Annotated in this window: 57 protein-coding genes and 1 rRNA gene (1 of these 58 only partly in view); 34 read left to right on the top strand and 24 right to left on the bottom strand. The window is 69.4% G+C overall.

The window, feature by feature from the left end:
• The 4 genes from rrf to U3653_RS04215 form a co-directional block, all read left to right on the top strand.
• Positions 1 to 114 (top strand): 5S ribosomal RNA (gene rrf, locus U3653_RS04200); the annotation flags it as partial.
• A 169-nt stretch (positions 115 to 283) separates the two neighbouring features.
• Entirely contained in the window at positions 284 to 1015 is a 732-nt protein-coding gene (locus U3653_RS04205) for a rhomboid-like protein (protein WP_195077319.1), read from the top strand.
• Positions 1016 to 1052: 37 nt separating this feature from the next.
• On the top strand, positions 1053 to 1742 hold the full coding sequence (nucS, locus tag U3653_RS04210) for an endonuclease NucS (protein WP_067803166.1): 690 nt from the start codon (positions 1053 to 1055) through the stop codon (positions 1740 to 1742).
• A gap of 47 nt (positions 1743 to 1789) precedes the next feature.
• Positions 1790 to 2098 (top strand): Rv1322 family protein, encoded by a 309-nt coding sequence (locus tag U3653_RS04215; RefSeq protein ID WP_323123953.1) that lies wholly within the window; start codon positions 1790 to 1792, stop codon positions 2096 to 2098.
• Positions 2099 to 2207: 109 nt separating this feature from the next.
• On the opposite strand, the gene U3653_RS04220 is transcribed toward U3653_RS04215, so the two are convergent.
• Positions 2208 to 3209, bottom strand: a complete 1002-nt coding sequence (locus U3653_RS04220) for a coiled-coil domain-containing protein (RefSeq protein WP_195077320.1) — start codon at positions 3207 to 3209, stop codon at positions 2208 to 2210.
• A gap of 86 nt (positions 3210 to 3295) precedes the next feature.
• Positions 3296 to 3769, bottom strand: coding sequence for a methylmalonyl-CoA epimerase (mce, locus tag U3653_RS04225; RefSeq protein ID WP_324722338.1), 474 nt, complete (start codon positions 3767 to 3769; stop codon positions 3296 to 3298).
• 128 nt (positions 3770 to 3897) lie between these two features.
• On the opposite strand from mce, the gene U3653_RS04230 reads away from it, so the two are divergent.
• The 3 genes from U3653_RS04230 (at position 3898) to U3653_RS04240 (ending at position 7145) form a co-directional block, all read left to right on the top strand.
• Complete coding sequence (locus tag U3653_RS04230) at positions 3898 to 5076, top strand: acetyl-CoA C-acetyltransferase (RefSeq protein WP_195077322.1); 1179 nt, start codon at positions 3898 to 3900, stop codon at positions 5074 to 5076.
• Between the two features lie 790 nt (positions 5077 to 5866).
• Positions 5867 to 6235 carry a DUF3817 domain-containing protein gene (locus tag U3653_RS04235; protein ID WP_195077323.1) on the top strand — a complete coding sequence of 123 codons (369 nt, stop codon included), beginning with the start codon at positions 5867 to 5869 and terminating at the stop codon, positions 6233 to 6235.
• Between the two features lie 61 nt (positions 6236 to 6296).
• Complete coding sequence (locus U3653_RS04240; RefSeq protein WP_195077885.1) at positions 6297 to 7145, top strand: tetratricopeptide repeat protein; 849 nt, start codon at positions 6297 to 6299, stop codon at positions 7143 to 7145.
• Between the two features lie 22 nt (positions 7146 to 7167).
• On the opposite strand, the gene glgB is transcribed toward U3653_RS04240, so the two are convergent.
• From glgB to U3653_RS04260, 4 genes are all read right to left on the bottom strand, one after another.
• On the bottom strand, positions 7168 to 9321 hold the full coding sequence (gene glgB, locus U3653_RS04245; RefSeq protein WP_195077324.1) for a 1,4-alpha-glucan branching protein GlgB: 2154 nt from the start codon (positions 9319 to 9321) through the stop codon (positions 7168 to 7170).
• On the bottom strand, positions 9318 to 11321 hold the full coding sequence (locus tag U3653_RS04250) for an alpha-1,4-glucan--maltose-1-phosphate maltosyltransferase (protein ID WP_195077325.1): 2004 nt from the start codon (positions 11319 to 11321) through the stop codon (positions 9318 to 9320). Before U3653_RS04250 ends, glgB begins: the two co-directional genes overlap by 4 nt.
• 99 nt (positions 11322 to 11420) lie before the next feature.
• Entirely contained in the window at positions 11421 to 12062 is a 642-nt protein-coding gene (locus tag U3653_RS04255; protein ID WP_195077326.1) for a LysE family translocator, read from the bottom strand.
• Between the two features lie 144 nt (positions 12063 to 12206).
• Positions 12207 to 12650: a hypothetical protein gene (locus U3653_RS04260; RefSeq protein WP_195077327.1), complete on the bottom strand. Its 444-nt coding sequence runs from the start codon at positions 12648 to 12650 to the stop codon at positions 12207 to 12209.
• Positions 12651 to 12943: 293 nt separating this feature from the next.
• On the opposite strand from U3653_RS04260, the gene glgP reads away from it, so the two are divergent.
• The 4 genes from glgP to U3653_RS04280 all read left to right on the top strand — a co-directional run bounded on the left by glgP (position 12944) and on the right by U3653_RS04280 (position 18208).
• Positions 12944 to 15517 (top strand): alpha-glucan family phosphorylase, encoded by a 2574-nt coding sequence (gene glgP, locus U3653_RS04265; RefSeq protein ID WP_195077328.1) that lies wholly within the window; start codon positions 12944 to 12946, stop codon positions 15515 to 15517.
• A 108-nt stretch (positions 15518 to 15625) separates the two neighbouring features.
• Positions 15626 to 16987 (top strand): NCS2 family permease, encoded by a 1362-nt coding sequence (locus U3653_RS04270; protein ID WP_323123952.1) that lies wholly within the window; start codon positions 15626 to 15628, stop codon positions 16985 to 16987.
• A gap of 156 nt (positions 16988 to 17143) precedes the next feature.
• A complete protein-coding gene (locus U3653_RS04275) occupies positions 17144 to 17677 on the top strand; it encodes a DoxX family protein (RefSeq protein WP_195077329.1) in 534 nt (177 codons plus the stop codon).
• Positions 17678 to 17812: 135 nt separating this feature from the next.
• Positions 17813 to 18208: a RidA family protein gene (locus tag U3653_RS04280; protein ID WP_195077330.1), complete on the top strand. Its 396-nt coding sequence runs from the start codon at positions 17813 to 17815 to the stop codon at positions 18206 to 18208.
• Between the two features lie 160 nt (positions 18209 to 18368).
• Here U3653_RS04280 and U3653_RS04285 read toward each other — a convergent pair whose 3' ends face one another.
• Positions 18369 to 20417 (bottom strand): ATP-dependent DNA helicase, encoded by a 2049-nt coding sequence (locus U3653_RS04285; RefSeq protein ID WP_195077331.1) that lies wholly within the window; start codon positions 20415 to 20417, stop codon positions 18369 to 18371.
• A 57-nt stretch (positions 20418 to 20474) separates the two neighbouring features.
• Positions 20475 to 21041, bottom strand: coding sequence for an isochorismatase family protein (locus U3653_RS04290; protein ID WP_195077332.1), 567 nt, complete (start codon positions 21039 to 21041; stop codon positions 20475 to 20477).
• Positions 21042 to 21223: 182 nt separating this feature from the next.
• Between U3653_RS04290 and U3653_RS04295 the strand changes: the two genes are divergently transcribed.
• A complete protein-coding gene (locus U3653_RS04295; protein WP_195077333.1) occupies positions 21224 to 21415 on the top strand; it encodes a hypothetical protein in 192 nt (63 codons plus the stop codon).
• Between the two features lie 2 nt (positions 21416 to 21417).
• Here U3653_RS04295 and U3653_RS04300 read toward each other — a convergent pair whose 3' ends face one another.
• Positions 21418 to 22728 carry a nicotinate phosphoribosyltransferase gene (locus tag U3653_RS04300; protein ID WP_195077334.1) on the bottom strand — a complete coding sequence of 437 codons (1311 nt, stop codon included), beginning with the start codon at positions 22726 to 22728 and terminating at the stop codon, positions 21418 to 21420.
• Positions 22729 to 22851: 123 nt separating this feature from the next.
• On the opposite strand from U3653_RS04300, the gene clpS reads away from it, so the two are divergent.
• From clpS to rdgB, 10 genes are all read left to right on the top strand, one after another.
• On the top strand, positions 22852 to 23202 hold the full coding sequence (gene clpS / locus U3653_RS04305; protein ID WP_039796380.1) for an ATP-dependent Clp protease adapter ClpS: 351 nt from the start codon (positions 22852 to 22854) through the stop codon (positions 23200 to 23202).
• 22 nt (positions 23203 to 23224) lie between these two features.
• Positions 23225 to 23794 carry an oxidative stress transcriptional regulator AosR gene (gene aosR, locus U3653_RS04310; RefSeq protein ID WP_195077335.1) on the top strand — a complete coding sequence of 190 codons (570 nt, stop codon included), beginning with the start codon at positions 23225 to 23227 and terminating at the stop codon, positions 23792 to 23794.
• 53 nt (positions 23795 to 23847) lie between these two features.
• Positions 23848 to 24909, top strand: coding sequence for a P1 family peptidase (locus tag U3653_RS04315; protein WP_195077336.1), 1062 nt, complete (start codon positions 23848 to 23850; stop codon positions 24907 to 24909).
• Between the two features lie 188 nt (positions 24910 to 25097).
• Positions 25098 to 25517 (top strand): M67 family metallopeptidase, encoded by a 420-nt coding sequence (locus tag U3653_RS04320; RefSeq protein ID WP_067803148.1) that lies wholly within the window; start codon positions 25098 to 25100, stop codon positions 25515 to 25517.
• Between the two features lie 33 nt (positions 25518 to 25550).
• The gene (locus U3653_RS04325; RefSeq protein ID WP_195077337.1) at positions 25551 to 25823 is read left to right on the top strand and encodes a MoaD/ThiS family protein; all 273 of its coding nucleotides are present in this window, start codon (positions 25551 to 25553) and stop codon (positions 25821 to 25823) included.
• An 8-nt stretch (positions 25824 to 25831) separates the two neighbouring features.
• The gene (locus U3653_RS04330) at positions 25832 to 26794 is read left to right on the top strand and encodes a cysteine synthase (protein ID WP_195077338.1); all 963 of its coding nucleotides are present in this window, start codon (positions 25832 to 25834) and stop codon (positions 26792 to 26794) included.
• A gap of 68 nt (positions 26795 to 26862) precedes the next feature.
• Entirely contained in the window at positions 26863 to 27579 is a 717-nt protein-coding gene (locus U3653_RS04335; RefSeq protein WP_195077339.1) for a rhomboid family intramembrane serine protease, read from the top strand.
• A gap of 68 nt (positions 27580 to 27647) precedes the next feature.
• On the top strand, positions 27648 to 28412 hold the full coding sequence (locus tag U3653_RS04340) for a cyclic nucleotide-degrading phosphodiesterase (protein ID WP_195077340.1): 765 nt from the start codon (positions 27648 to 27650) through the stop codon (positions 28410 to 28412).
• 689 nt (positions 28413 to 29101) lie between these two features.
• The gene (gene rph / locus U3653_RS04345; protein ID WP_195077341.1) at positions 29102 to 29872 is read left to right on the top strand and encodes a ribonuclease PH; all 771 of its coding nucleotides are present in this window, start codon (positions 29102 to 29104) and stop codon (positions 29870 to 29872) included.
• Positions 29872 to 30483, top strand: a complete 612-nt coding sequence (rdgB, locus tag U3653_RS04350) for an RdgB/HAM1 family non-canonical purine NTP pyrophosphatase (protein WP_195077342.1) — start codon at positions 29872 to 29874, stop codon at positions 30481 to 30483. The genes rph and rdgB overlap by 1 nt, the downstream gene beginning before the upstream one ends.
• Positions 30484 to 30490: 7 nt before the next feature.
• Here the strand turns inward: rdgB and U3653_RS04355 are convergent, their stop codons facing one another.
• The 4 genes from U3653_RS04355 to U3653_RS04370 form a co-directional block, all read right to left on the bottom strand.
• The gene (locus tag U3653_RS04355) at positions 30491 to 30853 is read right to left on the bottom strand and encodes a DUF3817 domain-containing protein (RefSeq protein ID WP_067803046.1); all 363 of its coding nucleotides are present in this window, start codon (positions 30851 to 30853) and stop codon (positions 30491 to 30493) included.
• A complete protein-coding gene (locus U3653_RS04360) occupies positions 30850 to 31320 on the bottom strand; it encodes a transcriptional regulator (protein WP_195077343.1) in 471 nt (156 codons plus the stop codon). The genes U3653_RS04355 and U3653_RS04360 overlap by 4 nt, the downstream gene beginning before the upstream one ends.
• Before the next feature lie 288 nt (positions 31321 to 31608).
• Positions 31609 to 32484, bottom strand: a complete 876-nt coding sequence (locus U3653_RS04365; protein WP_195077344.1) for an oxidoreductase — start codon at positions 32482 to 32484, stop codon at positions 31609 to 31611.
• A 113-nt stretch (positions 32485 to 32597) separates the two neighbouring features.
• The gene (locus tag U3653_RS04370; RefSeq protein WP_397069781.1) at positions 32598 to 34007 is read right to left on the bottom strand and encodes a lipase family protein; all 1410 of its coding nucleotides are present in this window, start codon (positions 34005 to 34007) and stop codon (positions 32598 to 32600) included.
• Between the two features lie 161 nt (positions 34008 to 34168).
• On the opposite strand from U3653_RS04370, the gene U3653_RS04375 reads away from it, so the two are divergent.
• The 4 genes from U3653_RS04375 to U3653_RS04390 all read left to right on the top strand — a co-directional run bounded on the left by U3653_RS04375 (position 34169) and on the right by U3653_RS04390 (position 39006).
• Entirely contained in the window at positions 34169 to 34828 is a 660-nt protein-coding gene (locus U3653_RS04375; RefSeq protein ID WP_195077346.1) for a TetR/AcrR family transcriptional regulator, read from the top strand.
• Positions 34829 to 34883: 55 nt separating this feature from the next.
• The gene (locus tag U3653_RS04380) at positions 34884 to 36917 is read left to right on the top strand and encodes an MDR family MFS transporter (RefSeq protein WP_323123951.1); all 2034 of its coding nucleotides are present in this window, start codon (positions 34884 to 34886) and stop codon (positions 36915 to 36917) included.
• 60 nt (positions 36918 to 36977) lie between these two features.
• Positions 36978 to 37622 carry a PadR family transcriptional regulator gene (locus U3653_RS04385; protein WP_195077347.1) on the top strand — a complete coding sequence of 215 codons (645 nt, stop codon included), beginning with the start codon at positions 36978 to 36980 and terminating at the stop codon, positions 37620 to 37622.
• A 181-nt stretch (positions 37623 to 37803) separates the two neighbouring features.
• Positions 37804 to 39006 carry an FAD-dependent oxidoreductase gene (locus U3653_RS04390; RefSeq protein WP_195077348.1) on the top strand — a complete coding sequence of 401 codons (1203 nt, stop codon included), beginning with the start codon at positions 37804 to 37806 and terminating at the stop codon, positions 39004 to 39006.
• Between the two features lie 250 nt (positions 39007 to 39256).
• On the opposite strand, the gene U3653_RS04395 is transcribed toward U3653_RS04390, so the two are convergent.
• Positions 39257 to 40048, bottom strand: a complete 792-nt coding sequence (locus U3653_RS04395) for a helix-turn-helix domain-containing protein (protein WP_195077349.1) — start codon at positions 40046 to 40048, stop codon at positions 39257 to 39259.
• Between the two features lie 86 nt (positions 40049 to 40134).
• On the opposite strand from U3653_RS04395, the gene U3653_RS04400 reads away from it, so the two are divergent.
• Complete coding sequence (locus tag U3653_RS04400) at positions 40135 to 40578, top strand: hypothetical protein (RefSeq protein WP_195077350.1); 444 nt, start codon at positions 40135 to 40137, stop codon at positions 40576 to 40578.
• Entirely contained in the window at positions 40578 to 41594 is a 1017-nt protein-coding gene (locus U3653_RS04405) for a zinc-dependent alcohol dehydrogenase family protein (RefSeq protein WP_323123950.1), read from the top strand. Before U3653_RS04400 ends, U3653_RS04405 begins: the two co-directional genes overlap by 1 nt.
• On the opposite strand, the gene U3653_RS04410 is transcribed toward U3653_RS04405, so the two are convergent.
• Positions 41591 to 42313: an HNH endonuclease family protein gene (locus U3653_RS04410; protein ID WP_195077351.1), complete on the bottom strand. Its 723-nt coding sequence runs from the start codon at positions 42311 to 42313 to the stop codon at positions 41591 to 41593. The genes U3653_RS04405 and U3653_RS04410 overlap by 4 nt on opposite strands.
• A 583-nt stretch (positions 42314 to 42896) precedes the next feature.
• Between U3653_RS04410 and U3653_RS04415 the strand changes: the two genes are divergently transcribed.
• Together U3653_RS04415 and U3653_RS04420 are read left to right on the top strand one after the other, a co-directional pair.
• Positions 42897 to 43856, top strand: a complete 960-nt coding sequence (locus tag U3653_RS04415; protein WP_195077352.1) for a haloalkane dehalogenase — start codon at positions 42897 to 42899, stop codon at positions 43854 to 43856.
• Positions 43857 to 43921: 65 nt separating this feature from the next.
• Positions 43922 to 44782 (top strand): RNA polymerase sigma factor, encoded by an 861-nt coding sequence (locus U3653_RS04420; protein WP_195077353.1) that lies wholly within the window; start codon positions 43922 to 43924, stop codon positions 44780 to 44782.
• A gap of 5 nt (positions 44783 to 44787) precedes the next feature.
• Here the strand turns inward: U3653_RS04420 and mmuM are convergent, their stop codons facing one another.
• Both mmuM and U3653_RS04430 read right to left on the bottom strand, forming a co-directional pair.
• Positions 44788 to 45675 (bottom strand): homocysteine S-methyltransferase, encoded by an 888-nt coding sequence (gene mmuM, locus U3653_RS04425; protein WP_195077889.1) that lies wholly within the window; start codon positions 45673 to 45675, stop codon positions 44788 to 44790.
• A 49-nt stretch (positions 45676 to 45724) separates the two neighbouring features.
• Entirely contained in the window at positions 45725 to 46384 is a 660-nt protein-coding gene (locus U3653_RS04430) for a phosphate signaling complex PhoU family protein (protein ID WP_323123948.1), read from the bottom strand.
• Positions 46385 to 46990: 606 nt separating this feature from the next.
• Here U3653_RS04430 and U3653_RS04435 point away from each other — a divergent pair.
• Together U3653_RS04435 and U3653_RS04440 are read left to right on the top strand one after the other, a co-directional pair.
• Complete coding sequence (locus tag U3653_RS04435) at positions 46991 to 47386, top strand: nitroreductase/quinone reductase family protein (protein ID WP_195077354.1); 396 nt, start codon at positions 46991 to 46993, stop codon at positions 47384 to 47386.
• Positions 47387 to 47765: 379 nt separating this feature from the next.
• The gene (locus U3653_RS04440; protein WP_435406543.1) at positions 47766 to 48857 is read left to right on the top strand and encodes a calcium:cation antiporter; all 1092 of its coding nucleotides are present in this window, start codon (positions 47766 to 47768) and stop codon (positions 48855 to 48857) included.
• A 42-nt stretch (positions 48858 to 48899) separates the two neighbouring features.
• Here U3653_RS04440 and U3653_RS04445 read toward each other — a convergent pair whose 3' ends face one another.
• Positions 48900 to 49280: a DUF5313 family protein gene (locus tag U3653_RS04445; protein WP_195077356.1), complete on the bottom strand. Its 381-nt coding sequence runs from the start codon at positions 49278 to 49280 to the stop codon at positions 48900 to 48902.
• Positions 49277 to 49768, bottom strand: coding sequence for a MarR family winged helix-turn-helix transcriptional regulator (locus U3653_RS04450; protein WP_195077357.1), 492 nt, complete (start codon positions 49766 to 49768; stop codon positions 49277 to 49279). The genes U3653_RS04445 and U3653_RS04450 overlap by 4 nt, the downstream gene beginning before the upstream one ends.
• A gap of 118 nt (positions 49769 to 49886) precedes the next feature.
• Here U3653_RS04450 and U3653_RS04455 point away from each other — a divergent pair, with 118 nt between their 5' ends.
• On the top strand, positions 49887 to 50888 hold the full coding sequence (locus tag U3653_RS04455) for a DUF418 domain-containing protein (protein WP_195077358.1): 1002 nt from the start codon (positions 49887 to 49889) through the stop codon (positions 50886 to 50888).
• A gap of 1 nt (position 50889) precedes the next feature.
• On the opposite strand, the gene U3653_RS04460 is transcribed toward U3653_RS04455, so the two are convergent.
• The 5 genes from U3653_RS04460 to U3653_RS04480 form a co-directional block, all read right to left on the bottom strand.
• Positions 50890 to 52092, bottom strand: coding sequence for an MAB_1171c family putative transporter (locus U3653_RS04460; RefSeq protein ID WP_195077359.1), 1203 nt, complete (start codon positions 52090 to 52092; stop codon positions 50890 to 50892).
• Between the two features lie 2 nt (positions 52093 to 52094).
• Complete coding sequence (locus U3653_RS04465) at positions 52095 to 52652, bottom strand: ImmA/IrrE family metallo-endopeptidase (protein WP_195077360.1); 558 nt, start codon at positions 52650 to 52652, stop codon at positions 52095 to 52097.
• A 3-nt stretch (positions 52653 to 52655) separates the two neighbouring features.
• Complete coding sequence (locus tag U3653_RS04470) at positions 52656 to 53045, bottom strand: hypothetical protein (RefSeq protein ID WP_195077361.1); 390 nt, start codon at positions 53043 to 53045, stop codon at positions 52656 to 52658.
• Between the two features lie 218 nt (positions 53046 to 53263).
• Positions 53264 to 54430, bottom strand: coding sequence for a cytochrome P450 (locus U3653_RS04475; protein ID WP_195077362.1), 1167 nt, complete (start codon positions 54428 to 54430; stop codon positions 53264 to 53266).
• A gap of 84 nt (positions 54431 to 54514) precedes the next feature.
• Positions 54515 to 54709, bottom strand: coding sequence for a cation transporter (locus tag U3653_RS04480; RefSeq protein WP_067802986.1), 195 nt, complete (start codon positions 54707 to 54709; stop codon positions 54515 to 54517).
• Positions 54710 to 54822: 113 nt separating this feature from the next.
• Here U3653_RS04480 and U3653_RS04485 point away from each other — a divergent pair, with 113 nt between their 5' ends.
• Positions 54823 to 55236, top strand: the 5' portion of a protein-coding gene (locus U3653_RS04485; RefSeq protein ID WP_195077363.1) for a hypothetical protein. It continues 24 nt past the right edge of the window; 414 of the gene's 438 nt are visible here — the first part of the coding sequence; it begins with the start codon at positions 54823 to 54825; its stop codon lies off the right edge, out of view.

Genomic DNA, 55236 nt, shown 5'->3' on the forward strand with positions numbered 1-55236 from the left:
GGCGGTCATAGCGGTGGGGAAACGCCCGGTCCCATTCCGAACCCGGAAGCTAAGCCTGCCAGCGCCGATGGTACTGCACTCGACAGGGTGTGGGAGAGTAGGACACCGCCGGAACATCCTTTCACGAAAGGCCCTCGACACAGTCGAGGGCCTTTCGTCGTTTTGCGAGACGAGAACGTTTCGTGGCAATTTCGTAGGGAACTCCAAGCCTACGCAGCGTGCGGACGATGATGATGGACGGTGGGGGAGAGATCGCCGTTCCGCGTGAACAACGGAGGTATGCATGCTCGTCGCGACGACGCCGGACCGCCCGGCGCCGCCCGAATCCGCCACGACAACGCGACCGCGGTGGTGGCGGCCGAGGCTGCCCGCGACGGCCGTGTACTTGGCAGGGCTGGTCGCCGTCTCGGCAGTCTTCTCCGTGCTGAGCGACTCCGCACAGGCCCGGATGGTGCTGCACGCGAGCACCAACCTGCAGAACCTGTTGGACGGCCGGCTCGGGACGTTGCTGGCGAGCGCGTTCGTGATCGGCGACGTCGTCGGGTCGTGGGTGATCATCCCGCTGCTCGCGTGTCTGCTCGCGCTCGCGGAGCTGCGCTTCGGCGCGCTGCGATTGGTGCGCGTCTTCCTGGCCGGCCACATCGGCGCCACGCTGTTCGTCGCGGCCGGCCTGTGGGTGGGTGTGGAGGCGGGATGGGTGCCCGCGAGCATCCGCTGGGCCGAGGACGTCGGCGTCAGCTACGGCGCCATGGCGCTGATCGGCGCGCTGGTGGCCGCGCTGCCGTACCGGTGGCGTGCCGCTTGGTCGACGCTGTGGTCCATCGTCGCGGTCGAGGGTGTGCTCATCGAGCAGACCTTCACCCAGGTCGGTCACTTGGTGGCGTTGCTGATCGGCACCGTGGTCGGGTTCTGCATGATCTGGGCAAGGACGACCACTCGGCGGCGGCTCACGCGCGTCGAGAGCGCCTTGCTGGCCGTCAGCGTGGTGCTCGCGGCGATTCTGCTCATGGGCTGACGACACCCGGGTACGGGCGTTCGCCTACAGTGCTTGGGTGCGCCTAGTGATTGCTCGCTGTCAGGTCGACTACGTAGGGCGACTCACCGCCCATCTCCCGATGGCCCGCAGGCTACTGCTGATGAAAGCGGACGGCTCGGTGCTCGTGCACTCCGACGGCGGCTCGTACAAGCCGTTGAACTGGATGAGCCCCCCGTGCTGGCTGGAGGAACGCAACGGCGACGCGCAACTCCCTGATGGCGCGAAGGCGCTGTGGGTCGTCGCCAACAAAGCCGGTGAGGAACTCCGCATCACCATCGAGGACATCGAGCACGACTCCTCGCACGAACTCGGCGTCGACCCGGGCCTGGTGAAAGACGGTGTCGAGGCCCATCTGCAAGAGCTGCTGGCAGAGCACGTGCACACCCTCGGCGCGGGCTACACCCTCATCCGCCGCGAGTACATGACCGCGATCGGCCCGGTGGACCTGCTGTGCCGGGACGCCGACGGCGGCACCGTCGCGGTGGAGATCAAACGGCGCGGCGAGATCGACGGCGTCGAACAGCTCACCCGCTACCTCGAGTTGCTGAACCGGGACCCGCTGCTGGCCCCGGTGGCGGGCGTCTTCGCCGCGCAGCAGATCAAGCCGCAGGCGCGCACGCTGGCGGAAGACCGCGGCATCCGCTGTCTCACACTCGATTACGAGGCCCTACGCGGCACGGAGAGCAACGAATTCCGCTTGTTCTGAACTCGGGGGCCCGCGGGGCACGCGGGGGCGAGTAATACGCTTGTCGCATGCCCCGCCGGAAACCGCGTTCGGATCGCCATGCTGATCACTCGCGGTCGGGCGGATCGCCGATCGGCGATGTCTTCGGGCGGACCGAATCGGGTCCCGACGGTGAGGAGACGTATGTGGTCCGCACCATTCCGGGGGCTCGCGCGATGAAGACCTATCGCTGTCCCGGCTGTGATCACGAGATTCCGCCCGGCGTCGCGCACGTCGTCGCGTGGCCCGCTTACGGCGGAGAGGAAGACCGGCGGCATTGGCATCACGGGTGCTGGAACGGGCGCCGTACTCGGCGGATCACCCGGCGCTGGTCCTGACGCCCGGAGGGCACAGGCCGACCATGCCCCGGAATTAAGGAAGGCCGCCCCGGATGGGGCGGCCTTCGGTGAATTCGGTTCGTTTTGCCGCAGTCGCCGTGGTCCGACGTCAGTTGCTGATGTCGGCGCTCTCGCGCTCGTCCGCGTCGATCTCGTCGTCCTCGGTGGCGACCTCGGGGATCGCCTTCTGCCGGGAGCCGGTGACCGACTTGGTGTTGCCGCCGATCGACTTGCGCTGATCCGGGACACCGTCGAGCAGTTCGCTCTCCCGATTGACCGCGGCGAGCATCGCGGGCACCGAGTCGAGCTGACCGCGGATACCGAGCAGCTGGGCGAGCACGCGGCCGCGCAGCACGCGCATCTCCTCGGCCAGTTCCTTCGCGTGCGCGATCTTGCGCTCGGAGGTCTGCGTGGCGGAGGTGATCAGGCGGTTGGCCTCGTCGGTCGCGTCCTTGATCCGCTGAGCGGCTTCGGCGCGGCTGGTGGCCTCCAGCTCCTCCATGGCGCGGGTGAGCTTGGTGCGACGCTCGGCCATGGTGGCCTCGAACTCCTGCTGGGTGGCCTTGCGCTTCGCGTCGGCTTCCTTCGCGATGCGGTCGGCCTCGGCCTGGGCGGCCTCGATGATCTTGGCGGATTCGGTGCGCGCGTTCGCGAGGGTCTGCTCGAATTCGATTTCGAGCGCCTCGCGCTTCTCCTTGGTCTCGGCGAGCAGCGACTCGTACTTGCCACGCATCTCGGTGGCCTGCTGCTCGGCGATCGACACCATTTCGGCGGCCTCGGCCTGCGCCAGAGCACGAACCTCGGACGCCTCGTCGGAGGCGAGCCGGAGCATGCGGGAAATACGGTCGGACATGCCTTCCGCGGTGGTCGGCGGCACCGAGAGTCGGTCGACCTCCTTGCGGAGCTCGTCGATCTCGTCGCGCGCGTCTTCCAGCTGGCTCGCGAGGTTACGTGCTTGGGCCGCAGCCGCATCGCGGTCGGTGGCGGTGACTCTCAGTTCCGCGTCGAAGCGGTCGAAGTAATTACGCACCTCGTCTTGCGCATAACCCTTGCGCACAACGGTGAAGGGCAGTGCAACGAAGCGATTGCGATCGGACTCGGGTGACGACATGGCACACAAACTACAGCCTGAAGACAGCCGATGGTGACTCGACTGCGAATGTCATTCCAACGAGTTTTCCCCGCCTGACGCCGATACTAGTGCGTAACATCCGCGCTCGGTTCGACCAACTCGATCAGCACACCTCCAGCATCCTTCGGGTGGATGAAATTGATGCGGGAATCAGCCGTTCCGTGCCGCGGAGCGTCGTACAGCAAACGCAGACCCTTGGCGCGCAGGTACGCCGAGACGGCCTCGATGTCGGTCACCCGGTAGGCCAGTTGCTGCAAGCCGGGCCCGCTGCGGTCGATGAACTTCGCGATCGTCGATTCCGCGTTGAGGGGGGCCAGCAACTGCAGGGCAGTGGCGCGGTCGGGAGCGCCGGGCAGCGACAGCATCGCCTCGTGCACCCCCTGGGCCTCGTTGACCTCGCGATGGGTCTCGATCATGCCCAGGTTCTCCGCGTACCAGGCGACCGCGGCGTCCAGGTCCGGCACGGCGATGCCGACGTGGTCGACCGCGGTGACGTAGTCCGCGGGGATGAAAGATGACTGTTCGATAACGTTGCTCACCATTCGAAGGTAGCGCGACCTGGCACGGGGTGCGCGGGACGCACCCGCTACCGTTGAGTAGGAACACCTGCTCTCGCATTGCCCGGCGGGGGCACGAGCAGGTCCGATCTACGAATGCGAGGCTCGTCGTGACCACTTCCGTGATCGTCTCCGGTGCACGTACCCCGGTCGGCAGGCTGCTCGGAGGTCTGAGGGACTTCAGCGGTTCCGATCTCGGCGGGTTCGCGATCAAGGCGGCGCTGGAGAAGGGCGGCGTCGCGCCCGACCAGGTCGATTACGTGATCATGGGTCAGGTGCTGACCGCGGGCGCGGGGCAGATCCCGGCCCGGCAGGCGGCGGTGGCCGCCGGTATTCCGATGGACGTGCCCGCGCTGACGCTGAACAAGGTCTGCCTGTCGGGCATCAACGCGATCGCGCTGGCCGACCAGCTGATCCGGGCGGGCGAGTACGAGATCGTCGTCGCGGGTGGTCAGGAGTCCATGAGCCAGGCGCCGCACCTGCTGGAGAAGAGCAGGGAGGGCTTCAAGTACGGCGACGTGACCCTGCGCGATCACATGGCCTACGACGGTCTGCACGACATCTTCACCGATCAGGCGATGGGCGCGCTCACCGAGTCGCGCAACGAGGCCGACCGGATCAGCCGGGAGGATCAGGACGCGTTCGCGGCGGCTTCGCATCAGCGTGCCGCGGCGGCGTGGAAGAACGGCGTGTTCGATGACGAGGTCGTCCCGGTCGCGGTGCCGCAGCGCAAGGGCGATCCGGTGCTGGTGACCACGGACGAGGGCATTCGCGCCGACACCACGGTGGAGTCGCTGGCCAAGCTGCGTCCGGCGTTCCGCAAAGACGGCACGATCACCGCGGGCACCGCGTCGCAGATCTCCGACGGCGCCGCCGCGGTCGTGGTGATGAGCAAGGAGAAGGCGCAGGCGCTCGGCTTGTCCTGGATCGCCGAGATCGGCGCGGCCGGCGTGGTCGCCGGTCCGGACTCGACCCTGCAGGATCAGCCCGCCAACGCGATCGCCAAAGCCTGCGCGCGTGAGGGCATCTCGCCCACCGACCTGGACCTGGTGGAGATCAACGAGGCGTTCGCCGCCGTCGGCATCGCCTCCACCCGCAAACTGGGCATCGACCCGGAGAAGGTGAACGTCAACGGTGGCGCCATCGCCATCGGCCACCCGCTCGGCATGTCCGGCGCCCGCATCCTGCTGCACCTGGTGCTGGAGCTGAAGCGCCGCGGCGGCGGCATCGGCGCGGCCGCGCTCTGCGGCGGCGGCGGTCAGGGCGACGCGCTGATCGTGCGCGTCTGAGCCCGGCGGAGCGATGCTCCTGCTGAATCCTGCCGATGGCCGTCCCGATGTGGGCGGCCATCGGTCGTTCTGCTGACGAAGCAGCAAGCTATCGCCACGATGACCGATCGGGGACGACGGGTGGCCACTGAGTTCGTCGCGAGCCAGCAGTGGTCACCTCACGACCCCGCTGAAAATGGCTTCGGCAGATCACCGAATCACACAACCGCACCAGAACTCGCCCACGGGTTCGGGCGTAGGGAGACCGAGCCTGTGCGGTTCGCGGCCCAGTTCGCGGCGCGCGGCGGCAGGGCAAGCGCCGTGGATTTGCAGGCGGCGAGCACGTGACGGCGCGGCGGAATCGGCCGCTTCGGGTGCCCGTGATCTCGAGTTCGCATGCTGACGTGCCCGGCGCATCGCTACTACGTCTTTCGAGCGCAGCGAGACCGAGTATTGCGGGTTCATGGCCCGGTTCGACGTCTGCGCGGCCGTCGCGTGAAGCCACCAAGGAGCACCCGGCAGCCGAGCCGATAGAGCGACTACAACCCGCGTGCTCCAAGTAGCGATTTTCCGTTGCCGGCGTGCTCAGCGCACCGCAACTCCGTCTTTCGAGCGAAGCGAGACCGAGCCTGTTCCGTTCGCGGCCCGGCTCGCGTGTGCGCGGCCGCCGCGTAGGCGACGAAGGAGCAAGCGGCGGTCGCGCACACGCGAGCCATAAAGGGGCCGCGAACACGTCGCGACGCAGTCGCGGCCAATCAAACTAGACACAGCTCACTACGACAGCCTGTAGTGCATCCGGCAGAATGGGCGCATGGGCAATGTCTTCGACCTGAGCACGGTGGCCAAGCGGTTTCGTTTCATCGCGGTGCTCGAGGCGATCTCCTGGCTGCTGTTGATCATCGGCATGGTGTTCAAGCGGATTCCCGAGCCGGTGTTGTGGCCGGTCAAGGTGTTCGGCATGACGCACGGCATCGTGTTCGTGCTGTTCGTGATCACCGCGATCGTGGCGGCGCGCGAGCTGGGCTGGAACGCCAAGACCACCGTTCTGGCGCTGGTGTCGAGCATCCCGCCGTTCTGCACGGTGCTGTTCGAGATCTGGGCGGTGCGCACGGGGCGGTTGGGTGAGCTGAGCAACGCCGGTTCGTTCGAGTCCGGGGCACCCGCATCCGCCACGTCGTGACAAACTGGAGGTCGTGAATCGACCAGCCGCACGCCGTCCTTCGCCCGCTGTCGCCGCCGCCATGTCCGGGGCGGTCGATCTGTCCAGCCTGAAGCAGCCCGCCGGTGGCGCGGGCGGTCCGGCCGGTGGCGACCACGCGGTCTCCGAGGCCGATTTCGAGACCAAGGTCCTGCGCCGGTCGATGCAGGTGCCCGTGGTGGTGGTGCTGTACTCGCAGCGCAGTCCGGGCAGCATCGAACTGGTGCGGACGCTGGAACGCCTGGTGGCCGCCGACGGTGGCGCCTGGGATCTGGCCGCCGTCGAGGCCGAGGCCAATATGCGCATCGCGCAGGCGCTGCGGGTGCAGGGCATCCCGACGGTCATCGCGATCGCGGCCGGGCAGCCGCTGGCCGATTTCGAGGGCGCTCAGCCGGAGCCGCAGGTGCGGCAGTGGTTGAACGCCGTGGTCGACGCGGTGGCGGGCAAGCTGGAGGGCGGGCCGCAGCCGCAGGCCGAGGCGGAGGACCCGCGTTTCGCGGCGGCCGAGGCGGCGCTCGAGCACGGTGACCTGGCGGGCGCGGAGGCCGCCTACCAAGCGATTATCGACGCCGAACCGGCGAACGAGGAGGCCAAGGGCGCGCTGCGGCAGTTGCGCTTCCTCGCCAGGGCCCAGGAACTGCCGGAGTCGGCCATCGCCGATGCCGACGCCGACCCGTCGAATGTCGATGCCGCGATCAAAGCCGCTGATCTCGAATTGTTCCAGCAGCGGCCCGAAGCGGCCTTCGATCGGCTGATCGCCGTCGTCAAGCGGACTTCCGGCGACGATCGCACCAAGGCGCGTACCCGCCTGCTGGAGCTGTTCGAGCTGTTCGACCAGGCCGAGCCGTTCGTCGTGGCCGCGCGCCGCAAGCTGGCGGCGGCGCTGTACTGATTCCGGTGCGGCGGGCGGCCGGTCAGGCCGGACGCAGCCAGACCGCGCTGTGCGGTGCGAGCGTCACGGTGGCAGAGGCGGGACGGTCGTGCCACGGCTCGTCGGTCGCCGTCACCTCGCCCAGGTTGCCGAGGCCGGAGCCGCCGTAGTCCACGGCGTCGGTGTTGAGGATCTCCAGCCAGGGGCCTCGGTGCGGCAGGCCGATGCGGTACGCGTCGTGCGCCGATCCGGAGAAGTTGTAGACGCAGGCCACTACCGAGCCGTCGGAGCCGTAGCGAAGGAACGCCAGCACGTTGTTCGACCGGTCGTTCGCCTCGATCCAGGCGTAGCCGCCGGGGGTGGCGTCCTGGCTCCACAGTGCGGGGTGGGCGCGGTAGACGGCGTTCAGGTCGCGCACCAGCGTGGTGATGCCCTGGTGTAGCGGGTTCTGCAGCTCCTGCCAGTCCAGGCCGCGATCGTGCGACCACTCCCGGAACTGGCCGAAATCCTGCCCCATGAACAGCAGTTGTTTACCCGGGTGGGCCCACATGTAGGCCAGCAGCGCCCGTACGCCGGCGGCTTTGGCGAAATCGTCGCCTGGCATCCTGGTCCACAGTGTGCCTTTGCCGTGCACGACCTCGTCATGGCTGATCGGCAGCACGTAGTTCTCGCTCCAGGCGTAGACCAGCGAGAAGGTGATCTCGTTGTGGTGCCAGGAGCGGTGCACCGGGTCGCGGCCGAGGAACCCGAGGGTGTCGTGCATCCAGCCCATGTTCCATTTCATGGTGAAGCCGAGACCGCCGACGTCGATGCCGCGGGTGACGCCGGGCCAGGTGGTGGACTCCTCGGCGATGGTCACGACGCCGGGGTGATGCCGGTGCAGCGTCTCGTTGAGGTCTTGCAGGAAGTCGACGGCCTCCAGGTTCTCCCGGCCGCCGTGGACGTTGGGCTCCCACTGGCCCTCGGCGCGGGAGTAGTCCAGGTAGAGCATGGACGCGACGGCGTCGACGCGCAGGCCGTCGATGTGGAATTCCTCGATCCAGTAGCGGGCGTTGGCGATGAGGAAGTTGCGCACTTCGTGCCTGCCGAAGTCGAACACGTAGGTGCCCCAGTCGAGTTGCTCGCCCCGGCGCGGGTCGGCGTGCTCGTAGAGCGGGGTGCCGTCGAATCGGGCCAGCGCCCACTCGTCGCGCGGGAAATGAGCGGGGACCCAGTCCAGCAGGACGCCGATGCCCGCCGCGTGCATGCGGTCGACGAACGCGCGGAAGTCGTCGGGGGAGCCGAATCGCGCCGTCGGCGCGTAGTAGGAGGTGACCTGGTAGCCCCACGACCCGCCGAACGGATGCTCGGCGATGGGGAGCAATTCGATGTGGGTGTATCCGGTGGCCCGCACGTACTCGGCGAGCTGATCGGCCAGTTCGCGATAGCCGAGGCCGGGCCGCCACGAACCGAGATGCACTTCGTAGACGCTCATCGGGGCGCGGGTGGGGTCGGTGGCAGCGCGCTGTTCGAGCCAGGCGCTGTCCTGCCACACGTGATGGCTCTCGGTGACCACCGACGCCGTGGCCGGCGGGTGTTCGGCGGCGAAGGCCAGCGGGTCGGCGTGGTCGACGGTCCGTCCGTCGGCGCCGTGCACGCGGTATTTGTACTTGCAGCCCGGTTCGACGCCGGGGACGAAGACCTCCCAGATCCCGGACGACCCCAGCGCGCGCATCGGCGCGGTGTTGCCGCTCCAGCCGTCGAAGTCCCCGATCACGGTGACGCCGCGCGCGTTCGGCGCCCACACCGCGAACGAGGTGCCCGCGACGTCACCGTCGAGCGTCGGGTAGCGGCGCGGGTGCGCCCCGAGCACTTCCCAGAGGCGTTCGTGGCGGCCTTCGCCGATCAGGTGCAGGTCGAGTTCGCCGAGCGTGGGCAGGAAGCGGTAGCCGTCGGCGCCGATGACGGTCCGGCCGCCCGGGTAGGTCGTCACGACGCGATAGTCCATGATCTCCGGGTACGGCAGCACGGCGGCGAAGACGCCGTGACCGAGGGACTTCAGTTCATGGTCATCGCCGCCGACGCGCACCGACACGGTCTCCGCGTGCGGGCGCAGCACCCGGACGGCGGTGCCGTCGGGATGGGGGTGCGCGCCGAGCACGGTGTGCGGGTCGGTATGGGTGCCCGCCGCGAGAAGCATGAGGTCGCGGCGTTTCATCGCAGCGTCCTGCGGTAGGCCAGCTCGGTGCGAGCCTGCTGGGACACGGGGGGCAGGGCGATGATGTGCGCGACGGCCCGGGCAGGGTCCAAGCGCACGTAATTGGTCTGGGCCCAGTGGTATTCCTCGCCGCTGACCTCGTCGTACACCACCGGGTGGTCGTGCCATTCGCGGCCGATGGCGGGCAGGTCGAGCGAGAGCATGCCCCACTCGGCGCCGAAGGGGTTGAGGTTCACCACGACCAGCACCGCGTCGCCGCTGGCCGGGTCGATCTTGGAGTAGGCGATCAGCGCGTCGTTGTCCACGTGGTGGAAATGCAGGCAACGCAACTGTTGCAGGGCGGGGTGCGCTCGGCGGATCTCGTTGAGCCGGGTGAGCCATGGCTCCAGCGATTCCCCGCGCGCGAGCGCCTCGGCGAACGGGCGCGGGCGCAGCTCGTACTTCTCCGAATCGAGGTACTCCTCGCTGTCCGGGCGCACCGCCTGGTGCTCGAACAGCTCGAAGCCGGAATAGACGCCCCAGGTCGGCGCGAGGGTGGCGGCCAGGACGGCGCGGATGGCGAACATCCCAGGGCCGCCGTGCTGGAGGCTCTCGTGCAGGATGTCCGGGGTGTTCACGAAGAGGTTCGGGCGGGCTTCGTCGGCTTTCGCGGCCAATTCGTTGCCGAACTCCGTCAGCTCCCATTTCGCGACGCGCCAGGTGAAATACGTGTAGGACTGGCTGAATCCGCGGCGGGCGAGCCCGTAGAGCCGGGCCGGGCGGGTGAACGCCTCGGACAGGAAGATGACGTCCGGGTCGGTGCGCCAGACGTTCGCGATCAGCCACTCCCAGAAGTCGGCGGGCTTGGTGTGCGGATTGTCGACCCGAAAGATTCTGACGCCCAGTTCGATCCAGTGCTTGACCACGCGCAGCACTTCGGCGTAGAGCCCGTCGGGGTCGTTGTCGAAGTTGACCGGGTAGATGTCCTGGTACTTCTTCGGCGGGTTCTCGGCGTAGGCGATGGTGCCGTCGGGCAGGGTGGTGAACCATTCGGGGTGCGCCTGCACCCACGGATGGTCGGGCGCGCACTGCAGCGCGAGGTCGAGCGCCACTTCGAGGCCGAGTTCCCGCGCCGCAACGACGAACTCGGCGAAGTCGGCTTCGGTACCCAGTTCCGGATGCACGGCGTCGTGCCCGCCGTGCCGCGATCCGATGGCCCACGGCGATCCGACGTCGCCCGGCTCCGCGGTGAGCGCGTTGTTGCGGCCCTTGCGGTTGACCTCGCCGATCGGATGGATGGGCGGCAGGTACACCACGTCGAAGCCCATGGCGGCGATGCGCGGAAGTTCCTTGGCGGCGGTGACGAACGTGCCGTGGACGGGCTTGCCGTTGGCGTCGCGGCCGCCGGTCGAGCGCGGGAAGAACTCGTACCAGGAGCCGTAGAGCGCCCGGTGCCGCTCGACCAGAACGGTGTGCTGCGGCCCGCGGGTGACCAGGTCGCGCAGCGGCGTGGCGCGCAGGATCTCGGCGACTTCCTCGGTGAAGGCAGGGGCCACCCGGGCGGGGAGTTGATCGGTGCCGCGCAGCGCCGCCGCGACCGCGCGCAGGCGCTCGAACTGTTTCTTGGGGACGGCTTGCGCCGCCCGCTCGAACAGGCGGGCGCCCAGCTCCAGGTCGTTGGCCAGATCGGCGGCGCTCTGCCCCACGGCCAGCTTCGCCTCGATCGCCGATCGCCAGGTCGCGATCGGATCGCTCCATCCTTCGATCCGGTAGGTCCAGGCTCCCGGCGTGTTCGGCGTGAAGGTCGCGTTGAAGACGTCGGGCTCGTAGTCCGGCGTCATGCGGACACGGGTGGCTCGCGACGCGCCGGGGGCGCGCACGACGAGGGTGGCGGCGACGGCGTCGTGCCCCTCTCGCCAGACCACGGTGCGCACCGGGAATACCTCGCCGACCACCGCCTTGGCGGGCCGGCCGCCTGGGATGGACGGGGCAGTGTCATCGATAGCGATGCGGCCGGTCACGGACCCCAACCTACCGGCAACCGGCCGCCGGGACCGGATCAGCCGATTTTTCGAACTCTGTTCCGGCCGGTCCGGGCCGCGGCCGAGCTGGGCGTTCGGTCAGCGTGCGTCGGCGGCGAGGCCGAGGCCGAGCGCGACGAGGATCACGCCGAGGGCGCGTTCGACCCGCTGCCGGATGCCGGTGCTGCGCAGCCACACGCCAGCGCGGTCGGCGGCGAGGACCACGCCGACGCACCACGCGGTGTCGATCACCAACTGGATGAGCGCCAGGATCACCATCGTCGGCAGCACCGGCCCGTCGGAGGGAAGGAATTGCGGCAGGATCGTCAATCCGAAGACCGCCGCTTTGGGATTGGCCGCGATCGAGATCAGCGAGGCGCGGAAGGCGGCGGCGGGCGTGCGACCCGCCGGGAGCATCCGCGTCATCGCGCCGCCGAACTCGCCGCCGCCGCGCGCGCCGCGCCATGCCTGCACGCCGAGCCAGATCAGCACCAGCGCGCCGACGACGTGCACCGCCGTATTCGCGGCCCGGTTCGCGACCAGCAGAACCGACAGCCCGGCCCCGCCCGCCAGCGTCCAGCCGAGCACGCCGATCTCGTTGCCGGCCACCGCCGCCAGACCCGCGGTGCGTCCGTCGCGCACCGAGCGTTGCAGGAACAACGCCGTCGCAGGCCCCGGCAGCGCGGCGATGACCAGGCAGGCAGGCAGAAACTGCGGGAGGACGTGGACCCAGTGCGGCATCAGCCGATGCTGTCACTTCGGATCCGCTGCGGCCACCGATTTCCCGCGGTCGATGAGGATGAGGCGCCGGGTGGCCACGGACGGCGATCGCTCGTCGATCGCGTGACCACCCGGGCGCTCAATCCGACGTGCTGGAACCGCCGCTCACGGCATGACCAGGCACGCGAAGCCGAGGTTCATCCCGTTGCCCACCGTCATCACCGGCGAGATCCAAGCGGGAGCGGCGCCTTGCGTCGCGGAAATGGTGTGTTGCCCGGTGGTGTCGGGGATCCAGACCGCGGTGGCCTGGTTGCCGACCACCGGTGCGGGATTCGGTGAGAAGGTGCCCCCGGCACTGTCGGCGAACTGCACCGATTCCGTCGAGGGATTGTTGTCCACCGTGGCCGTCACGCGGTATTGGCAGTTGGTTCCGTAGTTACCGAAACCGAAACTGGTGCCTTGGGCCGGGCTCGCGGTCGCCGTCGTGACCGCCGCGCCGGCGGCGGGTGCGACGAGAACGAATGCCGCCGCGAACGCTCCGAACCCTGTGATCGCTGCTCCAGCGCGCGACCAGCGCCGATCGCGGGCGCGATTTGGGTGTGCTGTCATCCACATCTCGATCACTCCCGTACTGATTCGGTTGGTGCGGCCGGTTGGTCCGCACAGCTTGTGGGTTTGCCCGGGCTTCCGGAGTTCACAAGCGAGCGCGGGTCTCGATCGGGTAGCGGGAACGCGGGCACCGGGTGCGTCGTGTGGCCGTTCCGTGACGATGCAGAGCGTTACGGGCCGTCGCGCCGGTCGCTCGCCGCGCCGTGTGTTTCCGGGAAAGCCGCTGGTCGGAACGTTGTGCGGGGGCTGGTCACGCGGGGCGCGCCGGGCGGTCGCCGTGTAGGTTCTACCCAATGAAGGCATTGCGTCGTTTCACCGTCCGTGCCCATCTGCCCGAGCGCCTGGCCGCCCTGGGGGAGCTCGCCACGAATCTGCGCTGGTCGTGGCATCCGCCGACGCAGGACCTGTTCGCCGCGCTCGATCCGCGGCGGTGGCAGGAGATGGGGCACGACCCGGTCCGGATGCTGGGTGAGGTGCCCGCGGCGCGTTTGGACGAGCTGGCCGCCGACCCCGCCTACGTCGCACGGGTGGACGCCGCGGCGGCCGACCTGCGGGAGTACCTGGCGGCGCCGGGCTGGTTCCAGCGCAGGGCGGGCGAGGAAGGCGTGCGGGGCATCGCCTATTTCTCGATGGAGTTCGGCGTCACGGAGGTGTTGCCGAATTATTCCGGGGGCCTTGGCATTCTGGCCGGAGACCACTTGAAGGCCGCCTCCGATCTGGGTCTGCCGCTGATCGGCGTCGGCTTGCTGTACCGCTCGGGCTACTTCCGGCAGTCGCTGACGACCGACGGCTGGCAAGCCGAGCACTACCCGGCGCTGGATCCGCAGGGCCTGCCGCTGCGCGCGCTCACCTCCGGCGGTTCGCCGGTGCTCATCCACGTCGCGATGCCCGATCGCAGGGTGCTGCGCGCGCGGGTGTGGATCGCGCAGGTCGGCCGGGTTCCGTTGCTGCTGCTCGATTCCGATATCGCGGAGAACGACCCGGAGTTGCGCGCGGTCACCGACCGGCTGTACGGAGGCGATCAGGAGCATCGCATCCGCCAGGAGATCCTCGCGGGCATCGGCGGTGTGCGTGCGGTGCGCGCCTACACCGCGTCGGCCGGGCTGCCCGACCCCGACGTCTTCCATATGAACGAAGGCCACGCGGGTTTCCTCGGCGTGGAGCGGATCCGCGAATTCGTGGCGGCCGGTCAGGATTTCGATACCGCGCTCGCCGCCGTGCGGGCGGGCACGGTGTTCACCACGCATACGCCGGTCCCCGCAGGTATCGACCGGTTCCCCATGCCGATGGTGCGGCGCTATTTCGGCGGTGCGCACGGGGAATCCGAATCCGCCCTGCTGCCCGGCCTTTCGGTGGACCGGATCGTGGCGCTCGGCCGGGAGGCCGACCCGTCGGTGTTCAACATGGCGCACATGGGCCTGCGGCTGGCGCAGCGCGCCAACGGCGTGTCGAAACTGCACGGGGAGGTGAGCCGGTCGATGTTCGCTTCGCTGTGGCCGGGCTTCGACCCGGCCGAGGTGCCGATCGGTTCGGTCACCAATGGTGTGCACGCGACCACCTGGGCCGCGCGGGAGTGGGTGGACAAGGCGCGCGAGCACATCGGCGCGGAGCTGGTCGAGGAGGGGCGCGGCTGGGAGAGGCTGCGCGATGTCGATCTCACCGAATTGTGGTCGACCCGCAACACCCTGCGCGGCATCCTCGTCGACGAGGTGCGCCGCAGGGTGCGCGCGTCCTGGCTGGAGCGCGGCGCCGCCGAGGCCGAACTCGGCTGGGTGAACGGCGTTTTCGACCCGGACGTGCTGACCGTCGGGTTCGCCCGCCGGGTGCCGACCTACAAGCGGCTCACCCTGATGCTGCGCGATCCGCAGCGGCTGCGCGCCCTGCTGCTGGACCCGCGGCGGCCGGTGCAGCTGGTCGTCGCGGGGAAGAGTCATCCGGCCGACGACGGCGGCAAAGCGCTGATCCAGCAGGTGGTGCGCTTCGCCGACGATCCCGAGGTACGGCACCGGATCGTCTTCCTGCCCGACTACGACATGTCGATGGCCCGCTACCTGTACTGGGGCTGTGACGTCTGGCTGAACAACCCGCTGCGCCCGCTGGAGGCCTGCGGCACCTCCGGTATGAAGTCCGCGCTGAACGGCGGGCTCAATCTCTCCATCCGGGACGGCTGGTGGGACGAGATGTACGACGGTGAGAACGGGTGGGCCATTCCGACCGCGGAGGGCGTCCGGGACGAACACCGCCGCGACGATCTGGAGGCCGCCGCTCTCTACGACCTGTTCGAACGGGCCGTGGCGCCGCGCTTCTACGAGCGCGACGCGTCCGGGATGCCGGTGCGCTGGGTCGAGATGGTCCGTCACACCTTGCAGACCCTGGGGCCGAAGGTCCTGGCTTCCCGGATGGTCCGCGACTACGCGGTGCAGTATTACGCTCCGGCCGCCGCGGCCTCGCAACGGGCGACGGCGGACGATTTCGCGGTGGCGCGCGCCATCGCCGAATACCGGCACCGGATCGAGTCGGCGTGGCCATCGGTCAAGGTGATCCAGGTGGACAGCGCCGGATTGCCGGACACGCCGGTGATCGGGGCGCGGCTGTCGCTCACCGCGCGGGTCGAACTCGGTGGGCTGAGCGTGCCGGACGTGGTGGTGCAGGCGGTGCTCGGCCGGGTGTCGGCGACCGACGATCTGTCCGACACCACGACCGTGCCCATGACGCACGCCGGTTCCGACGCGGGCGCCGAGCTGTTCACCGTGGACACGCCGCTGCCGCTGTCCGGCGCGGTCGGGTACACAGTGCGCGTGCTGCCGCACAGCGATCTGCTGGCCTCCGACGCCGAGTTCGGGCTGGTCTCCGCCCCGAGCGCTTAGCTCGGGTGGCGCCGGTCACGGTGGCGCCGCCGCGGGTGTTCCTGCCAGTGAACCGTCGGCTACCGTGCCCTTGGCCCGCCCCGAATCGTTCCTCGACTGGAGTCACCCATGGTCACCGACGTTCTGCACCGGACCCGAGGACGCCTCGACGGATATTTCGGGGTTCGCTCGACCGGTTCGACCGTCAAACGCGAACTCATGGCGGGGACCATCACGTTCCTCGCCATGTCATACGTCCTCGCGGTCAACCCCGCGGTGCTCGGCGACCAGGGCGCGCTGGGCGACAAGGGCATCCCGATGCAGGCGGTGTTCACCGCCACCGCCGTCGCCGCGGTGTTCGGCACGCTGGTCATGGGGCTGTGGGCGCGGTATCCGATCGCGCTCGCGCCGGGCATGGGACTCAACGCGTTCTTCGCCTACACGGTGGTGCTCGGCATGGGGATTCCCTGGCAGGTCGCGCTGTCGGGCACGTTCCTGTCCGGAGCCATCTTCTTCGTCCTCGCGGTGACGAAGGTTCGCGAACGCATACTCAACGCGATCCCGATGCAGTTGAAGCTCGCCGTGGGCGCTGGCATCGGATTGTTCGTGGCCTTCCTCGGACTCAAGAACGCCGGGATCGTGGTGAACAGCGACGCGACGCTGGTCACGCTGGGCGACTTCACCAAGGGCACCACCTTGCTCGCGCTGTTCGGGTTGCTGGTCACGGTGGTGTTCCTGGTGCGCGGCTGGCACGGCGCCGTGCTCTACGGCATCGTGCTGACCACGATCGTCGGCATCGTCAGCGGCTTGGTCGCACTGCCCAAGGGCTTGTTCGCCGCGCCGAAGGGGCTGGAGCAGACCTTCGGCCAGGCGATCGTCCATCTGCCCGACGCGTTCACCGGTCAGATGGTCGTGGTGGTGCTGACCATGCTGTTCGTCGACTTCTTCGACGCCTCCGGCACGCTGATCGGCGTCGCGAACCAGGCCGGGCTGCTGGACGAGGACGGCAAGTTACCGCGCGCCGCGAGCGCGCTGGCGGCGGACTCGGTGGGCACCATGGCCGGCGCGGTCATCGGCACCTCCACCACGACCGCGTATGTGGAATCGACCGCGGGCGTCTCGGCGGGCGGGCGGACCGGGTTGACCGCCGTCACCACGGCGGGCTGGTTCCTCGTCGCCATGTTCTGCTATCCGATCTTCGCGGTGGTGGCGGGTTCCAGCGAGGTGACCGCGCCCGCGCTCATCGTGGTCGGCATCCTGATGGCCCGCTCACTCGGTGCGATCGACTGGAACCGGCTGGAGTACTCGGTGCCCGCGTTCATCACCATCGTGATGATGCCGCTGACCTACTCCATCGCCAACGGCCTGGCCATGGGCATGCTGCTGTACCCCGTGGTCATGGTGGCCAAAGGCCGCATCAAGGAAGTGCACCCGGCGATGTGGGCACTGATGCTGGTGTTCCTCGGTTACTTCTTCTTCCTCGCTGAGTGATCGTCCGCTCGTCGCCGCGCTGAACCATCCCGTCCGCCCGCCCGTGGAATAGACCGAGTGGCAGGGCAGTTGGCTCGGAGAGAATCGGACCACAGTCCGTTTATTTGCCGAAGTAACGATCATGTCGGGAACGACCGCGCAGGGATGAGGACCACGATGAGCATCAAATCCGTACTCGAGAGAACCGGCAGCGAAAGCGATCTGGACGGCATCGCCCCCGATATCGGCCTGCTGGTCGTACGCGTCGTCTTCGGCGGCCTGCTCGCGGCGCACGGCGCGCAGAAACTCTTCGGCTGGTGGGGTGGGCCCGGCCTGCAGGCCAACGCCGACGGCTTCGAGCAGATGGGCTACAACCCGGGCAAGGTGTTCGGCACGCTGGCCGGCCTGACCGAACTCGGCGGTGGCCTGCTGTTGCTGCTCGGTCTGCTGACGCCGCTGGCCGGGGCCATCGTGCTCGGCACGATGATCAACGCGATCAACGCCACCTGGGCCGGTGGACTGCTGGGAGGGTACGAGATGGGCGTGCTGTTCGCGGTGGTGGGCGCCGCGCTGCCCTTCACCGGGCCGGGCAAGTTCTCCTTGGACGCGGGGCGTCCTTGGCAGCGCCACGGATTCGTGTGGGGTGTGGGCGCGGTGGTTCTCGCGGTCGCGACGGGCGTGCTCACGCTGATCCTGAAGTGGGCGCTCTGACCCTGCGGGGCAGCGGTATTCGCGGCGCGGTGACCTCGGTCGCCGCGCCGCGATGGTCTATGGGTTCGCCATGTCACGCCGCGGGCTGCTGAATCGTCTGTGTTGTGGCACTTACCGGCCGAGCAAGGAGGAAACATGGCCGCGGAAATCAGCAACCCCGGTGAACTGCACGACCCGACCGGATTCGGTTACAGCCACGTGGCGGTGACGCGGGGGGAACTGGTGTTCATCGCCGGGCAGTACGACTCGGACGCCGAAGGACACGCTACCAGCGCGGAATTCGCGGTTCAGGTGGACCGTGCGTTCGCCGATCTCGGCATCGCCTTGCGGTCGGCCGACGTGGACTTCGCCGACGTGGCGCAGTTGCGGACGCACATCGTCGACCACGATCTCGAGAAGCTGGCGGTGCTCGGGAAGAAGATCGCGGAGATCTGGGGTGACCGCCCGCCCGTGCAGACGCTGACCGGCGTGGCGGCACTCGCGTTGCCGGGCATGCTGTTCGAGGTCGACGCGGTGGCCGTGCGCGGCTGAGATCGGCGGCCAGAAGGGGGGCGGTGACGTCCCCGCGCCGCGTGCAGGGCTTGGCGCGGGGACCGGCCGATACCTCGATGTGGGAATTGGGGGGTCACCGAAGTACCGGCCACCCAATCTACTTCCGAGTGGAAATAGATTCCGGCCGGTGTGTTTGGTATCACACGGTCGCCGCGGCGGCCAGCCTGCCCAGTGCCTTGACGACGATCTCCGGGTCGGCCGTCTCCCAGTAGGGCGGCAGCGACGCGCGCAGGTATCCGCCGTAGCGGGCGGTGGCGAGGCGGGAATCCAGGATGGCCACCACACCGCGATCGTCGACGCTGCGCAGCAGGCGGCCGGTGCCCTGCGCGAGCAGCAGAGCGGCGTGGTTGGCGGCCACGGTCATGAAGCCGTTGCCGCCGCGCATCTCCACGGCGCGCTGCCTGGCCGCCAGCAGCGGATCGTCCGGGCGGGGGAAGGGGATGCGGTCGAGGATGACCAGGCTCAGCGACGGTCCGGGCACGTCGACGCCCTGCCACAGCGACAGCGTGCCGAACAGGGAGGTCTCCGGGTCGTCGGCGAACTTGCGCACCAACGCGCCCGTGGCGTCCTCGCCCTGGCACAGTACCGGGGTATCCAGCCGTTCGCGCAGCGCGTCGGTGGCCGCGCGAGCGGCGCGCATCGAGGAGAACAAGCCGAGGGTGCGCCCGCCCGCGGCCGTGATCAGCCGTTCGATCTCGTCCAGGTGAGCCGGTGCGAGCCCGTCGCGGCCCGGCGCGGGCAGGTGTTTGGCGACGTAGAGGATGCCCGACTTGGCATGGTCGAACGGCGAGCCGACATCGAGCGAACTCCAGCGCACCACCTCGGCGTCCGACGGCGCCTGCGCGCCGTTCGCGGTGGCCGGATCGGTGCGATTGCCCGACTGCGCGGGCAGGCCCCAGGTGACCGCGAGGCCGTCGAACGAGCCGCCGATCTGCAACGTGGCGGAGGTGAGCACGACGGTCGCGGTGCCGAAGAGCCTGCTGCGCAGCAGTCCGCCCACCGACAGCGGCGCCATCCGCAGCGACCGGCGCACGACACCCCTGACCTCGTCGGCCGCCAGCCAGATGACATCGCGGCGAGCAGCGGGATCCGGCTCGTCGAAGGCCGTCAGCGCGCGGACCGCGGTGTCGTGCACCTCGTCGAGCGCGGCCAGTGCCATGGTGCGGGCGGCGGAGCTCTCCGGGTCGCCCTGCGCGGTGGTGCTGCCCGGCGGCGCGAGTGCGGTGCGCGCGTTCCACGCGGCGTCGCGGACCAAGGCGAGCACGGGGGCGATGCCGTCGGGCATGGTGTCCCAGCGGGCGGCGGGCAGCTCCTCCAGCGCGGTGTGCCAGGCCTCCGCGGCGCCTTCCAGGCGATCGACCTCCTGCTCGTCGACGAGCTTGGCGCAGCGCCGGGCCGCCGCGCTGATCGCCGACGAGGTCAGTTCTGCGGTGGCCACGCCGGTGACCCGGTCGACCAGCTCGTGCGCCTCGTCGATGACCACCACGTCGTGTTCGGGCAGCACCTGGATGCCGCTGATCGCGTCGATGGCCAGCAGCGCGTGGTTGGTCACCACCACGTCGGCCTGCGCCGACTCGGTCCTGGCGCGCTCGGCGAAGCAATCCTGGCCGAAGGAGCAGCGCGACTTGCCGAGGCACTCCCGCGACGACACGCTGACCTGACGCCAGGCCCGATCGCTCACGCCGGGGGCGAGTTCGTCGCGGTCGCCGGTCTCGGTGTCGGAGGCCCACTCGTTGAGCCGTTGCACTTCGCGGCCGAGGCGCGAGATCGCGAACGCGTCGAACAGCTCCGCTTCGGCGGGCTCGTCGGGAACAGCGCTGTTGATCTTGTTCAAGCACAGATAGTTGTTGCGGCCCTTGAGGATCGCGAACTTCGGCGTGCGGCCCAGCGGTCCGCTCAGCGCCTCCGCCAAGCGGGGGAGGTCACGGTCGACCAGCTGGCGTTGCAGCGCGATCGTGGCCGTGGAGACCACCACCGTGCGGCCGGTGCGCACGGCGTGGCGCAGGCTCGGCACCAGATACGCCAGCGACTTGCCGGTGCCCGTCCCGGCCTGCACGGCGAGATGCTCCTTGGTGTCGATCGCGTGGTCCACCGCCGCGGCCATCGTCACCTGCCCGGTGCGCTCCTTGCCGCCGAGCGCCTGCACGGCGGTGGCCAAAAGATCGGAAACGGGCGGGAGTTCGGGCACGCGAGCAGCCTACTCGGCGCCTCCGACAGGGCAGGGCGGTCGCCGAGACCGGACGGTCTACCGGCTGATGCCGCCTTCGATGTCGACGCCGGCTCCGCGCATGCGGTCCAGCGCGGTGGCGACCGTCTCGGGCGCGACGCCCGCGGTGAGATCGAGCAGGACGCGAGTGTCGAAACCCTCGATGCGCGCGTCCAGCGCGGTCGCGCGCACGCAGTGGTCGGTCGCGATGCCCACCACGTCGACGGCGTCGACGCCGCGGTCGTGCAGCCAGTCGGCCAGCCCGGTGCCGTCCTCGGTCGTGCCCTCGAACCCGGAGTAGGCCGCCGAGTAGGCGCCCTTGGAGAAGACGGCCTGGATGGGCTCGGTGGTCAGGGCCGGGTGGAAGTCGGCGCCCGGCGTGCCCACCCGGCAGTGCGGCGGCCAGCTGTCGATGTAATCGGGCTCGTCGGAGAAATGCGCGCCGGGATCGATGTGGTGATCGCGGGTGGCCACGACCACCGCGTAGTTTGCCGCGGCGAGGTGCTCGCTGATCCGCGCCGCCACGGCGGCGCCGCCTGCGACCGCGAGCGAACCGCCCTCGCAGAAATCGTTCTGGACGTCGACGATGATCAGGGCTCGGGTCATGGCGACCTCCCGCGGTGTGGCTGAACAACTGTTTCAGATTCTGCCGCTCGGCCGGACGCTCGTTCCGCCGACTCGCGGGAGAATTCGCCTGCGCGATGTAAACGCGGCCCGCGCCCACGGTGATTACCGGGTGCCCCTTTCGTCGGCGGCCGGACGCGCCGCCTCCAGCACGGAGACCTCTGATGAGCCCTGTCAAACTGTTCCGCACCGTAATCGTCGCCACCACCGTGTTCCTGGCGGTCTTCTTCCTGCTCGGCGCCAAGCCCGCGGAGCCGTCGGCATGGGTGTGGTTCGCGATCACCGGAGTCGTATTCGCGCTGCTCTTCGCCGTCGGACTGCGGCTGGTGACCCGCCTCGACCAGCGCAGGCGCTGACCTCAGACGAAAGTGGTCACCACGGCGGGTTCGCCCGCCGAGAGTTTGAGCCCCTCCCACGGCAGGCTGATCAGCCCGCGCGCGACCAGGTCGCGGCTCTCGGCGAGGGTGGGCAGGTCATCGACCTGCTTGCCCTCCCGGATCAGCGGCACCAGCAGCTCACGGGCTTGGAAGCCGTCGCGGGGCGGCGTCGGCCCGGCCGCGGGATAGACGATCTCCTCGACGATCGTGCCGGTGTCGCGGGCCAAGCGGATCGCCTTCTTCGTACCGCCACGCGACTGCTTGTGACTGCTGCGTTTGGCGACCGGCACCCCATCGACTTCGACCAGCTTGTAGACCATCCCGGCGGTCGGCGCGCCGGAGCCGGTGACCAGCGCCGTCCCCACGCCGTACACGTCGACCGGCTCGGCGCGCAGCGCGGCGATGGCGTACTCGTCCAGATCGCCGGAGACCACGATGCGGGTCTTGGTCGCCCCGAGCGCGTCGAGCTGGTCGCGCACCTGCCTGGCCAGGACGCCCAGATCACCGGAGTCGATCCGCACGCCGCCCAGCTCCGTGCCCGCGACCTCGATGGCGGTCGCGACGCCCCTTGTGATGTCGAAGGTGTCCACCAGCAGCGTCGTTCCGACCCCGAGCGTCTGCACCTGACTGCGGAACGCTTCGGCTTCGTGCGCCCCGTCGGGACCGCTGTGCAGCAGCACGAACGCGTGCGCGCTTGTGCCCGCCCCCGGAATCCCGTACCGGCGCACCGCCTCCAGGTTCGAGGTGGCGTCGAAACCGGCCAGATACGCGGCGCGCGCGCAGTCCGCGGCCGCGAACTCGTGGGTGCGCCGCGACCCCATCTCGATCATCCTGCGGCCACCGGCCGCGCTGACCATCCGCGCCGCGGCGGCCGCGATGGCGCTGTCGTGATTGAGAATCGACAGCACCAGCGTCTCCAGCACGACGCATTCGGCGAAGCTGCCGCGCACCGAGAGGATCGGGGAGCCGGGAAAGTACAGCTCGCCTTCGGGGTAGCCGTCGATGTCGCCGGTGAACCGGTAGTCACGCAGCCAGTCCAGCGTCCGCCGATCCGAGAACGAGGCGGCGACGGCCAGTTCCTCCTCGCCGAACCGGAACTGCCGCAGCGCGTCGAGCAGCCGGCCGGTGCCCCCGACGACGCCGTAGCGCCGACCATTTGGCAAACGTCTAGCGAACACCTCGAAGGTGCACTGCCGATGCGCCGAGCCGTCGGCGAGCGCCGCGGCGAGCATGGTCAGTTCGTACTGGTCGGTCAGCAGCGCGGTGCTGGTCACGCCGTCACGCAGGTCCACGCTGTCACTGTAGACAGAACGGTCGGCTCACGGCGTCCGGCATCGGCCCGGTGAACCGGCGAAAACGCGAATCGGGGCTGCGTGGGTGTTGTTTATCCGGGGTCGAGTCGTACCCTTGACCCTATGGCCTTGTGCAACACAGTCCGGGGTGACGTCGTTGTGGACGCCGCGAACGCGACATTGTCGGCGGCACAGGCGACACCCGAAGCGGTGGAGTACACCGAGATCCTGGAGGCGGAGGACCGTCCGTGGGTGACCGTGGTCTGGGACGATCCGGTCAACCTGATGCACTACGTCACCTACATCTTCCAGAAGCTTTTCGGCTACAGCAAAGCGAAGGCGACCGAGCTGATGCTGAAGGTCCACAACGAGGGCAAGGCGGTGGTCTCGTCCGGTTCGCGCGACAAGATGGAACACGACGTCCAGCGACTGCACGCCGCGGGACTCTGGGCCACCATGCAGCGGGACGACTGACCAGCACGACTACCCTGACGCCGTGCGCAAGTGGAGCAGGAAGAACTCGCTGAGCGGTCTCAAACTGCGATCCGAAATGGACGCACGTGAGGCCAACGTGCTTCGGTCCCTGGTCGGTGCGGTCTCCGGGCTGCTCACCGAGCGCGCCGAGTCCGCCCCCGACGACGACTTGGCCGCCCTCACCGGATTGCGATCCGGCAACACCGTCCCGCCGGAGGATCCGCGGCTGCGCAGGCTGCTGCCGGACTTCCACCGCAGCGAACCCGGCTCGCCGGACGCCGAACGCGCCGACCTCAACAGCGCGCTGCGCGGACTGCACGAGCCCGACATCATCGACGCCAAGCTGGCGGCGGGCTCGGTCGTGCTCGACACCGTGCCGAGCGCGGGCGGAAAGATCGTCCTCACCCCCGAGCAGGCCGACGCCTGGTTGACCGCGCTCACCGACGTGCGGCTGGCCCTTGGCACGGTGCTGAACATCGACGCCGACACGCCCGACCAGCTCGACCCCGACGATCCGCGCGCTCCGCACCTGGACGTGTACCACTGGCTGACCTGGATGCAGGACTCGCTGCTCCAGGCGCTGGCGCCCTGACCGGCCGCGCTGCGAAGATCGGCGCGAAGAGTCCGCGCCGTGAGGAGCACAGAGTGAACGCCGAACCGGGTGAACGCAATTCGATCACCGACGTGCCCGGAGTGCTGGTCGGTCATCATCACGTCCTCGATCCGGACGCCACGCTCGGCTCCGGCGCGGCGACCGGATGCACGGTGGTGCGCGTGCCGGGCGGCGCGGTGGCGGCGGTAGACGTGCGCGGCGGAGGACCTGGCACTCGGGAGACCGACCTGCTCGATCCGATGAACACCGTGCGCCGGATCGACGCGGTCCTGCTCACCGGCGGCAGCGCCTTCGGGCTCGCCGCGGCCGACGGGGTGATGCGATGGCTGGAGGACAACGGCGCGGGCATCGTGATGGACCCGGCGGACCCGAGCCGGGTGGTGCCGATCGTGCCCGGCGCGGTGATCTTCGATCTTCCGGTCGGCGCGTGGGACATCCGCCCGACCGCCGAGTTCGGCTATCGCGCCGCGGCCGCGGCGGGCGTCGACTTCGCGCGCGGTTCGGTCGGTGCGGGCGTCGGCGCGCGTGCCGGTTCGATCAAAGGCGGGGTGGGCACGGCGAGCATCGTGCTCGGTGACGGCGCCGCCGCGGGGATCACCGTCGCCGCGCTTGTCGTGGCGAACCCCGTCGGCTCGGTGTTCGATCCGCGCACCGGGTTGCCGTGGGGGTGCGGCACCGACGGGCCCGGCTTCTTCGGGCTGCGGGAGGCGACCGAAGAGCAGCTGGCGGCGGCGAACGCGCTGCCGGTGAAGGGCACCGTGCTCAACACCACGATCGGCGTCGTCGCCACCGACGCCCCGCTCGATCCGGCGGGATGCAGGCGGGTCGCGGTCACCGCGCACGACGGGTTGGCCAGGGCGATCCGCCCCGCGCACTCGCCGCTGGACGGGGACACGCTCTTCGCGCTCGCCACCGGGACGGCGGAGGAGGACGCAGGTCTGCCACTGCCGCCCGCCTTTCCCTCCGATCTGCTTGTTCTCGACCAGATCTGCACGGCCGCCGCCGTCTGTGTCGAACGCGCCATCGTCGACGCGATCCGCTCGGCGCACACGGTGGCGGGCATCCCGGCCTACCGAGACCTGTTCGGCGTTTGATTTCCAGCGCCCGCTCGGCATCGCTTCGCTCGAAAGACGTGGTCGGGGGGAGCCCGGCGCAGACCTCCGGATGGCGGGTACCTGGTGGGCCGGAATCGGGGACCGGGCGAGCCGGCCGCGGGAATAGCCGAATATCCTGGCTCGTTGTCGACTGCGATGGGTCGGCGTTGTGGAAAGGTGTGCGACTCGTGCTGGTGATCAGGGCCGACCTCGTGGAGGCGATGGTGGCGCACGCGCGCGCCGATCACCCCGACGAGGCCTGCGGTGTCATCGCGGGGCCGGAGGGCTCGGATCGTCCGGAGCGCTTCATCGCCATGGTCAACGCCGAGCGTTCGCCCACGTTCTACCGCTTCGACTCCGGCGAGCAGTTGAAGGTGTGGCGCGCGATGGACGACGCCGACGAGGCGCCGGTCGTCATCTACCACTCGCACACCGCCACCGAGGCCTATCCGAGCCGGACCGACGTGTCCTACGCCTCCGAGCCGTTCGCGCACTACGTGCTGATCTCCACCCGCGATCCCGAGCAGCACGAGCTGCGCAGCTACCGGATCGTGGACGGCGAGGTCACCGAGGAGCCGGTGCGGATCGTCGACGCGTACGAGAACTAGACCGATGCCTGTTCGCGAAACCGAGGAGTACCCATGCCGGTAACCGTCTCCATTCCGACCATCATGCGCGGCCTCACCAAAGGTGAGAAGCGCGTGCAGGCCGAGGGCGCCACGCTGTCGGCGCTGATCGACGACCTCGAGGCCAACCACCCCGGGCTCGCCGAGCGCCTGCTGAAGGACGGCAAGCTCAACCGCTACGTCAACATCTACGTCGACGACGAGGACGTGCGCTTCGCCGGCGGGCTGGACGCCGAAGTGCCGCAGGATGCCAGCGTGACGATCCTGCCCGCCGTGGCCGGAGGCTGACCCGTCCCGTGGCGCGTTACGAATCGCTGATCGCGACCCTCGGTAACACCCCGCTGGTCGGGCTGCGCACCCTGTCCCCGCGCTGGGACGGTGACGACCACGTGCGACTGTGGGCCAAGCTGGAGGATCGCAACCCCACCGGCTCGATCAAGGATCGGCCCGCCCTGCGGATGATCGAGCAGGCCGAGGCCGACGGGTTGCTGCGGCCCGGTTGCACGATCCTGGAGCCCACCAGCGGCAACACGGGCATCTCGCTGGCCATGGCGGCGAAGCTCAAGGGCTACCAGCTGGTCTGCGTGATGCCGGAGAACACCTCCGTGGAGCGGCGGCAGCTGCTCACCATGTTCGGGGCGCGGATCATCGACTCCCCGGCGGCGGGCGGCTCCAATCAGGCCGTCGCGCTGGCCAAGCAGATCGCGGCGGAGCATCCCGACTGGGTGATGCTCTACCAATACGGCAATCCGGCGAACGCGTCGGCGCACTACGAGACCACCGGCCCGGAGATCCTGTCCGACCTGCCCGAGATCACCCATTTCGTCGCGGGCCTCGGCACCACGGGCACGCTGATGGGGACCGGCCGCTTCCTGCGGGAGAAGGTGCCCGGCATCGAGATCGTGGCCGCCGAGCCGCGTTACGGCGAACTGGTCTACGGCCTGCGCAACATCGACGAAGGGTTCATCCCCGAGCTGTACGACGAGAGCGTGCTGACCACCCGCTTCTCGGTCGGCCCTTACGACGCGGTGAAACGCACTCGCGAACTGGTGCTCGAAGAGGGCATCTTCGCCGGGATCTCCACCGGCGCCATCCTGCACGCCGCGCTCGGCGTCGCCCGCAAGGCGGTGAAGGCGGGCACGCGCGCCGACATCGCGTTCGTGGTGGCCGACGGCGGATGGAAGTACCTGTCCACCGGGGCCTACGACGGCACGCTCGAAGAGGCGGAAGAGCGGCTCGACGGCCAGCTCTGGGCCTGATTCCCCGGCCGCGCCGGTACCCTCGGTGGGGGCGGGGCCACGCCCCCCGCCACGGCGAGGAGGTGGCCATGACCGGCGCGGGACTGGGGCCGTCGTTCGACCCTGATCGGCTGGCGGCGCTTCGTGCGCGAGTGGGCAAGCCCGCTGGTGCTCCCATGCGGCCCGCCGCCGGAGGCTTCGCCGCGATCAAGCAACTGTGGCTGCGGGCCGGTGTGCTGATCGCCGGATTCGTGGGAGTGCTCTACGGCGTCGAAGGGGTGGACACCGCCGTCGGCGGACAGCTCGACCACGCGGGCATCGAACCGCGCCGCGCCGACGGGCTGACCGGCATCCTGTTCGCCCCGTTGCTGCACGGCGGCTGGCCGCATCTGATCGGCAACACGCTCCCGGTGCTGGTGCTCGGTTTCCTGGTCCTGGTGACCGGCATCGGACGCGGGCTCGCCGCGACCGCGATCATCTGGCTGGGTGCCGGGCTCGGGGTCTGGCTCACCGGCGCGACGGGCAGCACGCACATCGGGGCGTCGTCGCTGGTGTTCGGCTGGTTGACCTTCCTCATCTCGCGGGGCTGGTTCGCCCGCAACGTCGGGCAGATCGTGCTCGGCCTCGTCGTGCTCGCCCTCTACGGGTCGCTGCTGTGGGGTGTGCTGCCCGGTCAGCCCGGAATCTCTTGGCAGGGGCACCTATTCGGCGCGTTGAGTGGATTGCTGGCCGGCTGGGTACTCTCTTCGGATGCACGACGAAACCGCCGCGGGGACCGAGCCGGAACCGGTGCGTCGCCGCGGTGAGCGGGCGGCCCGCCGGAAATGTGGGGGATCCTTTCTTGAGTGAGAATTCCGCGTGGCAGCATGGGGGGATGCGCCTTACCGTCCTCGGGTGCTCGGGCAGTGTGTCCGGCCCGGACTCTCCCGCGTCGGGTTACCTGCTGACCGGCCCGGACATGCGGCCAACGGTCATCGATTTCGGTCCGGGTGTGCTGGGCGCGTTGCAGCGCCACGCCGATCCCGGTGAGGTCGACATCTTCCTGACCCATCTGCACGCCGACCACTGCCTCGACCTGCCCGGTTTGCTGGTGTGGCGCCGCTACCACCCGACGCCCCCGGAAGGGAAGGCGATCGTGCGCGGCCCGTCGGACACCTCGCTGCGCATCGGCAATGCCTCCGCCGAGGTCGGCGGCGAATGCGACGACTGGTCGGATGTGATCGACATGCGTGCCTGGGTCGAGGGCGAGCCCGTCTCCTTCGGGCCGGGCCACACCGTCACCGCGCGCCGGATGTACCACCCGCCGGAGTCCTACGGTCTGCGCATCGTCACCGCCGCCGGCCGCACCTTCGTCTATACCGGCGACACCGCGCTGTGCCCCCAGGTCCACGAACTCGCGCAGGGTGCCGACATCCTGATGGCGGAGGCATCCTGGACCCACGACCCGGCGAATCGCCCACCCGGCATTCACCTCTCGGGCACCGAGGCCGGCCAGATCGCCGCCCAGGCAGGCGTGAAGGAACTCCTGCTCACCCACATCCCCCCGTGGACCTCCCGCGAAGACGTGATCGCCGAGGCGAAGGAACAGTTCACCGGCCCCGTGCACGCGGTGGCCCCTGGCGAAACCTTCGATCTCTGACCGAATCCGGTAACGACAGGACCGGCGCGCACTCATCGAACGGGTTCGCACAACGTGTGAAGCGCACTGTCGCATCACGCCGGGTCGCCCGAACGACGCGCCGATCCAAGAATCCGTAAGGCATTCCGTCTGCCGAAGCTCAGGGAGTCGACTCGATCCGACTGCCCACAACTCGGTGCCGACTCGCAATCGGCCCGCCGCTTCGTGGTGCCGCCCATGGCTTACACAGCGAGGCCTGCGAAGACACCCGCCGAACTCCTCTGGTCCCCGCCGTGATCCCACACGCCCGGCGCGCCTCGACCACGGCTCTCGACCGGAGCGAGACGCAGCATGCGCCCTCCGAAGCCCGGCTCGTCTGGACGCTACCGCCGTTCGATAGACGAAGCAGCAGCGGTGGCGTACGACACCCCGCCGACAGGGGCGCCCTGTGAATCACGCGCTTGTCACGCAGCGTGCCCAGCGCACCACCCCTACAGGTTTCGAGCGAAGCGAGACCGAGCATGCGCGTTCGTGGCCCGGCTCGTGTCCGAGTGGCCGCCGCGTAGGCGACGAAGGAGCAAGCGGCGGTCGCTCGGATACGAGCCATGAGGGGGCCGCGAACACCCAGCGCCGCAGGCGCTGGAATACAAACACAGCCGCGAACACGCCGCGACGAAGTCGCGGCCAATCCAACCCAGTATTCTGTGGCCGTGTCGAGACGAGCCGATGGCAGGGCGGACGATGAGCTCCGCGAGGTCCGGATCACCCGTGGTTTCACCACGCATCCCGCGGGTTCGGTGCTGGTGGAGTTCGGGCAGACGCGGGTGATGTGCACCGCGAGCGTCACCGAGGGGGTGCCGTCGTGGCGGCGTGACTCCGGATTGGGCTGGCTCACCGCGGAATACGCGATGCTGCCTGCGGCCACGCACACCCGGAGCGGGCGTGAGTCGGTGAAGGGCCGGATCGGCGGGCGGACCCAGGAGATCAGCCGCTTGGTCGGCCGCTCGCTGCGCGCCTGCATCGACCTGGCGGCGATCGGCGAGAACACCATCGCGATCGACTGCGATGTGCTCCAGGCCGACGGCGGCACCAGGACGGCCGCCATCACCGGCGCCTACGTGGCGCTGGCGGACGCGGTGACCTATCTCGGCGCGGCGGGCGCGCTGGCCGACCCGCAGCCGATCTCCTGCGCGATCGCCGCGGTGAGCGTCGGCGTGGTCGACGGCCGGGTGCGCGTGGATCTGCCTTACGAGGAGGATTCGCGCGCCGAGGTCGACATGAACGTGGTCGCCACCGACACCGGAACGCTGGTGGAGATCCAGGGCACCGGCGAGGGAGCCACCTTCCCGCGTTCCACGCTGGACAAGTTGCTCGATGCCGCGCTCGCCAGTTGTGAGCGGTTGTTCGTCGTGCAGAAGGAGGCGCTGGCGCTGCCGTACCCCGGCGTGCTTCCCGAACCCGCCGAGCCGAAGAAGAAGTGATGACCCGCCGTCTGCTGGTGGCAAGCCGCAACGCCAAGAAACTGAACGAATTGCGCCGCATCCTCGATGAGGCTGGCATCGCCGGGATCGAGCTCGTCGGATTGAACGATGTTCCGCCGTACGACGAGGCGCCCGAGACCGGCGCGACGTTCGAGGAGAACGCGCTGGCCAAGGCCCGCGACGGCGCGGCGGCCACGGGGTTGGCCTGTGTCGCCGACGATTCCGGCATCGAGGTGGACGCGCTGAACGGCATGCCGGGGGTGCTGTCGGCGCGCTGGTCGGGCAGGCACGGCGACGACGCGGCCAACAACGCGCTGCTGCTGGCCCAGCTGTCCGACGTGCCGGACGAGCGGCGCGGCGGGCGATTCGTGTCCACCTGCGCGCTGGTGGTGCCGGGCGGCGCGGAGACCGTGGTGCGCGGTGAATGGCCCGGTTCGATCGGGCGGAAGCCGGTGGGCGACGGTGGTTTCGGTTACGACCCGCTGTTCATCCCGGAGGGCGGCGACCTCACCGCGGCCCAGCTGACACCGGCCCAGAAGGACGCGGTGTCGCATCGGGGACGGGCGCTGGCCCGGTTGACGCCCGCGCTCGCGGCGCTCGCCGAAGGCTGACGCGGCCTCAGACGCCGTAGGTCTGCTTGACCTGCTTGGCGTTGACGTGCTCGACGAAGAACGACAGCAGCGGGATGGTGCCGGCGAGCAAGGTGCCGACGGTGCGCAGGACCGGCCAGCGGACCTTGACCGCGAGATCGGCGGTGACCAGCAGGTAGACGAAGTACACCCAGCCGTGCACCACGGCGATCCAGCTGGGGGTCGCCACGTCGAAGCCGTATTTGGCGATCATCTCACCGGTGAGCAGCAGCAGCCAGAGGCCGGTGATCCAGGCCAGCGCCCGGTAGCGCAGCAGCGCCGGGCCGATCTTGGCCGCGTTTCCGGCCGGGGCCGGTGCGGTGGTCTCGGTGGAATTCTCGCTGGTGGTCAACCGGCGCTCCTCTCGCGGGTGTGCAGGCCCGCCGCGCGGACCTGTTCATCGATGTCGTTGGCGTGCAGCGCGGCGAGGTACCGGTTGTACTCGGCGAGCACGGGATCCTCGTCCCGGACGGCTTTCGGCCGCTCGGGCAGCAGGCCCGGCGGCAGTTCGGTCGGCGCGATCGGTTTCGGGGTGCGGCTGGCGGCGGAAGCGGGCCGCGGGGCCGCGGCGGATTCGTTCTTCTCCTCGGGTTCGCTTGCCTCGCGCTCGAGCCGTACGAACCGGAAGTAGGCGAAGACGGCGAATCCCGCGAACAGGGGCCACTGCAACGCGTAGCCGAGATTCTGTGCGGTGCCGGTCGCGGACTCGTACCGCTCCCATTGCCACCAGGCCAGCCCCAGGCAGCCCAGCGCGGCGATGATCACCAGCGCGATGAGGGCCGGGCGGTTGTGTGCCGAGCGGCGGGGTGAGGCGGACACGGCTTCTACGGTACCCGTTCTACTACGCGGGCCGTAGAACGAGGTACGCCGTCCGTCGCCCGCTGTGACCACGGTCATCGCGGCGGCGAGCGCACTGTCGACGTGGCCGGTCCGACCGGAGCCGAAGGGCGGGCGCGCGGCTCGGTCGGACCCGACGCGTCGACAGCTGGTAGATCGTTCCCCCATCGCGTGCGCGGAGCGGTCCCGGTTTCACTGGCCGTGGCTTGATACGTCCGGACCGGGTCGGCGGTGGAGCGGTTGCGGGTTGACTGCTCCGTTGTCGCCGGTTCAGACGGGGTAGATGACGCCGGTCTTGCGCTCCGATTCGGCCCACAACCGCTGCCACAGGTCCCGGTTCTGCGACAGGCGGGTGGAGGACGAGGGTTTCACCGGGCCCTGGCTGCCGAAAAGGCGGGTCGGGCCCCAGTAGGTCTCGGGGTCGGCGTCGGGCATGGTGGCGGCGAACAAAGTCGAGTGCGCCGCCTTGGCGGGGGAGTGGCCGATCAGGCGGATGAACGGCTTGGAGATGTGATCGAGCGGGGTCTCGGTGTGCGCGAAGAGGTCGGTGGCCGAGACACCGGGATGCACCGCGTAGGAGCGCTTGGACGAGCCGGATTCGCGCAACCTGCGCTGCAGTTCGCGGGCGAACATCAGATTGCACAGCTTGGACTGCGCGTAGGCGAGATTGCGCTGATACCGGCGCTTCTCGTAGTCGAGGTCATCGATCCAGAGCTTCGGCGTCTGCTTGTGCGCGATGCTGGAGAGGGTGACCACCCGATCGGTGATCCGGTCCAGCAGCAGGCCGGTGAGCGCGAAGTGTCCGAGGTGGTTGACTCCCCATTGGGTCTCGAAGCCGTCCTTGGTCCGCGAGAACGGGATGTTCATCAGGCCCGCGTTGTTGACCAGGACGTCGAACCGGTCGCTGTCGTCGGCGAACTTGCGCACCGAGGACAGATCGGCCAGGTCGAGTTCCGCCACGCGGACATCGCCGTCGATGCCCGCCGCGACCTCTTTCGCCTTGACCGCGTTGCGACAGGCCATGATCACCGTCGCGCCCTTGGCGGCCAGGACTTTCGTGGTGACGGCGCCGAGGCCGCCGTTCGCGCCGGTGATGACAAAGGTGCGTCCCGTCTGGTCCGGGATCTCAGCTGGTTTCCACGCCATGCGTCAACCTTACTCTGGAGTAAGTTTACGGGGAAGAATATCGCCAACGATCGTCTCAGACGCGGAAGCTCGTGTCGTGGAGGACGACCGCGACACGAGCTGCCGGCCGGTGTTCAGCGGCCGCTGCCGATAGGTTGCCCGAAGGCGGCCGCGAGGACGTCGCCCACCGTCTCGCCCCAGACCTGCCAGGTGGCGGGGTCCAGCGTCATCGAGCCGACATCGGTGACGGTGACGCCGTCGGCCACCGGCACGCCCGCGAACCGATCCTTCAACCACAGCAGCGCGCGCGGCGCGGCGATCGGATCGAGGGTGAGGTGCTCGCTGAAGTGGTCGCGGATGTACTCGACCCGTGCGCCGGGGTCCTTGGCGTAGGTGCCGACCAGCTCGTTGACCGGACCCACCGGAATGAGCCAGTCGGCGTTGGCCTGGTACATCAGCATCGGCATGTCCGGCACCGCCTGGCCCAGCTTCGTCTTGTTCAGAACGTCCACGACGGCGGGATCGGTGAACGGATTCTTCGCCAGCATCCCCAGGTTGTCCGCGAACGGGAACAGCGCGGCCTGGTAGCTCGCGCAGAGCTGCTCCTTGCCCGCGATCATGAGCCTGCCCAGGCCGTTGGCGTTCTCGTCGAGGAATCGACGCAGTTGCGGATATTCGCGCGAGACGCCGAGCGCGCCCGCGAAGATCAGCCCGGCGGAGAGATTGCCGTTGGCCATTCGCAACGCGGCGGACAGGTCGGCGGGGATGCCGCCCTCCGCGGCGCCGACCACATTCAGTTCGGGTGCGTAGGCGCGCTTCAGTTCGGCGGCCCAGCCGGTGGCGATCGCGCCGCCGGAGTAGCCCATCATCCCGACCCTGGTCCCGGTCCCGGACAGTTGCATCGGCGCGAAGTTCTCCGCGGCGCGAATGCCGTCGAGCGTGATGCGACCCGCCAAAGGTCCCGCGGCGTACGCCGAATCGGGCCCCTGGTGATCCGGGATCACCGCGGCCCAGCCCTGGGCCAGCGCGGCCTGCACCTCGAGGAACTGCGCGGCCACCAGGGTCGAGCCGGTCAAGGTCGCCGGGATGGAACCCATCTGGAGCTGATACGACGGCATGCAGTAGTTGCCGGTCGAGTCCTCGGCGATCTGGTAGGAGAACAGCGGCCGGTCGGCGACGTAGCCGCGCGGCTTGATCACCGTTGCCACGGCGGCGATGGCCTCGCCGCGGGAGTTGGTGGAGCGGTAGGACAGCTGCCAGGCGTCCACGTTCACCGGAAGCAGCGAGAGGTTGGCCAGATTGACCTGGCGCGCGGCGATGATCTGGCCGGGAGCCAGATCGGCGTAGGTCTGCGCGGGCGGGCGGTAGAACGCCGGGTCGAAGCCGGGCGGCAGCGGCGGAATCGGGAACGGCAGCGCGGGCTGGACCACCGGAGCGTCCGGCTGGGGCTCGGCGGCGGCGGAGCCGGGGAGCGACGGCAGCCCCACCGCGACCGCGGCGAGCGCCGCGAGCAGCTTCGGTGCGTGCTTGCGGGAAATGACCACGCGAGAACCTCTTCGTTCGGTGAGCCACATTTGTGAGCCCCATCGGTTTCAGACTGGCCCGAGTATGCGGCGTCATGACCGCCGATCACAAGTAGGCAGCGGCGACCGTCAAGGCGACGGGACCGGTTCGTGGTCGCCGTGATTTCGCTACGGTGAGAGATGTGACGGCGACAGTGGGCAGGCAATACGGTGGGCGTGCCGTCGTGGAACGGAAAGCCGAGCGGCGGCAGCGGTTCCTCGAGGCGGCCACCCGGATCTTCGCCGAGCGCGGCTATGCCGACTGTTCGCTGGCCGACGTGTGCGCCGCCGCGGGTTTGTCCAAACGGCAGTTCTACGAGGAGTTCCAAGCCAGGGAGGACGTGCTGGTCGCCGCGTACGACCGGATCCAGGACGAGGCCGCCGCCGCCGTGGTCGCGCGGATGGACGCGCTCGACCCGCGGTTCGACCTGCGCGCCGCGATGACCGCCGTGGTGACCGCCTACCTGGAATCGATCGGCTCGGATCCCTATCGCGCGAAGGTCGCCTTCATCGAAGTGGTCGGCGTGAGCGAGCGGATGGAGCGGCACCGGCGCGAGCGCAGGCACGGGTGGGCGGCCGTGCTGGAATCCCACGTAGTGCCCGTGGTAGCGCCAGGTTCGCGGATACGCGGCGCGCCCGGGTGGGGGGCGAGCGCCTTGATCGGCGCGATCAACGGCCTCGCGCACGAGTGGGTGCTGGCCGATCCGCGTCCGACGGTGGCCGAGCTCGTCGATCTGCTCGTCCCCATCGCGATGTCGCTCATCGAACCGCGCGACGAAGCGCGGGAGAGTACGGCCGGCTGATTCGCTGCCGTGTCGCTGGATATTCATCCGAGCGGCGAAAGCCCATACTGAGCTGATGGCCGGTTCGGTTGCTGTCGCCCCGGACCCTGTCGCTCCGATGGGCAGGGCCAAGACCAACATCGTGTTCGGCACCATCGTGCTCGGCATGCTCATGGCGGCACTGGACCAGACCATCGTGTCCACCGCGCTGCCCACCATCGTCGCCGACCTCGGCGGCGCGGGGCATATGGCGTGGGTGGTCACCTCCTACCTGCTCGCCGAGGCGGTGGCGACGGCGCTGGCGGGGAAGCTCGGCGATCTGTTCGGCCGCAAGCTGGTGTTCCAGATCAGTGCCGTGATCTTCATCGTCGGCTCGATGGTCGCCGGGCTGGCCAACGGCATGTTGTTGCTGGTCCTCGCCCGTGGGATCCAGGGCTTCGGCGCGGGCGGGTTGATGGTCACGTCGATGGCGCTGATCGCCGACATCATTCCGCTGCGGCAGCGGGGCAAGTATCAGGGCGCGCTTGGCGCGGTATTCGGCGTGACCACGGTGATCGGCCCGACGCTGGGCGGCCTGTTCACCGACCATGCCAGCTGGCGCTGGTGCTTCTACGTCAACGTGCCGGTCGCGGTGGTGATGATCGCGCTGGCGGCGCGCACCCTCCCGCGGGTGCGCGCCGCGGCCAAACCGGTGATCGACTACCTCGGCATCGGCCTGGTGGCGCTGGGCGTCTCCTGCTTGATCCTCGGCCTGGAATGGGGCGGTCAGCAATACGCGTGGAATTCGCCGACGATCATCGGCCTGTTCGCCGCGGCGGTGTTCCTGCTCGCCACGTTCGTCGCGGTGGAGTTGCGGGCCACCGAGCCGATGCTGCCGATGGGCTTGTTCCGCAGCCAGGTGTTCACGGTGTGCTCGATTCTCAGCTTCATCGTCGGCTTCGCGATGCTCGGCTCGATGACCTACCTGCCCGCGTATCTGCAATACGTCGACGGCGTTTCGGCCACCATGTCGGGTGTACGCACGCTGCCGCTGGTGGCGGGCCTGTTCGCCACCTCGATCCTGTCCGGGCAGGTGGTCGGCAAATCCGGGCGCTATCGGTATTTCCCGATCGCGGGCACGCTGGTCATGTCGCTCGGCCTGTATCTGATGTCGACGATGGGCCGCGACACCGGCACGTGGCTGGAGTCGCTGTACATGCTGATCCTCGGCCTCGGCATCGGACTGGCGATGCAGGTGCTCACCATCGTCGTGCAGAACACCGTGCCCTACGCCCAGCTCGGTACCGCGACCTCCGGCGTCACGTTCTTCCGCACGCTGGGCAGCGCCTTCGGCACGGCCATCTTCGGCACCCTCTACAGCAACGAGATCGGCCCCGACCTCGCCGCCGCCCTGGCCCGGGTCGGCGTGGTGCCGCCCGCGGTCGCCGCGGATCCGCAAGCGTTGCGCGCCCTGCCCGCCGAACAGTCGGCGCCGATCATCGACGCGTACGCGGACTCCATCGACCACGTGTTCTTCTGGGTCGTGCCGATCGCACTGGCCGGATTCGTGGTCGCGTGGTTCCTGCCCGAGGTGCCGCTGCGCGACAGCGCGCGGGCGGGCGCGGGGGATGTGGGGGAGGGGTTCTCGGTGCCCGACTCACCCGATCGGCTGGTGCAACTGGAACGGGCGATCGCGGGGACCATGCGCAGGGCGGGAGCGCAGGATCCGATCGGCCCGCGCATCCTCGCCGACGCCGACAGCGACCTCACGCGCGGCGAGGCATGGGCGCTCGGGCAGGTGTATCTGCGCGATCGCGTGCGCGGCGACGCCACGCTGACCGGGATCGCGCGGGCGCACCGCGTGCCCGAGGAGGTGATCGAGCCGATCTACGACCAGGTCGGCGCGGAAGGTTATCTGACGCGGGAGGGACAGCGACTGCGGCTCACCGACGCCGGAGCGGCCGAGCTGGATCGGATCAAGGCGGCCTGGCGGCGCTGGCTCGACACCAGGCTCGACGACTGGAACGAGGCCGATCCCGCCGATCGCGCGCTGCTGGATCAGGCGCTGGCGAACATCGCCACCAAGTTGCTGGAAGACCAGACGCGCGCACAGGAGACGGTGCCAGCCTGATCTGCTTGCGGCCGATTACTCGTAGACGTATATTCGTAGACGAGTAAGGGAGGTGCCGCGATGAAGAAGCGCAAGGTCGACAACCTGCTGGCGCTCGCGGTGCTGTCGGTGATCATCGAGCGCCCGATGCACCGCTACGAGATCGCCCAGACCCTGCGCGAGCGGGGCAAGGACCACGACATGGCGATCAAGTGGGGTTCGCTCTACACGGTCGTGCAGAACATGGCCAAGGTCGGGTTCCTGGAGGTCGTCGGCAGTGAACGGGAAGGCGCCCGGCCCGAGCGGGTGATCTACCGGATCACCGACGCGGGCCGTGCCGAGATGGCCGACTGGACCAGGGAACTGCTGTCCACTCCGGAGCCGGAACATCACCGGTTCGTCGCGGGCCTGTCGATTCTCGCGGTGCTTCCGCCCGCCGAGGTGGTGGAACTGCTCGGCACCCGCCTCGAAGCGCTGGAGCGCACCATCGCCACCGTGCGACGCGAACTCGGCGAGCTCGCGGGCACGCTGCCGCGGCTGTTCATCATCGAATCCGAGTTCGGGCTGGCGATGCTGGAGGCCGAGGCGGCGTGGACGCGCTCGCTGCGCGCGGAGCTGACCGAGGGCACCTTCCCCGGACTGGCCCAATGGCGCGAGTGGCACGAGCGCGGCATGCTGCCGTCCGACGTCGACGAAATGGTGGAGAGGGGGATGGCCGAGAACTAGCCGAGAACCGAACCCGGCGAAGGTGCGGCAACACCGCCGCCGGGCCCGATCGAACAGTCTCGAACCGCGCCCGCGAACGCGCACCCGGCTACAAGGCTGGCAACCACAGGATAACCGGGTGGGTGGCGCGCGAGTCGGTTCGGGCAACCGAACCCGTATCGCACGAATCCTGGAGACACCCATGTCCACAACACGTACCGCCCTGGTGATCGGTGGCGGAATCGCCGGTCCCGTCGTCGCGACGGCCCTGCGCAAAGCGGGCATCGACGCCCGCGTCTACGAGGCCTACCCCGGCCCTTCCTACGGCATCGGCAGCGGGCTCGCGCTGGCGCCGAACGGCATCGCCGCGCTCGACATCATCGGGGCGGGCGACCCGGTCCGCGCGATCGCGCTGTCGGTCCGCAATATGAACATGTCCGTCGGCGCCAAGGTGCTGGAGATGCCCGGCATCCCCGATCTGCCGCCGCTGCAATTGGTCGATCGCAGTGAGCTGCACCGAACGCTGCACCAGCACGCGGTCGCGGCGGGCGTTCCGTTCGAGTACAACAAGCGCCTGGTGGACGCGCACGAGGACGAGTCGGGCGTCACGGCCAGGTTCGCCGACGGCAGCGCGGCCACCGCCGACGTGCTGATCGGCGCGGACGGCATCCGTTCACGGGTGCGCACGCTGATCGACCCGAACGCTCCGGGCCCCGACTACACCGGCATGCTCGGCTTCGGCGCGACCACCGAGTGCGACGCCGACATCCCGCCGGACACCATGACTTTCGCGTTCGGCAAGCGGGCGTACTACCTGTACTGGCCGCTCGGGGACGGGCGGGTGGCGTGGGGAGCCAACCTGCCGCACAAGGAATATCTGTCGCTCACCGCGGCGCGGGCGGTGCCGAGCGCGCATTGGTTGAAGATCTTGCGCGAGACCTACCGCGACGACACGCCGGGCGGCGAACTCGCCCGGCGCACCACCGAGGAGCAGTTGGAGGTGGTCGGCGCGCTGCACATCATGCCGCCGGTGCCGCACTGGCATCGCGGGCGGATGGTGCTGGTGGGCGACGCGGTGCACGCTCCGTCCAACAGCTCCGGTCAGGGCGCGTCGCTGGCGATCGAGAGCGCCGTGCAGCTGGCCCGCTGCCTGCGTGATCTGCCTGCTGCGGAGGCGTTCGCGGTCTACGAGCGCTTGCGGCGCGAGCGGGTGGAGGGCGTCGCGGCCCGCGCCGCGAAGATCAACCACAGCAAGACGCCGGGGCCGGTGGGGCGCAAGGTCATGCAGCTGCTCATGCCGGTCATGGCCAAGACCGTGATGAAGCCGGAGAAGACCATGGGGCCGGAGCAGCGCTACCGGATCGATTGGGACGCTCCCGCCGAGCGCGAACTCGCGTCGGTCTGAGTCGGCTGGTAGGTCCCGCGGGTTTCGCCACCCGCGGGGCCTGTCGACGGCTGGACAGCTCTTGTCCGGCTCGCCGCCGACTTGCGGACAGTGGTTTCGAAATCGTCGCGCCCTACTCCGATTCGGAGTCGTTCGCGGCGCTGATGGAACCGGCATCCGCCACCGCATCTGCGGCGCGCCGCCCGTGTCTCCCCGCACGTCGAGCCGGTGCGTCCGCCGCCGAGCGGGCGGCACTGGTGAGCGCGAGCGGTCAGTAGCGCGTCGCGCGGTCGCGCAAGATCCGCGCGGTCTGCTCGTCGCCGGGCAGGAACGCCTCCAGTTGCAGCTCGGCGAGCGTCACGTCCACCGCGGTGGCGAACGAGGTGAGCGTGGTGATCAGGCGCAACTCCCCGTCGGCGCTGCGCAGCCGCAGCGGCACCGCGAAACCCAGATGGTCCGGACCCGGCTCGGCTTGCGGCAGATAGGTCTCCAGTTCGTCTATGAGCTCGTCCAAGACGGGATCGGGGTTGCGGGCCATCCGGTTGCGCAGCGCCTCGGTGACATGCCGTCCCCATTCCGGCAGGTTGACCACGCGGGCGGCCAGGCCGTCCGGGTGCAGCGCCAGCCGCAGCACGTTGACCGGCGGTTCCAGCAGCCATGGGGCTGCGCCCTCGGTGAGCACGCCGAATGCCGCATTGGCCGCGAGCAGCACACCGTGCGGCCGGACCACCAGCGCCGGGTAGGGCAGGTGGCCGTCCAGGATCGCCCGCAACGCCGCCAGCACCGGCGCCAATGCCTCGGTGTCCAGCGCCGATTCGGGGAAGACCGGCGCGTAACCCGCGGCGAGCAGCAGTCCGTTGCGCTCACGCAGCGACAGCTCCAGTGATTCGGCCAGTCGCACCACCATGGTGCGTCCGGGGCGCGAGCGGCCCTGTTCCAGAAAGCTCAGATGACGCTGAGTGGTGTCGGCGCGGATCGCGAGATCCAGCTGGCTGACCCGGCGCAGCGTGCGCCAATGCTTGAGCTGCCGGGCGAACCCGGTGGACTCGGCCGCCGTCGTCATGGCAGCAGTATCGGGCGTCGGGCGGCGGGCTCGCCATACCTTGCGGGGAATCGCACAGGCGTCGAAGGACGGCAAGACTTCGCCGCATGAGCAAGACACTCGATGAGCAGGAACTGTCCCGATTCGCCGAACGCTACATCGCGCTGTGGAACGAGCCGGACGCCGAGGCCAGGCACGAGCGCGTCCGGCAGCTGTGGGCCGAGGACGGCGCCCAGGTGCTGGTGGATCCGCCGCAGGCGATGCGGGAGGCGCTGGCCCGGTTGTCCTTCCCGATCCCGACCGTGGAGATCCGCGGTTACGAAGCGCTGGACCGGCGCGTCGATCGCGCCTACGAGGAGTTCGTCGCCCCTGGTGACCACATGTTCGTCCCCGAGGGGCCCGCGATCCGCCTCTCGGTGAACCTGATCGGCCTGACCTGGCATATGGTGACGAAGGCCGACGGGGCGGTAGTCGGCGGCGGATACGACGTCATCGCGCTCGACGACGCGGGCCGGATCCGGTGGGACCACCAGTACATCGGCGTCGCCTGATGACGGCCGTCGCCTACCATCTCGACCCCTCGCGCGGGGCGGGCGCGCTGACGGCCGCACCGCAGGAGATGCCGGTGCCCGGCCCACGTCAAGTGGTGATCCGGGTGCGGGCGGCGTCCCTGAATCGTCGCGATCTGATGTTGCTGGACGGGACCTACCCGCTGCCCGCGACGCCTGGCGTCGTCCCGCTCAGCGACGGCGTCGGCGAGGTGATCGCCGTCGGCGAGAAAGTGACGCGCGCCGCGGTGGGCGACCGGGTGACCGCCACCTACTTCGTCCGCTGGATCGACGGCCCGCAGCGCCGAGCGCACGTCCTCGAGCAGTACGGCGCGACGTATCCCGGCATGCTCGCCACTTACGCGGTGCTGGAGGAGGATTCGGTGGTGCACGTGCCCGGCCACCTCACCGACGTGGAGGCGGCCACGCTCACCTGCGCGGGGGTGGTGGCGTGGGCGGCGCTGAGTACGCCGCTGCCGGCGCGGCCGGGTGAGACCGTGTTGACCGTCGGTAGTGGATCGGTGGCGCTGTTCGGCGTGCAGCACGCGAAAATAATTGGCGCCGACGTCATCTCGGTCACGTCGAGCGCCCGCAAGGCCGAGCGGTTACGCGCGCTCGGCGCCGACGAGGTGATCGATCGCAGCCGGACGCCGGACTGGGAGCTTGCCGTGCTCGACCGCACCGGCGGCGACGGGGTGGAACACGTCCTCGACGCGGTGGGCATGCCGACGCTGGCGAAATCAGTGCGGTCGGGCGGATACAACGCGCGGATCACCATGATCGGCGCGATGCCCGCCGCCGACCCGCCCGCGGGCAGCCCGTTCGGGACGTCGTATCTGTCCATCCGCCGCATCGCGGTGGGCAGCCGGACGCATTTCGAGGCGATGAACCGAGCGATCATCGCCCACCGGATGCGCCCCGTCATCGACCGCGTGTTCGCCTTCGAGGAAGCCGAAGCGGCCTACCGGTACTTCCGCGCCGGGAATCCGTTCGGGAAGGTGGTGATCGAGTTTCCCTAGGGGCAGGCGGCGAGAATCCTTGCCATGGCGTCCTTCTCGGCCGGGGTGACCCAGAGCTGGTAGGCCGTTTTCACCTGGATCTGCCTGGTCACGTAGGCGCAGTGGTAGCCATTGCTCGGCGGCAGCCATTCGGCCGCGTCGGAGTCGCTCTTGGACTGGTTGGTCGGGCCGTCGACGGCTTGCAGGTTCATCGGGTCGTTGGCCAGGTCGCGGCGGCGTTCGGCGGAGAGTTTCTGCGCGCCTTTCTGCCAGGCGTCCGACAGCGCCACGACGTGGTCGATCTGCACGTCGTCGGAGGACTTCGTGCCGCGCTTGAAGTCGATGGTCTTGCCGGTGTAGGGGTCGGCCAGCCTTCCGGTCGCGACAATGCACTTGCCCGACTTGAACGTCACGTCGGTCATATCGCGCTGAAGGATGTCGTTGCGGGTGTCGCAGCCGTTGTTGCCGCCGGGCACCGAGACGTTGTCCGACCAGGGCGGTCCGAATTCATCGCGGCTGTAACCGGTTTTGGGCGCGCGGTCGGCCACGCGCAGCGAGTTCAGCAGCGCGAGCGCGTCGCGCGAGGGAATCGGGGCAGGCGCGTCGGCGCAGGCTCGCCCGCCGGAACCGCAGCCGGAGGCCGCGGAATCGCCGGGCGGAACGGTGGTGCAGGAGACCAGTCCGAGGGAAGTCGCCACCATGACGCCGATCAGAGCCAGCCGTTGCACTGTGGACTTCATCGAACTTCCTAACGCCGCATCCACTTGGAACTGTAACCGGCGTCAAGGTATCCAGTGGCGAGGTTCGCACAACCGAACGGCGCGTATGAGATTCGGCACAGCGAACCTCGCAGCCCGGCGGCGAGGCCCGAGAACGGGGCCGCCCCCGAATCGCCGTGCCGGCGCCGATTCGGGGGCGGTTTATCACGAGCAGGCCGGTGGAGCCGCGCGGTTGTGCGGATGGTTGTCCACTCCGAAGGCCGCACTGGGACGACACCACGGGGCTGATGAGGGGGAGGTCCCGAGGTGTCGAGCCGCGCCTGCTCCGGGCACGCTCGTGATGATCAGGGGTGATCGATGTCCGGCGGGCGCCGGTGACCAGGGAAGCCGTCCTCCGGTTCCAGCACGCATCCGCTCCGTCTCGATCCCGCTTGATTCTACGTACCAAGACAGTAGATAGCCGCCTCGCGAGTTGGCAAGTTCGTTCGGACGGTCCGGAAAATTTCTCAGCCGATCTTCAGTTTCGGCCATGCAACTACTGCATGAGTACGGATGTGCCCCAGGTTCGCCGGTCCCGCGCCGAGCGGTTCGATGGCCTGTGACGATGCTCACTTCGTCCCCGGTCACAGGCGGCGGTTTTCGTGTGTCCAAACGGGTGCAGGCGAAAAGCCGGACCCGAAAGGACCACATCATGCCTACCGTCGACGTCATCGATTCGTTCATCCACTACCGCGACAGCGGTGCGGGCGAGATCCCCGTCGTGTTCCTGCACGGCAATCCGACCTCCTCGCATCTGTGGCGCAACGTGATTCCGCACGTCGCCGACCGGACCCGGGTGCTGGCGCCGGACCTGATCGGCATGGGGGAGTCGGGGAAGCCCGACAGCGCCTACCGTTTCACCGATCACGCCGCCTACCTCGATGCCTGGTTCGATGCGCTCGGACTGGACCGGGTGGTGCTGGTGGGGCACGACTGGGGCGGCGCGCTCGGCATGGACTGGGCCGCTCGGCATCCAGGTCGCGTGCGCGGCATCGCGCTGATCGAGACGTTCCTGCGGCCGATGCGCTTCGACGAGCTGCCTCCGCTCGGCGCCGAGTTGTTCCGGAAGTTCCGCTCCGCGGAAGGGGAGCGGATGATTCTGGAGGAGAACATGTTCATCGAGTTCAACCTGCCGAAGGGCGTCGCGGACCTGTCGCCGGAGGATCACGACGTGTACCGGGCGCCGTATCCGACGCCGTCCTCGCGCAAGCCGCTGCTGGTGTGGCCGCGAGAGTTCCCGCTGGACGGCGAGCCCGCCGACGTCGTGGCCCTGGTCCGGGACTACGGCGCTTGGGCGGCCGCGACGCCAGAGGTACCCAAGTTGCTGATGGCGCTGGAGGACGGTGTGGGGCTGGGGTCGGCGGAGGTGATCGACTGGGCGGCGAGCACCTTCGCGAGCGCGGAGGTCGCGCAGATCGGCCCGGCGGGCCACCACGCGCCGGAGGACCGGCCGGACGAGATCGGCCGGGCGGTCGCGCAGTGGCTCGACCGGCACGCCCTGGCCGGGGCCGCCGCTCGCGCGTGACAGCGGCCGCGATGTGATTCCGGCGGTGCTTGCGCCGACCGCGGCGCGGGCCGAAAGATGGCCGGATGAGCACCGAACAGCAGCAGGCCGCGGCGCGGGAGAAGGCCATGGTCGCCCGCGCGGTCGCGGGCGACCGGGACGCCGTCGCGCAGGTGGTGCGCCTGTTGCAGGATCCGCTGTACCGGCTGGCGCTGCGCATGGTCTGGCGGCCCGCGGAGGCCGAGGACGCGACCCAGGAGATCATGGTGCGCGTCCTCGATCATCTGCACACCTGGCGAGCCGAGGCGAAGCTGCTCACCTGGGCCTACCGCATCGGCGTCAACCACCTGCTGAATCTGCGGCGGCAGACTCCGCAGGAGGCCGCGGAACTGAGTTTGGACGCCTACCGGGACGGGCTGGCCGACGGACTGTCGGAAGCGGACTATCGCGGACCGGAAGCGGTGCTGCTGACCGCCGAGGTGCGGCTGACCTGTAGTCAGGGCATGCTGCAATGCCTGGCCAGGGACGAACGGATCGCCTTCGTGCTCGGCGACGTGTTCGAGCTGAACTCCACCGAGGCCGCCTGGATCCTCGACATCACTCCCGCCGCATACCGGAAGCGGTTGGAGCGCGCCAAGAAACGACTCGGGAACTTCCTGAACGCGACCTGCGGCCTGGTCGATCCGGCGGCGTTCTGCCGCTGCTCGCGCCGGGTGGACAAAGCGCTCGCGCTGGGACGGATCGATGGGAGCCGTCCGGTGTACACACGCCATCCGGTCAGCCCGGGCGGACGCACCGCGGCCGAGGCCGAACGGCAGATGATCCGGCTGCACGACGCGGCGTCGGTGCTGCGCGCGCATCCCGACTACGCCGCCCCGCAAGCGAAGATGGACGCGATCGCCGCACTGCTCGGCTCGGGTCGTTTCCCCATGCTCGAGGAGAAGTGAAGCGATCAGCCCCGTGCTTCGGCCTCAGGCGGGTTGCCCCTCAGTTCCCTTGCCAGGCGGGCGATCCGGTCGGGACCGACGCGGCAGCATCCGCCGATGATCCGGGCGCCTCGGGCGAACCAGTCGCTGGCTTGTCCCGTTGTGAACCGTGCGGGTCCGCTCCAGCGGTGGCGCACCGCGTCCCAGTCCTCACCACTGTTCGGGTAGGCGACCACGGGTTTGCCTGTGCCCGCGGCGAGTTCCACCGCGGCGGCGACATCGGCGGGGGCGCAGCAGTTCACCCCGATCGCGACGATCGAGTCCGAGGCCGCGGCCACCGCGAAGGCGTCGGTGAGCGGTTGCCCGGCCCGGGTGCGCGTACCGTCGATGGTGTAGCTCAGCCATGCGGGCACGCCGAGATCGTTCACCACGTCGACCAGCGCTTCGGCTTCGTCGATGTCGGGGATCGTCTCCAAGGCCAGTAGATCCGCGCCCGCCTCTGCGAGCACCTCCATGCGCGGCCGATGCCAGGCGCGCAGTTCGGCCACGGTGCGTCCGTAGCGGCCACGGTATTCCGATCCGTCCGCCAGCGCGGCGCCGTAGGGACCGATCGAGGCGGCGACCCATCGGCGCCGATCGCCGGCGCAGGCGTCGCGGGCCGCGCAGGCCAGCGCCACGCCACGCCGCCACAGCCGCACCGTCTGCGTCCTGGCCAGCCCGCGCGCGGCGAAACCGTCGAAAGAGGCCTGGTAGGTCGCGGTGGTCGCGATGTCGGCGCCCGCCAGGAAATAGGCTTCGTGCACGGCCCGGATCGCGGCCGGATCGTCCACGAGCAGGCGGGCCGACCACAGCGCGCCGGACAGGTCGTGGCCGCGTGCTTCCAGCTCGGAGGCCAACCCACCGTCCGAGATCAAAGCCCCCGCCGCCGGGCCGAACAGCACGGCTCCACTGTAGAACGCGGACTCACTCGTCGTCGGCGGGCTGGGCGGTCGGGGGCACCCCGGTGTCGAGGAAACGAATGAGCCGCTCGATGCGCGCGGTGTGATCGGCGCAGCGTTCCAGGTGGTGTCCGAGCAGCGCGATATCGATCGCGACCTCGGTGGCCGGTTGGGCGGACGGGTCGCGCAGCGCGGCATGCAACTGCTGGTGCAGCGTGTCCATCGAATCCGCCTGCGTCTCCTGCTCCGGCAGCGGGTGCTGGCCGGCGACGGCGCGCCCGGCCAGGGCCGTGCGCTCGGCCGCGAGCTTGCCCATCGCGGCCAGGATGTCCAGGATGGGTTGCTCGGCAACGTGCCCCGGGTGACTCTGATACACCTTGTCGGCGACCCGGCTGGCGAGCCATCCGATGCGCGACAGCTCACCGGCGATCTGGATCGCGGTCACCACGTGGCGCAGGTCGCGGGCCACCGGCGCTTGTAATGCCAGCAGCACCACCGTGCGCGCCTCGCACGCGCCGTAACTCTTCTGCAGTTGCTCGTCGAGAGCGAAGACCTCGTAGGTCGCGGTGAGGTCGGCGTCGACGAGCGCGTCGGTGACGCGCTCGACGGCGTCGTGGGCCAGCGTGCACATCTGCGTCAGGTCGTTGGTCAACGCGATGAGCTCGGCAGTGAACTGGGTGCGCACCGCCAAATTCTCACCTATCGACCGGCGCGGGGTCGATTCCTTGCCGGATGTTCTTCGGTAACGACATCGCCTCGGCTCGCCCGCGCGCGATCGCGCCGCCGGGCGGCCAGCGGGAAACGCGGGTTGTCTCGCGATCCAACTTCGGTTTTCGGCCGCTGGCGCTTTCCCATGACGGTGGGTCGGCCCGATATCTCCGGCGGAACACGTTGCGCTGCAATAGTTTCCGCAACACTGGGCGATCGTCGCGAACATGTGCCTGACCGGGCAGCGGCCGCTGTCGCGTGGTTCCGCTGCATAGGGAGTGAGCGCTGCGCGTGCTTACGGTCGAGAGTGCCGAGATATATTGCCGGAGTTGGCGATCGTGTCGCGCGTCACATTGTGGCGTTGCCGCATACGGCTACTCGTCCGGTTGCTCACCGCGTGCCCTGCCCGGCCCGAACCGATGCGGCGGAGGGTCGATACTGCGCGACGCGATGGGGGAGTGTTTGCGTTCCGGTTCCTATCGGCGCCTCGGCCGGTCGCATCCGGATTCGTGCGCTGGTCAACGCCCGAATCGCGCGTGTCGCGCAACCTGCCGACGGGTGCGCCCGGTGTTACGGTCGCCGCATGCCGAACTTGCGCGATATCCAGCATCGGGCGGTGACGACGTTCCAGCGCCGACTGGGCAATCCGATCCTCAGGACGCTGCCCGGCCAGACTCTCCTGGAGACCACCGGCCGGGTCAGCGGGCAGCCACGGATCACGCCGATCGGTGGGCGAAAGGTCGGGCGGGAATTCTGGCTCGTCTCCGAGTTCGGCGAGCGTTCGCAGTACGTGCGGAACATCAAGGCGAACAACCGGGTCCGGCTGCGCCTGCACGGACACTGGCACACCGGTACCGCGCACCTGCTGCCCGACGACGACCCGCGCGCCCGGCTGGCCTCCTTGCCGCGCGGCAACAGCGCGGCCGTCCGGTTGGTCGGCACTGACCTACTCACGCTACGCATCGATCTCGACGACTGAGCGGCGGTCACGCATCCCGCTCCGCGAGTGGCGCACCACTGTGCGGCCCTCTCGCGATTCGACACAGCCATGTGCCACTCGCGGGATCCGCTCGGGGTGGAGAGCGCGGCCATGGGTAGGGGCGGAGCGATCACGCGGAGTAGGACGTGAGTGATAGTCCAACGGCCGCCGTTGGATTCGTGTGTTCGGGATCACCGTGCGCGTGTCGTGGCCGAACCGCGCTACAGGATTCGTCGGGCTGATCGAACAGACATCAGTGGATTTCGTCGCTGGGGGCTGGTGGCCCGCTTTCGCACATCGTGCCTGGATAAGCGAGTCGGAGGCGGGGCTGTTGGTCACCTGACCGGGATGCGGATAATTTGCTGGGATCATGGGGGGCATGATCCGTGTGTTGATCGCTCGCTGGACCGTGCTCGTACCGTTGCTCGCCGTCGTCGCTCTCGTGGCTACTTGGGGCCGGAGTCTGCCCGGGGTCGCGGTGACGATCGTGGCGGTGGCGCTGATCGGGGCGGTGCTCTCGGCGGTGCACCACGCGGAAGTGGTGGCGCGCCGCGTCGGTGAACCGTTCGGCTCGCTGGTGCTGGCCGTCGCGGTGACCGTTATCGAGGTCGCGCTCATCCTCACCTTGATGACCCAGGGCGGCGACAAGACCGCGACCCTGGCGCGCGACACGGTGTTCGCCGCGGCGATGATCACCTGCAACGGCATCTTCGGTCTCTGCCTTCTGGTGGGGGCCCTGCGCAGGCGCGTGGCGGTGTTCAACGCCGAAGGCACCGGCGCGGCGCTGGCCACCGTCGCGACGCTGGCGACGCTCAGCCTCGTGCTGCCGACCTTCACCACGAGCAAGCCCGGTCCGGAGTTCTCGCCCGCGCAGCTGGCCTTCGCGGCGGTGGCCTCGCTCGCGTTGTACGTCTTGTTCGTGATGGTGCAGACCGTGCGTCATCCGGACGACTTCCTGCCGGTCGAAGCGGACGGGGTCGTCGCGGAGGACGACGAGGGCGTCGAGCCGCCGACGGTGCGCGACGCCGTCACCAGCCTCGGCCTGCTGCTGGTCGCCCTGGTCTGTGTGGTGGGGCTGGCGAAGGTGGTCTCGCCCGCCGTCGAATCGGCGGTCCAGTCCGCGGGTCTGCCGCAATCGGCGGTGGGCGTGGTGATCGCGCTGCTGGTGCTGCTGCCCGAGACGATCGCCGCGGTGCGGGCCGCGCGCCGCGACCAAGTGCAGATCGGTCTCAATCTGGCGCTGGGTTCGGCCATGGCGAGCATCGGCCTCACCATTCCGGCGATCGCCGTGGCCAGCATCTGGCTGGACGGCCCGCTGGTGCTCGGCCTGGGCGCGACCCAGATGGTGCTGTTGGCCCTGACCGTCGTGGTGGGCGGCCTGACGATCGTTCCGGGACGGGCGACGCTGCTGCAAGGCGGCGTCCATCTGGCCGTCTTCGCGGCCTTCGTCGGCCTCGCCGCCAGCCCCTAGGCGCCCAGGTGGTCGTAGCGGCGGGTTCCGTGGACGTGCCGCTCAGTGCGGGTGCTGAGCCGCGTACCTGGCTCGTTCCACGGCCCGGCGCTGGGCGCGCCGCGAGTTCTCCAGATCGGCGGGCAGGCCGTGCTTCGCCAGCCGGTGCGCGCGGTTCATCGGCATGAAGGCGACGGTGTAGAACAGGGCCAGCAGCAACGCGAGCAGGACCATCGCGCCGCGCAGCCACAATTCGCCGGGGAACAGCAGGAACGCCGCGAACAGCGGTGTGAACGGCACCATGCCGCGCAGCACGTGCCGGGTGGCGGCGAACCTGCCGGTGAGGTCGTCGCGCACCCACTCGCGCATCGAATCGGGCAGGCGGCGGCCGAAGGCGTAGCCGATCCACTGGATCGGTCCGGGCCGTCGTCGCTCTCGGGTCATGACCGGGCTCCTCGGTGGGGGGACGGGGGATCGGGCTCGGCGAGCACCGACCGGCGGGCCGCCTCGTTCACCCGGGTGAGTACTTCGCGCAACTGCTCGAGGTCTTCCAGGGTCACGCCGAGGCGTTGCACGACGGCGGGCGGTATCCGCTCGGCCTTCGCGCGCAGTTCGGCTCCGGCCGGGGTCAGGTTCACCACCAGGTTGCGTTCGTCCCGGCTGTCGCGTTCGCGGCTGATCAGCCCGGCGGCTTCGAGGCGCTTGAGCAGCGGGGACAACGTGGGAGAGTCCAGCTGGATGGCCTCGGCGATCGCTTTCACCGACATCGGCGCCTCGCCCCACAGCGCGAGCATCACCAGATACTGCGGGTGGGTGAGCCCGAGCGGCTCGAGCAGCGGACGGTAGACGGCCAGCACCGCACGATTGGCCACGGCCAGCGCGAAGCACACCTGCCGGTCCAAGCGCAGCGGGTCCTCGATCTCGGTCTCCATCGGCGCCTCCTTGTCCGGACTCCAAATTAGCGCATGAATAGTTAGTGCGTTAATCAATGTGGGCGACATCTCGGCGGAGATCCCGGCTCCCGCGCCGACGCTGGTTACCGTGAGATCCATGCACCACGACGCGGGTCCGCTACGCATCCCCGAACTCGACGCGGTTCGTGGGTTCGCGCTGTGCGGCATGCTGGTGGTGAACATCTGGCGGATCACCGGCATCCCGGCGACCGACGAATCGGGCGTGGTGCTGCCGGTCCGGCACGTGCTGACGGTGGTGTTCGAGGGGCGGTTCCTCCCGATCTTCGCGTTCCTGTTCGGGATCGGCTTCGCCTTGCTGCTCGACAGCGCGGCGCAGCGCGGCGAGCGGCCACGGTTGGTGCTGATCCGCCGCTTGCTCGCGCTCGGAGTGATCGGCCTGGTGCATCAGCAGTTCCAGCCGGGCGAGGCCCTGCTGCCGTACGCGCTGGCCGGGTTGGCGATTCTGCTGCCCGCCTCGGCGCTGCCGAACTGGGCGGTGCTGCTGGCGGGCTTGGCAGGGACCTTCGGCGTCGCGCTCGCTCTCGGCGGCGGGCTGGCCCTCACACCGGGGTTGTTCCTGCTCGGACTGGCCACCGCCCGTGCCGGGATCGTCGACACCCTCGACGAGCGGGGCTGGCAGATCGCCGCGGTCTTCGCCCTCGCCCTGCCCGCCGCGATAGTGGCGGGCAGGTGGGAATACCGCACTCCGTATCTGGAACAGTGGTCCATCCCGTCTCTCGCCGTCGCGGGTCTGCTGGGTGCGCTGGCCTATGTCACCGGGCTGCTGCTGTTGCTGCGCATCGAGCCGGGCGAGGTGCTGGCGGAGGTGTTGCGGCCGCTGGGCCGTCTGGCTTTGACCAACTACGTCGGCGCCACCGCCGCGATCCTGCTCGCCGCGCCGCGTCTCGGCCTGTCCGGCTCCGGCAGCTACGCGGCGGTTCTCGGGTTGGCGGTCGGAATCATCGCGATGCAGGCGGTGTGCAGCGCGGTATGGCTGCGGTTGTTCGAATACGGACCGCTGGAATGGGTGTGGCGCTGCGTCACCTGGTGGACGGTGGTGCCCATCCGGCGCACGCGCGTGCCCAGCCGCCCGTACTGACTCAGCGCGGGACGGTCGGATCGCCGGTGTTCTGCAGCTCGGCCAATGTCGCGGAAACCAATGGCCCCCGGTCGAAGTGAGTGGCGACCGCGACCAGCCATGCCAGCTCGGCGGCCAGCGTGGGTCGGCTCGGTTCGCGGAACGACTGATCCTCGCCGGTGGGCGGCAGACCGAGCCGGTGCGCTCGCAGCGCCGCGGCGATGCGAGCGGCCTCGATCGCGGCGGCCCTGTCGCGCGCCGGGATCGCCAGTTCGCCGGCCAGTCGTTCGGCGATCGCTTCGGCCTCGGCGGACAGGTGCGGCTGCAACCGCAACAGCCAGTCCCGGATCTCGATCACCCGGCGGTACAGGCGGTCTCGTGCCGCCGCGCCGTGCCGATCCGGCGGATGCGCCAGTTCCGGGTCCACTTCGCGCAGGGCCAGCCACAACGGGCGCAGCCGCGGCAGCGCGCGCAGCCCAGCGGTGGCGTCCAGCAGCCATGGCGCCAGCGAGGGGCACAGGTAGCCGAGCAGCATGACGGCGGCGCCCAGGCTGGCGAACGCGGGCGCGATGTCGGTGTTGAGGCGGCGCAGATCGATCCCGGCCCAGGCCGCGGCGATCGCGATCACCTTGCCCGCGCTGTAGCCCAGCGCGACGGTGCTGCCGAGCGCGAGCAACCGTAGGCCGCGGCGCAACCAGATCCGGTCGACCTCGCCCATCCAGCGGCGGCACAGCACGATGATGCGGACCAGCGCCGCCGAATAGACCGCGAGGTAGACGCCGAGAAAGGCCACTGCCAGCGGCACTTTCGCGTAATGGTGGTCGAAGTCGGTGGGATGACTCTCGTCGTGCGCCGGCGCCGCCGCGAACAGTGCCGCGAGCACCAGGGGCACGAGCACCGGCAGGACCAGCACGCGCCGCGCCGCGCGGGCGTCCGGTTCCCGGTCGGCCACCATGAAGCCGGTCCAGACCACCTGGGCGAGCACCGCGCTCGCGATGGCCCCGTACACCACCAGCGACGCCAGATTGGGCACGCCGGAGACGTCATCGATCCAGGTGTAGATCCGCGGCACGGCCGCTTCGAACCCGATGCCCGCCGCCAGGACGGCGAACGCGACCGCCCAGCGAGCCGGACTACCCGGGTTACGCAGGGCCAGACCGGTTCGCCACAGGAACGCCGCGAAGGCGAGGACGCCGACGCCGCCGTACACCAGCGCGAACCACATGCTCAGTCCCGGCCCGGCCCCAGCGCGTCCAGCAGCCTGCGTGCGGTGACCGGCGCGGAATCGGGCAGCACCCACTCCTCCCGCGCCGTCCACTGCGTGATGTGGTGGGTCATCAGCATGTTCGCGATGTGCTCGGCTTCGCGCTCCTGTGGCTGCGCGTAGCTGGTGCGCCCCAGCATGCGCCGCACGACCGCGGGATCGATGTTCGGCGCGAGCAGCCGCACCGCTTCCACGCCGCGGACGTCGACGGTGCGGTGCCCGGCGAGCAGGTGGCCGAGCTCGTGACAGACGATGTGGTCCTGATGCACCTTCGAGGTGTTGCGTTGGTAGGCGATGAAATCGATCGCGTCGGTGACCAGCAGGCCGCCGGTGAGCCCGGTGACCGGGAAGTTCTCCGGGCGCAGCCGCAGCGGCCGCGCGCGACGCCCGGCGACCGCCTCGGCCAGCTCGCCGACGGTGAACCGGCCGGGCAGCCCCAAGGCGCGCAGCTCCCGGCGCAGCCAGCGACGATCCAGCACCGGCTGGTCACCTCCGTCCTTGCTCCAAGCCGCGATCCGCATCGCTCACTCGTTGTGCTCGTTCTCGATGCGCCGCAGGACTTCCAGCATCGCCAGCACCGATTCAGCGCGCACCGTACCCTGCCGCAGCCCGTCGCGCAGCACCAGCTCGAGCACCTCGTGTTCGGCATTTCCCTTGAGCGCGTTGATCAACGCCAATTCGCTGCCGCGCGCCGCCGCCAGCCGCGGGTCGGTGAACGGGTCCAGGCTGTCGAGACCGAAGTAACCGCGGAACACCTCCAGCGTCTCGTAGGACGGGTTCACCGCCTGCCCGGTGCGCAGCTTCCAGAGGTAGTTGGCGGACAGGCGCGCCCCGGTGGTGCGGTGGATGTCCTCGGCGAGCGCCCGGTGGGTGATCTCCTGGGGTCGCCCGTCTTTGCCTGTGGGCGGGTGCATTCCGTTGATGAGCGTGTTGAGAGCCCGTGTGAACGGGTGTAAGTCCTCCCCCATGTCAGCGTGTCTCCTGTGGTTGACAGGGTGTGTGGCGTAGATCATACTCGTCCCTGCTCCGTCGGCGCATGCCGGTGTGGTCGCCCCGGACGGGGTCGCGATCACGAGAGGCCCGGTATTCGAGAGCGGTAGCAGGTGGGGCGATCATCGTCGCTCGCCCCATCTCATCGGAGTCTCACCGGCAGCGTCACCGGTCCACGATGGCGGAAACCGGAGCGCCAGACGATCTCTCGTTCGTCCACCGCGAGCGCCGCGTCCGGCCACCGGGTGAGCACGTGATCGAGAGCGGCCGCGGTGACGGTGTGCACCAGCGCATTGCCCAAGCAGGCGTGCATGCCGTACCCGAGGGCGAGCTGGTCGCCACGCTCCCTGGCGAGGTCCACTTCGGCGGGGCGGTGGAAGATTTCGGGATCATGGTTGGCCGAGGCCAGGCACAGCAGCACCGTCTGCCCGGCGGGGATCGTCGTCGCGCCCACGACCAGGTCGGTGGTCGCGAAACGAGGTCCGGCCAGCACCTGCGGGGAAAGGTAACGCAGCATCTCGTCCACGGCGGATCGCTTGTCGCCCATGGCCTGCCACGCCTGCCGCTGATCCGGACGGCCGAGCAAGGTGAGCACAGAACCGGCGATCAGGTCGGCGAGCACTTCGTACCAGACGAACAGCAGGTAGAACAGCAGTCCGGTCAGCTCGGCGCCGGTCGGAGACCCGGCGGAAAGGTGCGCGGCCACCCAGCGGCCGAGCACCGTGTCGGCGCGCTGCGCCTGCGCGGTGGCCTCCGCCATGATCGCGAGCATGGCGGCGAGCGTGTCGCGGGCGCGCGGTGGCGATGCCGAGGGCAGCAAGGTCGAATTCGCCCAGCCGCGCAGGCGTTCGGCGGTGGGGCCGTCGAGGCCGAGCAGTTCCGCGAGTACGGCTGCGGGAAGCGGCACCGCGAGTCGTTCGACCATATCGACGGTCTCGCCCTGAATACCGTCCCGCAGTAGGGAATTCACCAGCCGGGGAGCGCGGTCGGTCCACTCGGCCAGTCGGCGTGGCGACAGCTCGGCGGTGATCAGGCTGCGCAGCCGTGCGTGGTCGTCCGGGGCGGCGCTGAGCATCAGGTCCAGGGGCGGCGGCACCGGGAAACCGCGGTAGTCGTCCCCCTTCGCATACCGGTCTCGGGTGGACAGCCGCTCGTCCAGCAGACCCGCCCGCACGTCGCGGTAGCGGGTCACCAGCCAGGCCGGTGGTCCGTCGGGCGTGCGAACGCGGTGCACGCCGCCTTCGACACGCAGCCGCTCGAGCGTGGGCCACGGGTTGCGGGCGAAGTCGGAGTCGAACACATCCGTCACCCGGCCATCATCCCGCACCGGATCGAAGGGAGCCCGCGCCCGCCGAGGCGGGCCGGTGTTGGTCCTCCGGCCCTGCCGGCCCGATCAGGAGGCGGCGGCTCCGGTCTGCCGGATCGCGTCGAGGACCTCACCGTAGGTGAGCGTGGTCGAGTTCACGAGCGCGCGTTCCGAGGCCACGTCGATGTCGACCGAATCGATACCGTTGACGCCACGCAGCGACGATTCGATCGCAGACGCGGACTCGCGGGTGACGTTGTGCAAAGTAACCGTGTACGTCATGGGAATCGCATAGACGGATTTCCCTCGCTCAAACTTTCCTTTTTGTCCCGTTTGATCGCTGGGACCCCGGGAATTGCGGAGTTGTCAAACGACTCGACGCAACAGGGATTGCCATGATCATCATCATCGGGCTCATCGCCTTGATCGCGGCCGTGATCATCGGAGTTGCCGCGGTCGTCGGTAACACCGGCTCCGCTCAGCAACTGACGAGCGATTTCGCGGTATTCGACTACCACTTCCACGGTTCCACCGGAGCGCTGTTCGGCTACGGCGTCACGCTCGGTGCGATCGGGATGCTCGGACTGGCCCTAGTCCTGTCCGGCGCCTGGCGGGTCACCCGTCGCGGCGTGGTGGCGCGTCGTGAACTCGCACAGTCCCGCCGCGAGATGGCGGCGGTGCGGCGTGATCTGAAGGCAGGCACCGCCGCACCGGTGGAGCGGGCTCCGCAGGAGCCGGCTTGGCGGCGGTGGTTGGGCACACGCGGTTCGGGTACTGCTCGCACCGATCGCGGCGCCACGGTATCGACC

This window comes from Nocardia implantans (genome assembly GCF_035544775.1).
Lineage (GTDB): Bacteria > Actinomycetota > Actinomycetes > Mycobacteriales > Mycobacteriaceae > Nocardia > Nocardia implantans.

Bases quoted from the DNA above. Each gene is read 5' to 3' on its own strand.
- U3653_RS04455 (WP_195077358.1), top strand. From the start codon at position 49,887: ATGCACCACGACGCGGGTCCGCTACGCATCCCCGAACTCGACGCGGTT.
- U3653_RS04440 (WP_435406543.1), top strand. From the start codon at position 47,766: ATGATCCGTGTGTTGATCGCTCGCTGGACCGTGCTCGTACCGTTGCTC.
- U3653_RS04395 (WP_195077349.1), bottom strand. From the start codon at position 40,048: ATGACGACGGCGGCCGAGTCCACCGGGTTCGCCCGGCAGCTCAAGCAT.
- U3653_RS04405 (WP_323123950.1), top strand. From the start codon at position 40,578: ATGACGGCCGTCGCCTACCATCTCGACCCCTCGCGCGGGGCGGGCGCG.
- U3653_RS04220 (WP_195077320.1), bottom strand. From the start codon at position 3,209: ATGTCGTCACCCGAGTCCGATCGCAATCGCTTCGTTGCACTGCCCTTC.
- U3653_RS04290 (WP_195077332.1), bottom strand. From the start codon at position 21,041: ATGACCCGAGCCCTGATCATCGTCGACGTCCAGAACGATTTCTGCGAG.
- U3653_RS04465 (WP_195077360.1), bottom strand. From the start codon at position 52,652: ATGCGGATCGCGGCTTGGAGCAAGGACGGAGGTGACCAGCCGGTGCTG.
- U3653_RS04280 (WP_195077330.1), top strand. From the start codon at position 17,813: ATGGCCGCGGAAATCAGCAACCCCGGTGAACTGCACGACCCGACCGGA.
- U3653_RS04480 (WP_067802986.1), bottom strand. From the start codon at position 54,709: ATGACGTACACGGTTACTTTGCACAACGTCACCCGCGAGTCCGCGTCT.
- U3653_RS04435 (WP_195077354.1), top strand. From the start codon at position 46,991: ATGCCGAACTTGCGCGATATCCAGCATCGGGCGGTGACGACGTTCCAG.
- U3653_RS04460 (WP_195077359.1), bottom strand. From the start codon at position 52,092: ATGTGGTTCGCGCTGGTGTACGGCGGCGTCGGCGTCCTCGCCTTCGCG.
- U3653_RS04205 (WP_195077319.1), top strand. From the start codon at position 284: ATGCTCGTCGCGACGACGCCGGACCGCCCGGCGCCGCCCGAATCCGCC.
- U3653_RS04420 (WP_195077353.1), top strand. From the start codon at position 43,922: ATGAGCACCGAACAGCAGCAGGCCGCGGCGCGGGAGAAGGCCATGGTC.
- U3653_RS04390 (WP_195077348.1), top strand. From the start codon at position 37,804: ATGTCCACAACACGTACCGCCCTGGTGATCGGTGGCGGAATCGCCGGT.
- U3653_RS04240 (WP_195077885.1), top strand. From the start codon at position 6,297: ATGTCCGGGGCGGTCGATCTGTCCAGCCTGAAGCAGCCCGCCGGTGGC.
- U3653_RS04385 (WP_195077347.1), top strand. From the start codon at position 36,978: ATGAAGAAGCGCAAGGTCGACAACCTGCTGGCGCTCGCGGTGCTGTCG.
- U3653_RS04215 (WP_323123953.1), top strand. From the start codon at position 1,790: ATGCCCCGCCGGAAACCGCGTTCGGATCGCCATGCTGATCACTCGCGG.
- clpS (WP_039796380.1), top strand. From the start codon at position 22,852: ATGGCCTTGTGCAACACAGTCCGGGGTGACGTCGTTGTGGACGCCGCG.
- U3653_RS04275 (WP_195077329.1), top strand. From the start codon at position 17,144: ATGAGCATCAAATCCGTACTCGAGAGAACCGGCAGCGAAAGCGATCTG.
- U3653_RS04400 (WP_195077350.1), top strand. From the start codon at position 40,135: ATGAGCAAGACACTCGATGAGCAGGAACTGTCCCGATTCGCCGAACGC.
- U3653_RS04365 (WP_195077344.1), bottom strand. From the start codon at position 32,484: ATGGCGTGGAAACCAGCTGAGATCCCGGACCAGACGGGACGCACCTTT.
- U3653_RS04340 (WP_195077340.1), top strand. From the start codon at position 27,648: ATGCGCCTTACCGTCCTCGGGTGCTCGGGCAGTGTGTCCGGCCCGGAC.
- U3653_RS04335 (WP_195077339.1), top strand. From the start codon at position 26,863: ATGACCGGCGCGGGACTGGGGCCGTCGTTCGACCCTGATCGGCTGGCG.
- U3653_RS04255 (WP_195077326.1), bottom strand. From the start codon at position 12,062: ATGCCGCACTGGGTCCACGTCCTCCCGCAGTTTCTGCCTGCCTGCCTG.
- U3653_RS04325 (WP_195077337.1), top strand. From the start codon at position 25,551: ATGCCGGTAACCGTCTCCATTCCGACCATCATGCGCGGCCTCACCAAA.
- U3653_RS04445 (WP_195077356.1), bottom strand. From the start codon at position 49,280: ATGACCCGAGAGCGACGACGGCCCGGACCGATCCAGTGGATCGGCTAC.
- rdgB (WP_195077342.1), top strand. From the start codon at position 29,872: ATGACCCGCCGTCTGCTGGTGGCAAGCCGCAACGCCAAGAAACTGAAC.
- U3653_RS04270 (WP_323123952.1), top strand. From the start codon at position 15,626: ATGGTCACCGACGTTCTGCACCGGACCCGAGGACGCCTCGACGGATAT.
- U3653_RS04380 (WP_323123951.1), top strand. From the start codon at position 34,884: ATGGCCGGTTCGGTTGCTGTCGCCCCGGACCCTGTCGCTCCGATGGGC.
- U3653_RS04450 (WP_195077357.1), bottom strand. From the start codon at position 49,768: ATGGAGACCGAGATCGAGGACCCGCTGCGCTTGGACCGGCAGGTGTGC.
- U3653_RS04295 (WP_195077333.1), top strand. From the start codon at position 21,224: ATGAGCCCTGTCAAACTGTTCCGCACCGTAATCGTCGCCACCACCGTG.
- U3653_RS04235 (WP_195077323.1), top strand. From the start codon at position 5,867: ATGGGCAATGTCTTCGACCTGAGCACGGTGGCCAAGCGGTTTCGTTTC.
- glgB (WP_195077324.1), bottom strand. From the start codon at position 9,321: ATGAAACGCCGCGACCTCATGCTTCTCGCGGCGGGCACCCATACCGAC.
- glgP (WP_195077328.1), top strand. From the start codon at position 12,944: ATGAAGGCATTGCGTCGTTTCACCGTCCGTGCCCATCTGCCCGAGCGC.
- U3653_RS04470 (WP_195077361.1), bottom strand. From the start codon at position 53,045: ATGCACCCGCCCACAGGCAAAGACGGGCGACCCCAGGAGATCACCCAC.
- U3653_RS04260 (WP_195077327.1), bottom strand. From the start codon at position 12,650: ATGACAGCACACCCAAATCGCGCCCGCGATCGGCGCTGGTCGCGCGCT.
- U3653_RS04410 (WP_195077351.1), bottom strand. From the start codon at position 42,313: ATGAAGTCCACAGTGCAACGGCTGGCTCTGATCGGCGTCATGGTGGCG.
- U3653_RS04415 (WP_195077352.1), top strand. From the start codon at position 42,897: ATGCTCACTTCGTCCCCGGTCACAGGCGGCGGTTTTCGTGTGTCCAAA.